Origin of the sequence: Rhizobium sp. WYCCWR 11128 (genome assembly GCF_013416305.1) — a bacterium.
Taxonomy (GTDB): Bacteria; Pseudomonadota; Alphaproteobacteria; order Rhizobiales; family Rhizobiaceae; genus Rhizobium; species Rhizobium indicum.
Window position 1 is genome coordinate 1 of record NZ_JACCEZ010000018.1, and the last position, 57671, is coordinate 57671.

Annotated in this window: 52 protein-coding genes and 4 pseudogenes (1 of these 56 running past the window's edge); 29 read left to right on the forward strand and 27 right to left on the reverse strand. The window is 60.9% G+C overall.

Going from position 1 to position 57671, the window contains the following annotated elements:
- Window positions 1–65: 65 nt before the first annotated feature.
- A pseudogene (locus HX898_RS31510) lies at window positions 66–188 on the forward strand (GNAT family N-acetyltransferase); the annotation flags it as partial.
- A 58-nt stretch (window positions 189–246) separates the two neighbouring features.
- Here the strand turns inward: HX898_RS31510 and HX898_RS33390 are convergent.
- The 3 genes from HX898_RS33390 to HX898_RS31520 all read right to left on the reverse strand — a co-directional run bounded on the left by HX898_RS33390 (window position 247) and on the right by HX898_RS31520 (window position 2203).
- Entirely contained in the window at window positions 247–648 is a 402-nt protein-coding gene (locus HX898_RS33390) for a hypothetical protein (protein WP_246413404.1), read from the reverse strand.
- Between the two features lie 16 nt (window positions 649–664).
- Window positions 665–1018, reverse strand: coding sequence for a hypothetical protein (locus HX898_RS33395; RefSeq protein WP_246413402.1), 354 nt, complete (start codon window positions 1016–1018; stop codon window positions 665–667).
- A gap of 255 nt (window positions 1019–1273) precedes the next feature.
- Window positions 1274–2203: a LysR family transcriptional regulator gene (locus HX898_RS31520; protein ID WP_138390069.1), complete on the reverse strand. Its 930-nt coding sequence runs from the start codon at window positions 2201–2203 to the stop codon at window positions 1274–1276.
- Window positions 2204–2275: 72 nt separating this feature from the next.
- Here HX898_RS31520 and HX898_RS31525 point away from each other — a divergent pair, with 72 nt between their 5' ends.
- The 10 genes from HX898_RS31525 to glpK all read left to right on the forward strand — a co-directional run bounded on the left by HX898_RS31525 (window position 2276) and on the right by glpK (window position 13354).
- The gene (locus tag HX898_RS31525) at window positions 2276–3193 is read left to right on the forward strand and encodes a DMT family transporter (RefSeq protein WP_020047587.1); all 918 of its coding nucleotides are present in this window, start codon (window positions 2276–2278) and stop codon (window positions 3191–3193) included.
- 97 nt (window positions 3194–3290) lie between these two features.
- Entirely contained in the window at window positions 3291–4064 is a 774-nt protein-coding gene (locus HX898_RS31530) for a DeoR/GlpR family DNA-binding transcription regulator (protein WP_003549541.1), read from the forward strand.
- 120 nt (window positions 4065–4184) lie between these two features.
- Entirely contained in the window at window positions 4185–5699 is a 1515-nt protein-coding gene (gene glpD / locus HX898_RS31535; RefSeq protein ID WP_138334284.1) for a glycerol-3-phosphate dehydrogenase, read from the forward strand.
- A gap of 41 nt (window positions 5700–5740) precedes the next feature.
- Window positions 5741–6817: an ABC transporter ATP-binding protein gene (locus tag HX898_RS31540; protein WP_138334283.1), complete on the forward strand. Its 1077-nt coding sequence runs from the start codon at window positions 5741–5743 to the stop codon at window positions 6815–6817.
- Between the two features lie 9 nt (window positions 6818–6826).
- Window positions 6827–7897 carry an ABC transporter ATP-binding protein gene (locus tag HX898_RS31545; protein ID WP_138390001.1) on the forward strand — a complete coding sequence of 357 codons (1071 nt, stop codon included), beginning with the start codon at window positions 6827–6829 and terminating at the stop codon, window positions 7895–7897.
- A gap of 3 nt (window positions 7898–7900) precedes the next feature.
- Window positions 7901–8767, forward strand: coding sequence for a sugar ABC transporter permease (locus HX898_RS31550; protein WP_138334281.1), 867 nt, complete (start codon window positions 7901–7903; stop codon window positions 8765–8767).
- 15 nt (window positions 8768–8782) lie between these two features.
- Window positions 8783–9604, forward strand: a complete 822-nt coding sequence (locus HX898_RS31555; protein ID WP_138334280.1) for a carbohydrate ABC transporter permease — start codon at window positions 8783–8785, stop codon at window positions 9602–9604.
- Window positions 9605–9617: 13 nt separating this feature from the next.
- Window positions 9618–9899: a DUF2160 domain-containing protein gene (locus HX898_RS31560; protein ID WP_003549529.1), complete on the forward strand. Its 282-nt coding sequence runs from the start codon at window positions 9618–9620 to the stop codon at window positions 9897–9899.
- A gap of 77 nt (window positions 9900–9976) precedes the next feature.
- Complete coding sequence (locus tag HX898_RS31565) at window positions 9977–11701, forward strand: ABC transporter substrate-binding protein (protein WP_011649612.1); 1725 nt, start codon at window positions 9977–9979, stop codon at window positions 11699–11701.
- Between the two features lie 150 nt (window positions 11702–11851).
- On the forward strand, window positions 11852–13354 hold the full coding sequence (glpK, locus tag HX898_RS31570; RefSeq protein WP_138390002.1) for a glycerol kinase GlpK: 1503 nt from the start codon (window positions 11852–11854) through the stop codon (window positions 13352–13354).
- Between the two features lie 38 nt (window positions 13355–13392).
- Here glpK and HX898_RS31575 read toward each other — a convergent pair whose 3' ends face one another.
- From HX898_RS31575 to HX898_RS31590, 4 genes are all read right to left on the reverse strand, one after another.
- The gene (locus HX898_RS31575) at window positions 13393–14394 is read right to left on the reverse strand and encodes an ABC transporter permease (protein WP_138390003.1); all 1002 of its coding nucleotides are present in this window, start codon (window positions 14392–14394) and stop codon (window positions 13393–13395) included.
- 1 nt (window position 14395) lies between these two features.
- Window positions 14396–15415 carry an ABC transporter permease gene (locus tag HX898_RS31580; RefSeq protein ID WP_138334277.1) on the reverse strand — a complete coding sequence of 340 codons (1020 nt, stop codon included), beginning with the start codon at window positions 15413–15415 and terminating at the stop codon, window positions 14396–14398.
- On the reverse strand, window positions 15405–16955 hold the full coding sequence (locus HX898_RS31585; protein WP_138334276.1) for a sugar ABC transporter ATP-binding protein: 1551 nt from the start codon (window positions 16953–16955) through the stop codon (window positions 15405–15407). The genes HX898_RS31580 and HX898_RS31585 overlap by 11 nt, the downstream gene beginning before the upstream one ends.
- Window positions 16956–17020: 65 nt before the next feature.
- Window positions 17021–18034 carry a sugar ABC transporter substrate-binding protein gene (locus HX898_RS31590; protein WP_138334275.1) on the reverse strand — a complete coding sequence of 338 codons (1014 nt, stop codon included), beginning with the start codon at window positions 18032–18034 and terminating at the stop codon, window positions 17021–17023.
- Between the two features lie 418 nt (window positions 18035–18452).
- On the opposite strand from HX898_RS31590, the gene HX898_RS31595 reads away from it, so the two are divergent.
- The 5 genes from HX898_RS31595 to HX898_RS31615 all read left to right on the forward strand — a co-directional run bounded on the left by HX898_RS31595 (window position 18453) and on the right by HX898_RS31615 (window position 22525).
- Window positions 18453–19316, forward strand: a complete 864-nt coding sequence (locus HX898_RS31595; protein ID WP_138390005.1) for an AraC family transcriptional regulator — start codon at window positions 18453–18455, stop codon at window positions 19314–19316.
- 107 nt (window positions 19317–19423) lie between these two features.
- Window positions 19424–19861, forward strand: a complete 438-nt coding sequence (locus HX898_RS31600; RefSeq protein ID WP_003549520.1) for a VOC family protein — start codon at window positions 19424–19426, stop codon at window positions 19859–19861.
- Window positions 19862–19914: 53 nt separating this feature from the next.
- A complete protein-coding gene (locus tag HX898_RS31605; protein ID WP_180196706.1) occupies window positions 19915–20961 on the forward strand; it encodes an ABC transporter substrate-binding protein in 1047 nt (348 codons plus the stop codon).
- Window positions 20962–20969: 8 nt separating this feature from the next.
- A complete protein-coding gene (locus tag HX898_RS31610) occupies window positions 20970–21758 on the forward strand; it encodes an ABC transporter ATP-binding protein (RefSeq protein WP_138334271.1) in 789 nt (262 codons plus the stop codon).
- Window positions 21755–22525 (forward strand): ABC transporter permease, encoded by a 771-nt coding sequence (locus HX898_RS31615; protein WP_138334270.1) that lies wholly within the window; start codon window positions 21755–21757, stop codon window positions 22523–22525. The genes HX898_RS31610 and HX898_RS31615 overlap by 4 nt, the downstream gene beginning before the upstream one ends.
- 88 nt (window positions 22526–22613) lie before the next feature.
- Here the strand turns inward: HX898_RS31615 and HX898_RS31620 are convergent, their stop codons facing one another.
- On the reverse strand, window positions 22614–23516 hold the full coding sequence (locus HX898_RS31620; protein WP_180196746.1) for an alanine--tRNA ligase-related protein: 903 nt from the start codon (window positions 23514–23516) through the stop codon (window positions 22614–22616).
- A gap of 124 nt (window positions 23517–23640) precedes the next feature.
- On the opposite strand from HX898_RS31620, the gene HX898_RS31625 reads away from it, so the two are divergent.
- Both HX898_RS31625 and HX898_RS31630 read left to right on the forward strand, forming a co-directional pair.
- Complete coding sequence (locus HX898_RS31625) at window positions 23641–24072, forward strand: antitoxin Xre-like helix-turn-helix domain-containing protein (protein ID WP_003552236.1); 432 nt, start codon at window positions 23641–23643, stop codon at window positions 24070–24072.
- A complete protein-coding gene (locus HX898_RS31630; RefSeq protein WP_180196707.1) occupies window positions 24069–24551 on the forward strand; it encodes an RES family NAD+ phosphorylase in 483 nt (160 codons plus the stop codon). The genes HX898_RS31625 and HX898_RS31630 overlap by 4 nt, the downstream gene beginning before the upstream one ends.
- Window positions 24552–24738: 187 nt before the next feature.
- Here the strand turns inward: HX898_RS31630 and HX898_RS31635 are convergent, their stop codons facing one another.
- The 6 genes from HX898_RS31635 to HX898_RS31660 form a co-directional block, all read right to left on the reverse strand.
- Window positions 24739–25146 (reverse strand): type II toxin-antitoxin system VapC family toxin, encoded by a 408-nt coding sequence (locus HX898_RS31635; protein ID WP_180196708.1) that lies wholly within the window; start codon window positions 25144–25146, stop codon window positions 24739–24741.
- Window positions 25146–25400: a type II toxin-antitoxin system Phd/YefM family antitoxin gene (locus tag HX898_RS31640; protein WP_011649626.1), complete on the reverse strand. Its 255-nt coding sequence runs from the start codon at window positions 25398–25400 to the stop codon at window positions 25146–25148. The genes HX898_RS31635 and HX898_RS31640 overlap by 1 nt, the downstream gene beginning before the upstream one ends.
- 169 nt (window positions 25401–25569) lie before the next feature.
- Entirely contained in the window at window positions 25570–26556 is a 987-nt protein-coding gene (gene pdxA, locus HX898_RS31645) for a 4-hydroxythreonine-4-phosphate dehydrogenase PdxA (RefSeq protein WP_180196709.1), read from the reverse strand.
- A gap of 30 nt (window positions 26557–26586) precedes the next feature.
- Window positions 26587–27720 carry an iron-containing alcohol dehydrogenase gene (locus HX898_RS31650; protein ID WP_180196710.1) on the reverse strand — a complete coding sequence of 378 codons (1134 nt, stop codon included), beginning with the start codon at window positions 27718–27720 and terminating at the stop codon, window positions 26587–26589.
- Window positions 27721–28080: 360 nt separating this feature from the next.
- Entirely contained in the window at window positions 28081–29268 is a 1188-nt protein-coding gene (locus HX898_RS31655) for an exo-alpha-sialidase (RefSeq protein WP_180196711.1), read from the reverse strand.
- Window positions 29269–29279: 11 nt separating this feature from the next.
- Entirely contained in the window at window positions 29280–30185 is a 906-nt protein-coding gene (locus HX898_RS31660) for a dihydrodipicolinate synthase family protein (protein ID WP_164047394.1), read from the reverse strand.
- Between the two features lie 327 nt (window positions 30186–30512).
- On the opposite strand from HX898_RS31660, the gene HX898_RS31665 reads away from it, so the two are divergent.
- From HX898_RS31665 to HX898_RS31695, 7 genes are all read left to right on the forward strand, one after another.
- Window positions 30513–32147: an ABC transporter substrate-binding protein gene (locus HX898_RS31665; protein ID WP_164047393.1), complete on the forward strand. Its 1635-nt coding sequence runs from the start codon at window positions 30513–30515 to the stop codon at window positions 32145–32147.
- 125 nt (window positions 32148–32272) lie between these two features.
- Window positions 32273–33229, forward strand: a complete 957-nt coding sequence (locus HX898_RS31670) for an ABC transporter permease (RefSeq protein WP_029875013.1) — start codon at window positions 32273–32275, stop codon at window positions 33227–33229.
- Window positions 33230–33231: 2 nt separating this feature from the next.
- Complete coding sequence (locus tag HX898_RS31675) at window positions 33232–34188, forward strand: ABC transporter permease (RefSeq protein WP_025398455.1); 957 nt, start codon at window positions 33232–33234, stop codon at window positions 34186–34188.
- A complete protein-coding gene (locus HX898_RS31680; protein WP_130854284.1) occupies window positions 34185–35192 on the forward strand; it encodes an ABC transporter ATP-binding protein in 1008 nt (335 codons plus the stop codon). Before HX898_RS31675 ends, HX898_RS31680 begins: the two co-directional genes overlap by 4 nt.
- The gene (locus HX898_RS31685; RefSeq protein ID WP_025398453.1) at window positions 35192–36184 is read left to right on the forward strand and encodes an oligopeptide/dipeptide ABC transporter ATP-binding protein; all 993 of its coding nucleotides are present in this window, start codon (window positions 35192–35194) and stop codon (window positions 36182–36184) included. The genes HX898_RS31680 and HX898_RS31685 overlap by 1 nt, the downstream gene beginning before the upstream one ends.
- The gene (locus HX898_RS31690; RefSeq protein ID WP_180196712.1) at window positions 36181–37245 is read left to right on the forward strand and encodes a four-carbon acid sugar kinase family protein; all 1065 of its coding nucleotides are present in this window, start codon (window positions 36181–36183) and stop codon (window positions 37243–37245) included. Before HX898_RS31685 ends, HX898_RS31690 begins: the two co-directional genes overlap by 4 nt.
- Window positions 37246–37269: 24 nt before the next feature.
- A complete protein-coding gene (locus HX898_RS31695) occupies window positions 37270–38034 on the forward strand; it encodes a FadR/GntR family transcriptional regulator (protein WP_027687225.1) in 765 nt (254 codons plus the stop codon).
- Between the two features lie 112 nt (window positions 38035–38146).
- Here HX898_RS31695 and HX898_RS31700 read toward each other — a convergent pair.
- The 3 genes and pseudogenes from HX898_RS31700 to HX898_RS31710 form a co-directional block, all read right to left on the reverse strand.
- A pseudogene (locus tag HX898_RS31700) lies at window positions 38147–38911 on the reverse strand (protein-L-isoaspartate(D-aspartate) O-methyltransferase); the annotation flags it as partial.
- 549 nt (window positions 38912–39460) lie between these two features.
- Complete coding sequence (locus HX898_RS31705; RefSeq protein ID WP_171599600.1) at window positions 39461–39889, reverse strand: DUF2721 domain-containing protein; 429 nt, start codon at window positions 39887–39889, stop codon at window positions 39461–39463.
- A gap of 502 nt (window positions 39890–40391) precedes the next feature.
- Window positions 40392–41615, reverse strand: a pseudogene (locus HX898_RS31710) (alpha/beta hydrolase).
- A gap of 422 nt (window positions 41616–42037) precedes the next feature.
- On the opposite strand from HX898_RS31710, the gene HX898_RS31715 reads away from it, so the two are divergent.
- Window positions 42038–42823 carry a hypothetical protein gene (locus tag HX898_RS31715; RefSeq protein WP_180196713.1) on the forward strand — a complete coding sequence of 262 codons (786 nt, stop codon included), beginning with the start codon at window positions 42038–42040 and terminating at the stop codon, window positions 42821–42823.
- Here the strand turns inward: HX898_RS31715 and HX898_RS31720 are convergent.
- The 8 genes and pseudogenes from HX898_RS31720 to HX898_RS31755 all read right to left on the reverse strand — a co-directional run bounded on the left by HX898_RS31720 (window position 42820) and on the right by HX898_RS31755 (window position 51154).
- The gene (locus tag HX898_RS31720; protein WP_138390016.1) at window positions 42820–43920 is read right to left on the reverse strand and encodes a GTP-binding protein; all 1101 of its coding nucleotides are present in this window, start codon (window positions 43918–43920) and stop codon (window positions 42820–42822) included. The two genes, HX898_RS31715 and HX898_RS31720, sit on opposite strands and share 4 nt — an antisense overlap.
- Window positions 43920–45398 (reverse strand): guanitoxin biosynthesis MBL fold metallo-hydrolase GntH, encoded by a 1479-nt coding sequence (gntH, locus tag HX898_RS31725; RefSeq protein WP_246698008.1) that lies wholly within the window; start codon window positions 45396–45398, stop codon window positions 43920–43922. The genes HX898_RS31720 and gntH overlap by 1 nt, the downstream gene beginning before the upstream one ends.
- 177 nt (window positions 45399–45575) lie before the next feature.
- Window positions 45576–47531, reverse strand: a complete 1956-nt coding sequence (locus HX898_RS31730; RefSeq protein WP_180196714.1) for a DUF3604 domain-containing protein — start codon at window positions 47529–47531, stop codon at window positions 45576–45578.
- 18 nt (window positions 47532–47549) lie between these two features.
- A complete protein-coding gene (locus HX898_RS31735; protein ID WP_180196715.1) occupies window positions 47550–48575 on the reverse strand; it encodes a HupE/UreJ family protein in 1026 nt (341 codons plus the stop codon).
- Window positions 48572–49474, reverse strand: a complete 903-nt coding sequence (locus tag HX898_RS31740) for a peptidylprolyl isomerase (protein ID WP_180196716.1) — start codon at window positions 49472–49474, stop codon at window positions 48572–48574. Before HX898_RS31740 ends, HX898_RS31735 begins: the two co-directional genes overlap by 4 nt.
- Window positions 49475–49571: 97 nt before the next feature.
- A complete protein-coding gene (locus HX898_RS31745) occupies window positions 49572–49784 on the reverse strand; it encodes a hypothetical protein (RefSeq protein WP_138334234.1) in 213 nt (70 codons plus the stop codon).
- Window positions 49781–50593: a DUF2092 domain-containing protein gene (locus HX898_RS31750; RefSeq protein ID WP_138334232.1), complete on the reverse strand. Its 813-nt coding sequence runs from the start codon at window positions 50591–50593 to the stop codon at window positions 49781–49783. Before HX898_RS31750 ends, HX898_RS31745 begins: the two co-directional genes overlap by 4 nt.
- 222 nt (window positions 50594–50815) lie before the next feature.
- Window positions 50816–51154: pseudogene (locus tag HX898_RS31755) on the reverse strand (hypothetical protein).
- A gap of 305 nt (window positions 51155–51459) precedes the next feature.
- On the opposite strand from HX898_RS31755, the gene HX898_RS31760 reads away from it, so the two are divergent.
- Together HX898_RS31760 and HX898_RS31765 are read left to right on the forward strand one after the other, a co-directional pair.
- Window positions 51460–53223, forward strand: a complete 1764-nt coding sequence (locus HX898_RS31760; RefSeq protein ID WP_180196717.1) for an adenylate/guanylate cyclase domain-containing protein — start codon at window positions 51460–51462, stop codon at window positions 53221–53223.
- Between the two features lie 584 nt (window positions 53224–53807).
- Entirely contained in the window at window positions 53808–55445 is a 1638-nt protein-coding gene (locus HX898_RS31765; RefSeq protein WP_180196718.1) for an FGGY-family carbohydrate kinase, read from the forward strand.
- Between the two features lie 50 nt (window positions 55446–55495).
- On the opposite strand, the gene HX898_RS31770 is transcribed toward HX898_RS31765, so the two are convergent.
- Window positions 55496–56107 carry a L,D-transpeptidase gene (locus tag HX898_RS31770; RefSeq protein WP_062941776.1) on the reverse strand — a complete coding sequence of 204 codons (612 nt, stop codon included), beginning with the start codon at window positions 56105–56107 and terminating at the stop codon, window positions 55496–55498.
- Between the two features lie 162 nt (window positions 56108–56269).
- A complete protein-coding gene (locus HX898_RS31775; protein ID WP_180196719.1) occupies window positions 56270–57196 on the reverse strand; it encodes a LysR family transcriptional regulator in 927 nt (308 codons plus the stop codon).
- 265 nt (window positions 57197–57461) lie between these two features.
- On the opposite strand from HX898_RS31775, the gene HX898_RS31780 reads away from it, so the two are divergent.
- Window positions 57462–57671, forward strand: the 5' portion of a protein-coding gene (locus HX898_RS31780) for a carboxymuconolactone decarboxylase family protein (RefSeq protein WP_180196720.1). It continues 282 nt past the right edge of the window; the window shows 210 of its 492 coding nt (coding positions 1–210); it begins with the start codon at window positions 57462–57464; its stop codon lies beyond the right edge, outside the window.

Below are 57671 nucleotides of genomic sequence, written 5' to 3' on the forward strand. Positions count from 1 at the left end.
GACGTCCCCTGCCGCGACGCGGCAGGGGACGTTATCTCGTCTGAGGCTCGATTTCGCACCCTCGCATGCCCAAGCCGGATCACGACATGATGGATATTCGAATGGCAACGCCCGGCGAGGACGAGATCCTGGTCGGGCGCTATCTGAAGATCTGGGATATCTACGGCACGCCGCCGGAGCACTATAGAGGGCGAGCGTTGGTTTCCCATCAAACTAAGCTACTGGATAACAAATAGAGAAAGACCCTTAGGAACCGTCGTCAGGTAGCCAAATCCTCAGTTTGCCGACTGACCTGAAGCCCAGCTTTGTCATTTCGTTTAGCGTTGCGCCACTGTCATAGCCGACTAGCGGCACTTCGGGTGAAAAGGCGATAGTGGCCAACGACATGGCATCCCTGAAGGCCTGCAGCGCACCAGTCAAGTTAAAGATATTGGAGATCCCTACAGCCGCGGTTGATCGATTTACGATGCAGCCCGCATCAAAACCGTCGCCGGCCCATCGGCCATAGATATGTATGTTGGGATCGGAAAGCAGGGCCGGTGTGAAGACGTTGGCATCGGTCTGGCTACCAGACGCTTTCCAGGAATGTTCCCAGCGCTCCAGTGCCGCTGCATCGCGAATGCGTGCCCAATCCTGAGGCGCACGCACTGAAATTCCGCGAGGTTCAGCCCAAATCCATGATGCGGAAAACAACAACTGGAACCCTTTGTTGACGAGATCGAGCCTGGAAAACCCCGTCTTTGAAACCAGGTCGCCGTCCTAGCCGATCTGTCAGCCGACCGATTTCAATCAGCTGTTCCTCTGTTGCATCCGGGTCGAGTGTCGTCATGTTGGAATAGTAGGGGGGTGCGATCGCATCGCTTGACCAAAATGCACTGGTTCGCTGATCAGGCAGTCCATGGGCACGGAACATCGCCTGATACAGGTCTGCATTGTTAGCGGCACAAATGCGCGCTTTTTCTGCATCGGATCGTACCGTGTGTTTCGGGATACTGCTTTGCGAGGAGTTGCGTATCATAAGAAAATCCAGTTGCTCGGAGCGTCTGACACCTAGCCGGTGCATCCGCGATAGAGAGTTGAGCGGCTAGGCCAAGTTGCATCGCAGTTTCCGACGGCGAAGTTCCAGCACTAAAAAGCTTCACAGCGGCCTCGACTTTCTTGGTATCGAGTGGCTGGCGCCGCGGTTCTTTCCCTTGGCCTGCGCATCGGCGATGCCGTCGTTTGTCTGCTCTGAGATCAACTGGCTCGATCTAGCGCGGGCCGTCCGATCCGCCTACGCTTTCGCTCGTCCGGGTGCGATAAAAGTAGCGATCGTCGTCTCGTCATGGCCGGCCTCGCGCAGGAAGCGGCTGGCGAATTCGATGGCAGGGCTTCTCAGGGCCTCGTCCGGTCTAATCAGGTGAAAGGCCACATGGTAATCGAGCGTCCGCTCGGATACGGCGACGACGCGCCCGGTGGCCAGCGCGGCATCCGACAGCGGCGGCCGCGCGAGCGCGATTCCGAGGCCCTGGGCGCAGGCATCGATCACCAGATTGTAGTCCTCGAAGCGCCGGTCATGGCCGCGCGGTATATAGTCGACGCCCTCACGGGAGAGCCAGCGCCGCCAGCCTTCAATATTCGAATCGTGCAGGATCGGCAGATCGAGCAGCGACAAGGCATCGGAACGCTGCCCGAGCCGCTCCGCCAGCGCCGGTGCGGCGATCGGAAACGACTTCTCCTGCCAGAGCGGCAGGGCGCGCACGCCGGCCCATGGTCCCTTGCCGCAGCGAATGGCAAGATCCGTGCCTTCGCCAAAATCCGCCAGCCGGTGTTCGAGCGTCAGCTCGACATGCAGCTCGTTTCCTTCGAGCTTCGGCAGGCGTTGAAACAGCCATAGCGAGGCGACAGAGGGCGTCACCGAAAGGCGCACCACCGCCTTGTTGCGGCGAGGCAGCCAGCGTTCGCCGCTATTGCCGAGCAGCGTAAGTGCTTCTTCCGCCCGCGCGAAAAACCGCATGCCTTCCGGCGTCAGGCGCACGCCTCGGGCTTCGCGGGCAAACAGGCGCACGCCCATCCAGCGCTCCAGGCGCGAGACCTGCCGCGACACTGCGCCGTGGGTGATGCCGCTTTCCTCGGCCGCAGCCGAAAACGATCCGAGCCGGGCGGCGCGGGCAAAGGTCTCGAGCGTATCGAGCGGTGGAAGCACTGGCGAGCTGTGAACCATACGCACATTTGATCATCGATTGCAATGCTTTTCAAGCACGCATCGAAGGCCTAATCACTGTCGCAGGAACATATGGAGGCGAAAATGAGCATGGCGGCAAGCGTACCGGTTTCGACGAAACAGCAAGGCGGGTTCGATTTGGTGGCCTTTGCGGCGATCGTCGTCACCATCCTCTCCTGGGCTTCCTCCTTCGTGGTGATCCGCATCTGTCTCGGACCACTGACGCCGATCGAACTGGCGACGGCGCGCTATGTGGCAGCCGGCGTCATCGCCCTCGTCTATCTCGTCATCTATCGGCCGATGCCGGAAAAACGCGATTTTTTCCGCCTCTCCGTTGCCGCCGTGCTCTTCATCGCCGCCTATGCGGTTCTGCTGAACACCGGCGAGCAGACCGTTGCGGCAGGACCGGCGAGCTTCATCATCAACACCATGCCCGTCTTCACCGCCCTCATTGCCACATTCGCGCTCGGCGAGCGCTTCGGCCGCTGGGGCTGGGTGGGCACCGCGGTTTCCTTTGGCGGCGTGGCGCTGATTGCGGTCGCTTCCGACGGCGGCTTCAAGCTCGATCCGAATGCCGTCCTCATCCTTGGCGCAGCGCTCTGCTCGGCGATCGCCAGCGTGCTGCAGAAGCCGCTGCTCGGGCGCTTGCCGGCGCTTGCCGTCACTGCATGGATCCTGCTCATCGGTTCCGTGCCGCTGTTTCCGGCCGTCCCGGCGACGATTCAGGCGCTGGCCGCCGCACCGGCGGAGGTGAACTGGGGCGTTGCCTATCTCGTTATCTTTCCGACCGCGATCGGCTACCTCACCTGGGCAATCGCCCTGAAGCGGCTGACGGCCGCCCGTGCCTCGAATTTCCTCTACGGCGTTCCCCCGGTCGCCACGCTGATCGGGTTCGTCTGGCTGGGCGAAACGCCGACGGCGTTGGGCGCGGTCGGTGGCGTCATGGCAATCCTCGGCGTGCTCGTCGTCAACGTGATGCGGAAGCGGTAGCGTCGAATTCAGGCCGTGAAGGCGGCCTGGTAACAGTTAGGCATTGCGCAGCCGTTCGCTTTCTTTAAAACGAAAGCAGATCGAAAGGCGCGCGCTCATGTTCTTGACCGACCGGCAAACTGAAATCGTGGCGATTGCGAAGTCGAGCGGCAGGGTGCTGGTCGAGGAGCTCGCCTCCCGCTTTTCGGTGACGCCGCAGACGATCCGCAAGGACCTCAACGATCTCTGTGATGCGCAGGTGCTGACACGCATCCATGGCGGCGCCACATTCCCGAGCGGGACGGAGAACGTCAAATACGAAGCACGCCGCCAGATCGCCGCTTCCGAGAAACAGGCGATCGGCATTGCCGCGGTCGAGCTGATCCCGAGCGGGGCCTCGCTCTTCATCAATATCGGAACGACGACCGAGGCGGTGGGCGAGGCGCTCGCCGACCATCACGAGCTGATGGTCATCACCAATAATATCAATGTTGCCAATAGGTTACGTCTTTTCCCGGCGATCGAGGTCGTCATTGCCGGCGGCGTCGTGCGGGGTTCGGACGGCGGGATTGTCGGCGAGGCGGCCGTCGATTTCATCCGCCAGTTCAAGGTCGACTACGCCGTGATCGGCGCGTCGGCGATCGATATCGACGGCGCGCTTCTCGACTATGATTTTCGCGAAGTGAAGGTCGCCCAGGCCATCATCGCCAATGCCCGACATGTCATTCTCGTTGCCGATTCGACGAAGTTCGAACGCACCGCACCAGTCAGGATCGGCCAGCTTTCCCAGGTTCATACCTTCATCACCGATCACTGTCCGGTGCCGTCGATCCGCAATCTCTGCCTCGAAAACAATGTGAAACTGATCGAAACGAACGGCAGATTTCGCTAGACAGCGGTCCCTCGCAAACATTCGTTTGACATTCGTATTCCTTTCGTTTTAACTGTTGTTACTTTCGCAATTGCGCAAGTTTTGTGCGATGCGAAATCGACGGCGGGCTCGGAGGGGGAATTGGGCCGAAATATTCACGACATATTCGTCATCGGTGGCGGCATCAACGGCTGCGGCATTGCGCGCGACGCCGTCGGGCGCGGTTATTCGGTGGCGCTGGCGGAAATGAACGATTTCGCCTCGGGTACCTCGTCGGGCGCCACCAAGCTGATCCATGGCGGCCTGCGTTATCTCGAGCATTACGAGTTCCGCCTAGTGCGTGAATCGCTGATGGAGCGCGAGATCCTCTGGGCGATGGCGCCGCACATCATCTGGCCGCTGCGTTTCGTACTGCCCTACCACAAGGGCGGTATCCGTCCGGCCTGGCTGATCCGGCTTGGCCTCTTCCTTTACGATCATCTCGGCGGTCGCAAGCTGCTGCCGCCGACAGCCGTGCTCGACATGCGCCGCGATCCGGCCGGCAAGCCGCTGAAGGCGCTGTTTTCCAAGGCCTTCGAATATTCCGACGGCTGGGTCGACGATGCCCGCATGGTGGTGCTGAACGCCCGCGATGCCGCCGACAAGGGCGCGCTGATCATGCCGCGCACCAAGGTGGTGTCGGCAAGGCGCGAGAATGGCCTGTGGCATATCGAGACCACCGATACCCTCACCGGTCGCAATGACAACCATCAAGCCCGCATGTTGGTCAATGCCGCCGGTCCCTGGGTCGACCATGTCATTCGTTCCGCCATCGGCCAGAACGAAGCCCATCATGTCCGCCTCGTCCAGGGCAGCCATATCGTCGTGAAGAAGAAATTCGACGATGTGAGAGCCTATTTCTTCCAGAATCCCGATAACCGCATCATCTTCGCCATCCCCTACGAGGGCGACTTCACTCTGATCGGCACCACGGATCGCGACTATACCGCCGATCCCCGGGATGTCCGGATCTCCGAGGAGGAGACCATCTATCTCTGCAATGCAGCGTCTGAATATTTCAAGGAGCCGGTCAGGCCGGAGGATATCGTCTGGACCTATTCTGCGGTCAGGCCACTTTATGATGATGGCGCCTCGAAGGCGCAGGAGGCGACGCGTGACTATGTGCTGAAGCTGGAAGGCGAAGGTGCCGCTGCGCCTCTGCTCAACGTCTTCGGCGGCAAGCTCACCACCTATCGCCGGCTTTCCGAACATGCGCTGGAGAAGATCGGTGCTTCGATCGGCGCCAAAGGCGCCCCGTGGACGGCCAAAAGCCATCTGCCGGGCGGCGACTTCGCGGTCAGGGGTTACGAAGCGGAGGTCGCCAAGCTGAAGCGGCGTTATTCGTTCCTCGCCGATCGGCATGCCCGCCGGCTGGTGCGCCGCTATGGCACCAGGGCCGAGGCGCTGCTTGGCGATGCCAGCGGCATCGACGATCTCGGACGGCTGTTCGGCGGCGATCTCTACGAGGCAGAGGTCACCTATCTCGTCGAACATGAATGGGCCCGGCACGCCGAAGACGTGCTGTGGAGGAGAACAAAGGATGGTCTGCGCCTTTCGAAGGAGCAGGCCCAGTCACTGGAGGAGTACATGGCTGCCATGCCGGCGATGGCCGGGTAGGAGTCATGTGGTCCCCGATGCGTGGAGGCACGGGAATCGGAATGCTGGAACTGCGAAACGCTGCCAAGATGGTGGGCGCGGACTATCATATCTATCCGACCGATCTGGTTCTCGAGCGAGGCACGCTGAACGTCCTGCTCGGGCCGACGCTCGCGGGTAAGACCTCTCTGATGCGGCTGATGGCGGGGCTTGACCGGCCGACCGGCGGCTCGATCCATTTCGACGGCACTGACGTCACCGGCATGCCGGTGCAGAAGCGCAACGTCGCCATGGTCTACCAGCAATTCATCAACTATCCGGCACTGACCGTCTACAACAACATCGCCTCGCCGATGCGCATATCGGGCAAGGATGCCGCCACGATCGACCGTGAGGTGCGCAAGGCGGCCGAGCTGCTGAAGCTCACGCCCTATCTCGACCGCACCCCGCTCAATCTGTCCGGCGGCCAGCAGCAGCGCACGGCGCTCGCGCGCGCACTCGTCAAGAATGCCAGCCTCGTGCTGATGGACGAGCCGCTCGCCAATCTCGATTACAAGCTGCGCGAGGAACTGCGCGAGGAACTGCCGAAGATCTTTGCCCAATCCGGCGCGATCTTCGTCTATGCGACGACCGAGCCTTCCGAGGCGCTCCTGCTTGGCGGCAACACGGCAACGCTGAACCAGGGCCGGGTGACCCAGTTCGGGCCGACGATCGAGGTTTATCGCCGACCCGTCAATCTCGCCACCGCCGGCATTTTCGCCGATCCGCCGCTGAACACCCTCGACGTCACGAAATCCGGCAATGTGTTCACGCGTCCGAGCGGGGTCACGATCTCGGTTCCCTCGCATCTGGCCGTCGTGCCAGATGGTCCCGTCACCATCGCTTTCCACCCGCATCATCTCGGCCTTGCGCCGCAGACCGGCGATGCGGCCCGCCTGCAGGCGCGCACGCTGGTTTCCGAGATCACCGGCTCCGAGAGCTTCGTTCACCTGGAATATGACGGTGTGCGCTGGGTGATGCTGGCGCATGGCATTCACGACATCGATCCCGACATGGAGGTCGAAGCTTTTCTCGACACCCGCCACCTGATGGCCTTCGGCAGCGACGGCCGCGCCATCGCTGCGGCCGGAAAGGTATAGGAGAGCACAATGGCACGCATCACGCTCGACCATATCCGCCACGCCTACGGCGCCAATCCGAAGTCCGACAAGGATTATTCCCTGAAGGAAGTCGACCACGAATGGAACGATGGCGGCGCCTATGCGCTGCTCGGTCCTTCCGGCTGTGGCAAGACCACGCTGCTCAACATCATCTCCGGCCTGCTGCAGCCCTCACATGGCCGCATCCTGTTCGACGGCAACGATGTCACGAACCTTTCGACGCAGAGCCGTAACATCGCCCAGGTCTTCCAGTTTCCCGTCATCTACGACACGATGACCGTGTACGACAATCTCGCCTTTCCTCTGCGCAACCGCGGCGTGGCCGAGGCGGATGTCGACCGGCGTGTCCGCGACATCCTCGAAATGATCGATCTTGCCGGCTGGGCCAGGCGCAAGGCGCAGGGCCTGACGGCCGACCAGAAGCAGAAGATCTCGCTCGGCCGCGGACTGGTGCGCAACGACGTCAACGCCATCCTGTTCGACGAGCCGCTGACCGTCATCGATCCGCATATGAAATGGGTGCTGCGCTCGCAGCTGAAGCGGCTGCACAAGCAGTTCGGCTTCACCATGGTCTATGTCACCCACGACCAGACGGAAGCACTGACCTTCGCCGAAAAGGTGGTCGTCATGTATGACGGCCAGATCGTCCAGATCGGCACGCCGGCCGAGCTCTTCGAGCGGCCGAGCCACACCTTCGTCGGTTACTTCATCGGTTCGCCGGGTATGAATTTCATGCCAGCGACAATCGAGGGCAGCGCGGTCAAGGTCGGAGACGAGACGCTGACGCTCGATTACGCGCCGAAGACATCAGGCACGGTCAAAACCGAACTCGGCATCCGCCCCGAATTCATTCGCCTGGGACGGGAGGGCATGCCGGTCACCGTCAGCAAGGTCGAGGATATCGGCCGGCAGAAGATCGTGCGCGCCCGCTTTGCCGGCCAGCCGATCGCCATCGTCGTGCCTGAAGACGCCGACATTCCCGCGGATGCCCGCGTCACCTTCGATCCGTCCGCCATCAGCATCTACGCCGACAGTTGGCGTGTCGGCAGGGAGGCCTGAGCCATGCAGAAGACGTGGAATAACAAAGCCTGGTTTCTGGTCCTGCCGGTGCTGCTGCTCGTGGCGTTTTCGGCCGTCATCCCGCTGATGACCGTCGTCAACTATTCGGTGCAGGATACGTTCGGCAACAACGAGTTCTTCTGGGCTGGTACCGACTGGTTCGTCCAGACCCTGCATTCCGACCGCTTCTGGGAATCGCTGCAGCGCAATCTGCTGTTCTCCTTCATCATCCTGGCGCTGGAGATTCCGCTTGGCATCTTCATCGCGCTCAACATGCCGAAATCAGGACCGGGCGTTCCCGTCTGCCTGGTGCTGATGGCGCTGCCGCTGCTCATTCCGTGGAACGTCGTCGGCACCATCTGGCAGGTCTTCGGACGCGTCGATATCGGCCTGCTCGGCCACACCCTCGAAGCGATCGGCCTCGACTATAATTATGTCCGCGATCCGATCGATGCCTGGGTGACCGTCATCGTCATGGACGTCTGGCACTGGACAAGCCTCGTCGTGCTGCTTTGCTATGCCGGCCTGGTCTCGATCCCGGATGCCTATTACCAGGCGGCCAAGATCGATGGCGCCTCGCGCTGGTCGGTCTTCCGCTACATTCAGCTGCCGAAGATGAAGCGGGTGCTGCTGATCGCCGTCCTCCTGCGCTTCATGGACAGTTTCATGATCTATACCGAGCCTTTCGTCGTCACCGGCGGCGGGCCTGGCAACTCGACGACCTTCCTTTCCATCGACCTCGTGAAGACGGCAGTCGGCCAGTTCGATCTTGGCCCGGCGGCGGCAATGTCGATCATCTACTTCCTCATCATCCTGCTGCTCTCATGGGTGTTCTACACCGTGATGACCAGCAGCGACGACGCGAGCTGAAAGGGAGGGCGAGATATGAGCAACAAATACAAACCTGCAGGCAGCCTCTCCTGGCTCGTTCCGACGATCTACATCGTCTTCCTGATCCTGCCGATCTACTGGCTCGTCAATATGAGCTTCAAGGAGAATTCGGAGATCACCGGCGCTTTCTCGCTCTGGCCGACGAACCCGACGCTGCGCAACTACACGGTCATCTTCACCGATCCATCCTGGTATAACGGCTATATCAACTCGATCATCTATGTGGTGATGAACACGGTGATCTCGGTCGCGGCGGCGCTGCCGGCAGCCTATGCCTTCTCGCGCTACCGCTTCCTCGGCGACAAGCACCTGTTCTTCTGGCTGCTGACCAACCGCATGGCGCCGCCGGCGGTCTTCGCGCTGCCGTTCTTCCAGCTCTATTCGGCCTTCGGCCTGATCGACACGCACATCGCCGTGGCCCTTGCCCACTGCCTGTTCAACGTGCCGCTCGCCGTCTGGATCCTCGAAGGTTTCATGTCCGGTGTGCCGAAGGAGATCGACGAAACCGCCTATATCGACGGTTATTCCTTCCCGCGTTTCTTCATCAAGATCTTCATTCCGCTGATTGCGAGCGGCGTCGGGGTCGCGGGCTTCTTCTGCTTCATGTTCTCGTGGGTCGAGCTGCTGCTGGCCCGCACGCTGACGACGACGGCGGCAAAGCCGATCTCGGCGATCATGACGCGAACGGTCTCCGCCTCGGGCATGGACTGGGGCGTGCTGGCGGCGGCTGGCGTGCTCACCATCATTCCGGGCGCGCTCGTCATCTATTTCGTCCGCAACTACATCGCCAAGGGCTTCGCGCTCGGGCGCGTTTGAGGAGGAGACGGTCATGAATTTTTCCTGGATGGCCTGGACGCTGCCGACGACGCTGTTCTTCCTGACGATCCTGGCGCTTCTGATCGCCATGAGCGTCTGGGAATATTTTTCGCCGGGCGGCTCGCCGCGCACGGGCGTGCTGCGGTTCGAGACGACGCGCGGCGACCGGCTCTTCATTTCGCTGCTGGGCAGCGCTTTCATTCATCTTGCATGGCTTGGGCTCGGTGGGCCCAACCTGTGGTGGGCTCTTGCCATCTCCGTGGTCTACGCCATCGGCGTCTTCCGCTACGTGTGACGGCAAGGAGAAGACAGATGGCCGGGGGTACTGGCCGCCTGAGACGTAACTGCAATCGCAAACCCTGGGAGGATATTATGCGAAGGCACTTATTGACGACGACAGCAGGCTTGCTGCTGGCAATGACAGCTTCGGCCTATGCCGGCATGGACGAGGCCAAGACGTTCCTCGACAAGGAAGTCGGCGATCTCTCGACGCTTCCACGCGCCGACCAGGAAAAGGAAATGCAGTGGTTCGTTGATGCTGCGAAGCCTTTCGCCGGCATGGACATCAAGGTTGTGTCCGAAACGATCACGACCCATGAATACGAATCGAAGGTGCTGGCGCCCGCCTTCACGGCGATCACCGGCATCAAAATCACTCACGACCTCATCGGCGAAGGCGACGTGGTCGAGAAGCTGCAGACGCAGATGCAGTCCGGCGAAAACATCTATGACGCCTATATCAACGATAGCGACCTGATCGGCACCCATTGGCGCTATCAGCAGGCGCGCTCGCTGACCGACTGGATGGCCAACGAAGGCAAGGATGTCACCAATCCCGGCCTCGACATCGACGACTTCATCGGCAAGTCCTTCACCACGGCGCCTGACGGCAAGCTCTACCAGCTGCCTGACCAGCAGTTCGCGAACCTCTACTGGTTCCGTTACGACTGGTTCAACGACGAGAAGAACAAGGCGGACTTCAAGGCGAAGTACGGCTACGATCTCGGCGTGCCGGTCAACTGGTCGGCCTATGAGGATATTGCCGAGTTCTTCACCGGCCGCGAGATCGACGGCAAGAAGGTCTTCGGTCATATGGACTACGGCAAGAAGGACCCATCGCTCGGATGGCGCTTCACCGATGCCTGGCTGTCGATGGCCGGCAACGGCGACAAGGGCATTCCGAACGGCAAGCCCGTCGATGAATGGGGCATCAAGGTCGACGAGAACTCCCGTCCGGTCGGCTCGTGCGTGGCGCGCGGCGGCGATACCAACGGCCCTGCCGCGGTCTATTCCATCCAGAAATATCTGGATTGGATGAAGGCCTATGCACCGGCTGCCGCCCAGGGCATGACCTTCTCCGAATCCGGCCCGGTCCCGTCGCAGGGTGAAGTCGCCCAGCAGATGTTCACCTACACGGCCTTCACCGCCGACTTCGTCAAGGAAGGCCTGCCGGTCGTCAACGCGGACGGCACGCCGAAATGGCGTTTCGCACCGAGCCCGCATGGCGTCTACTGGAAGGACGGCATGAAGCTCGGCTATCAGGACGCCGGTTCGTGGACGCTGATGAAGTCCACGCCTGACGACCGCGCCAAGGCGGCCTGGCTCTATGCGCAGTTCGTCACCTCGAAGACTGTCGACGTGAAGAAGAGCCATATGGGTCTGACCTTCATTCGCCAGTCGACGCTGGATCACAAGTCCTTCACCGATCGTGCGCCGAAACTCGGCGGTCTGATCGAATTCTATCGTTCGCCGGCCCGCCTTCAGTGGTCGCCGACCGGTACGAACGTTCCTGACTATCCGAAGCTCGCTCAGCTTTGGTGGCAGGCGATTGGCGATGCTTCTTCCGGCGCCAAGACGGCACAGGAAGCGATGGACTCGCTTTGCTCCGAGCAGGAAAAGGTGCTGCAGCGCCTGGAACGCGCCAAGGTCCAGGGCGACATCGGCCCGAAACTCGCCGAGGAGCATGATCTCGCTTATTGGAACGCGGATGCGGTGAAGAACGGCAACCTTGCCCCGCAGTTGAAGATCGAGAACGAGAAGGACAAGCCGGTCACTGTCAACTACGACGAACTCGTCAAGAGCTGGCAGAAGAAGTAAGGCGGACCCGGCCGGAGGCGACGAGGCTTCCGGCCATCACTTCCTGCCACCGGCAGCAAGCCGGTGGCACCCACAATCTTTCTCTCATGAAACGTCCGCGTCCTGCTGTCCTCTGCAGGCGGAGCGGCTTCGTGCGAGCCGGAGACGGATATGAGCGGCTATATTCTTTCAATCGACCAGGGCACGACGTCGTCGCGCGCCATCATCTTCGATGGCGACATGAAAATGGCCGGCTCGGCGCAGGCGGAGATCACCCAATATTATCCGCAGCCTGGATGGGTGGAGCACGACGCCGCCGAAATCTGGCAGTCCGTCGTCGACACAGTGCGTAAGGCGATTGTCGATGCTGGACTTGATGCGGCCGACATTGCCGCGATCGGCATCACCAACCAGCGCGAGACGGCGGTCGTCTGGGACCGCGGGTCAGGAAAACCGCTTCACCGCGCGATCGTCTGGCAGGACAGGCGCACCGCAGAAATGTGCGAGAGCCTGAAGGCAGACGGCTACGAGAAGCTGTTCAGCGCCAAGACAGGGCTGCTGCTCGACCCCTATTTCTCCGGAACGAAGCTGCGCTGGCTGCTCGACAATGTCGATGGCCTGCGTGAGAAGGCCGAGGCCGGCGATGTCTGCTTCGGCACGATCGACAGCTGGCTGATCTACAATCTGACTGATGGGCGCGTGCATGCCACCGATGCGACCAATGCATCGAGGACTCTGCTCTACAATATCGACGACGGTGCCTGGGACGAGGAACTTCTCGGCATTCTCCGCATTCCGGCCGCCATGCTTCCTGAGGTCAGGGAATGCGCCGATGATTTCGGCCGCGTCGACAAGGCTCTGTTCGGCGCGGAACTTCCGATCCTCGGGGTCGCCGGCGACCAGCAGGCAGCGGCCGTGGGCAATGCCTGCTTCGAGCCCGGCATGATGAAATCCACCTACGGCACCGGCTGCTTTGCCCTGTTGAACACCGGCCGGGATCGTGTTTCCTCCTCCAACCGGATGCTGACGACGATCGCCTGCCGGCTCGACGGCGAGACGACCTATGCGCTCGAGGGCTCGATCTTCATCGCCGGTGCTGCCGTGCAATGGCTGCGCGACGGCCTCGGCATCATCGGCCAGGCATCCGAGGCAGGAGTGCTTGCCGCCAAGGCCGATCCCGGACAGCAGGTCTATATCGTCCCAGCCTTCACCGGCCTCGGCGCGCCCTACTGGGATCCAGCGGCGCGCGGCGCGATCTTCGGCCTGACGCGAAACAGCGGGCCGGCGGAATTTGCCCGCGCCGTGCTTGAATCCGTCGCCTACCAGACGCTCGACCTGCTGGTGGCGATGAAGAAAGACTGGGGCGCCAACCAGCTGGAAACCGTGTTGCGCGTCGATGGTGGCATGGCGGATTCGGATTGGACCATGCAGTGCCTGGCCGACATGACGGGAAACCCTGTCGATCGCTCGGCGATCCGCGAGACGACAGCGCTGGGCGCAGCCTGGCTTGCCGGCTCGAAAGCCGGCATCTGGCCCGGCAAGCGGGATTTTGCGAAAGCCTGGGCCTGCGACCGCCGCTTCAGCCCTTCAATGGATGAGACCGAGCGGCAGGGCAAGATCATCGGCTGGAAGAATGCCGTATCCAGAATGATTTCGGACGCCTCGGCGGGATAGAACCGCTTCCGAGGATACCACCGCAGTTGCGACTTCTCTTAAGCGGCGCCGGCGGTCTTTCTGTTGATGAAGCTCAGGGCGAGCACGGCGAAGATCAACGTTCCCGTGCCGACCTGCTGCCAGTAGAAGTTCAGATCGGTCAGCAGCAGGCCATTGGCGACGATGCTGAGCAGCAGCGCCCCGAGAACGGTCCCGCCGACATTCGGCCGCCCGAGTGGGCTGAGCGTCGTGCCGATGAAGGTCGCGCCGATTGCATTCAGCAGGAAGGCATTGCCCGAGGAGGGAATGTAGGTGGTGACGGTTGCGGTCAGGATCAGGCCGGCGATTGCCGCGATCAACCCGACCAGGATGAAAGTCACCGCGACATGGGCCGGCGCGGCGATGCCGGAATAGCGCACGACCCCCGGCTGGATGCCGATCGACAGGATGACGCGGCCGAAACGCGTGCGGGCAAAAACGACCGCAGCGGCTACAATGACGACAATGGCAGCGGCAAGCGGCACCGGGAAGCCGGCGATCGTGCCATGGCCGAGAAAACGGAAGGCTTCCGGCACGCCGTTCGGCGGCAGATAGACCGGATTGCCGCCATTGGTCAGCAGCTGCTGAACGCTGCGGCCGATGAACAGCGTGCCGAGCGTGGCGAGGAATGGCGACACGCCGATCCCTGAAATCAGCAGCGCGTTGAAGGCACCGACGAACGCTCCGGCGGCCAGTCCCGCGAGTGCGGCGACTGCCACCGGCTGCCCGGCGAGGACGAGCGAAACGAAGGCGAAACTGGCGAAATCCATCGCCGTTCCCACCGAAAGATCGATGCCGCCCGACCCGACGGCGAAGGTCATGGCGACGGAGACGATGGCAAGCAGCGTGAAATTGTTGACCAGGATGCTCTGCAGGTTCGCAGGCGTCAGGAATGTCGGCGTTGCCACGGAAAAGGCGGCAAATACCGCAACCAGGGCGAGGATCAGCCCATAGCGCACCAGGCCGCCAGCGATAAGACGCGGCAAGCCGATGCTGGCGAGGGGAGGGGTCTGGAGCGACATGTCAGGCCTCCTGTCGGCGCAGCAGCGTGGTTGCGGAAACGACGATGAGAATGAGCACACCCTGGACGCCGCTGACCAGCGTGCTCGAAATGTTCAGCAGCTGGAAACCGTTGACCAGGAAGCCGACCAAAAGGGCCGAAAGCAGCGTCCCGGTGATCGTCGGAACCAGCCGGCGCGAAAAGACCGAGCCGAGCAGGGCCGTCACGACGACGGGCAACAGCATCTCGCCGGCGCCGGTCGTGCTGCCGCTCAGATAGGAAACCGACAGGATGCCGGCGATCCCGCCGGAGACGCCGCTGGCGACGAAGGCGCCGGCGAGCAGCCGGCGAAGCGGCAGGCCGGCGGCACGCGCCGCATCCGGGAACTCACCGACGGCATAGAGACGCAGGCCGAGCGGGGTATATTGCACGATCGCCGTGGTGATCGCCGTGAAGCCGAGGAGCACATAGGCAAGAACCGGGATGCCGAAAGGATCCGAGGCCGAGAGCGCCGATAGGAAAGGTGTCGAGGCCGGCAGGACGGTATTGCCGGTCAGCACCAACTCCAGGCCGGCGACGACATTCATGACGGCAAGCGTGGCCAGCAGCGGCACGATGCCGGCATAGACGACGGCGATTGCATTGACCGAGCCGATCAGGGCGCCGGTCAAGATTGTCGCGGCAATCGCCGTCGCATCTCCGTAGCCGAGTTGCGTCAGGCTCGCATAGACGGCGGCGCTGAGACCCATATTGGCAGCGAGCGACAGGTCGATGCCACCGGTGACGACATTGGAGCCGCCTGCGATCAGCACGATCGTCAACCCGATGGCAAGCACGCCTGAGATGGCCGATTGACCGAGCACGTTGCCGATATTGCCGATGCTGAGAAAATAGGGTGCGGTCAGCGAGAAGATGATCAGAATGGCGGCGAAAGCGATCAGCGATCCGAAGCGCAATGCCGCAGCGGCAATATTGCCGGCCGGCCGGGGCGGCGGTTCCGCAGCGGAAAAACCGGAAGGCGCGAATTCCACTTCAGCCGACATGGCGTTGTCCTTCGGATGATCCGGTCGATTGAGCGAGCACCGCATCTGCCGTGGTCTCCGACGAGATGAATTCCCGCGCCACGCGGCCGCGGAAGAGCACCAGGATGCGATCGGTGATGCCGATCAGTTCGGGCAGATCCGAAGACAGCACGATGACGCCGGCGCCGCGCGCCGCCAGTTCGCCGATCAGCGTATAGATCTCGACCTTGGAGCCGATATCGACGCCGACAGTTGGTTCGTCGAGGAGATAGACCTCGGAGCGGCGGCTCAGCCACTTGGCGATGGCGATCTTCTGCTGGTTGCCGCCCGAAAGCGTGCGCAGCAGGGCATCGCGGCCATTGGTCTTCACCTGCAGCCGCGTAATCAGACCGTCGACTTCTCTCTGTTCGCGTCTGCGATCAAGAAAGCCGAAACGCGTGAAGCGGCCAAGGCTCGAAAGGCTGATATTTTCCGCGACGCTGAGGTCGAGCGCGACGCCGTGGCGACGCCGATCTTCCGGCACCAGGGCGATCTCGCGGCCGGCTGCCTGGGTGGGATTGGTGAAACGGGCAGCCTTGCCGCTGATCTCGATATGGCCGGAAGCCGGGGTCTCCAGACCGAAGAGAGCGCGGACCAGCTCCTTTGCGCCGGAGCCGAGCAGGCCGGTGAGGCCGAGCACCTCGCCGCGGCGAAGCGTGAAACTCACGTCGCTATATTTCCCCGGCGCCGACAGCTGCTCGACCTTGAGGATGTCTTCGCCCGGCGTCACTTCCGGCTTTGGAAACATCTCCTTGATGTCGCGTTCGACCATCAGCCGCGCAATCGCGCCGGCCGAGGTGTCGCCGATCGGCAGGGAGGCGACGTCCAGCCCGTTGCGCAGCACGGTGACGTGGTCGCAGAGCTCTTCGATTTCGTTCAGGTAATGCGAGATATAGATGATGGTGACGCCTTCGTCGCGCAGACGGCGGATCAGCCGGAAGAGGATATCGGCCTCGCGGCGCACCAATGCGGCCGTCGGCTCGTCGAAGACGAGCACCTTTGGCTGATTGAGGAGGGCGCGGGTGATTTGCACGATCTGCTTTTCGGCGGTCGACAATTCGCCGATCAAGGCGGCGTTCGGCAACCGGATGCCGAAATAGTCGTTGAGAATGTCAGATGCGCGGCGCTGCATCAGTCGCCGGTCGAGGAACGGTGTGCCCGCGATGCGTGGTTCCCGGCCAAGGAACAGGGCTTCGCCGACGGTGAAGGTCGGCACCAGCAGCCGGTCCTGGTGAATGAAGTGGATGCCGAGCTCTTCGGCAAGATGCGGCGTCAGCCTGTCGAATGTTTGCCCTTCGATCTCGATGCGGCCGCCATCCGGCTGGTGAAGACCTGCCAGCAGCTTGATCAGCGTCGACTTGCCGGCGCCGTTCTGACCGACGAGACCGTGGATGGTGCCGCGCCTGACGATCAGCGACGCACCGGCAAGCGCCTGCGCGCCGCCGAAATGCTTGACGATGCCTTCAAAGCGGATGATGTCGTCGCGTGCCGTCACCGGCTGCTTCAACGAAATGGCCGTCATGTCGATCTCTCCGGGCGAGCAGATTCCGAGCGATGCGGCGATGATCGGATCGCTCGGGTTCAATGTCAGCCGATGCCGAGCTTCTTGGTGACTTCGCCGACATTGGTCTTGTTGGCGAGCAGTGCCGGAACATAGGTCTCGCGCGGTAGTGTCTGGCCGGCGAGCAGCTTGGCGACGTTGCGAATGGCGGTGCGGCCGATTTCCGCCGGCTGCTGGGCGACATCGGCGCCAGCCGGCGAATTCGGATCGGCGATGAGCTGCAGCACTTCCGGGCTGCCATCGACGCCGTAGGTGCGGATCTCTGTCCGCCCGGCTGCCGCCAAGGCCTGGGTCGCGCCAAGCTGCGGAATGTCCCAAGCTGACCAGATCGCCTTGATCGACCCCTTTTCCGGATATTTGTTGAGGATGGCCGTGATCTGCGTGAAGGCGTCCTGCACGGTATTCGGGATGACGTCGCGCAGTTCCGGCTGGAGGATTTTCACCTTCGGGAAATATTTGACGACATTAACCAACTGGTCGTAGCGGATCGCGCAGGGGGTTACGCCGTAGAAGCCGTTGAAGACGACGATATTGCCTTCGCCGCCGATATCGGAGACGAGCTGCAGCGCCAGATCCTTGCCGATGCCCCAGTTATCGGAGGTGGTGTTGTTGATCGAATTGGTCGAACCGACGTCGACGGTCAGAACCGGGATCCCGGCATCGCGCGCCTTCTTCAGCCAGGGATCGATGACGCTGAGCGTGCCCAGGATTTGAACGATTGCATCCGGCTTCTGGGCGATCAGCGTCTGCAACTGCGAGACCAGCTTGCCGTCGTTGCGTCCGGCATCGACGGCGATCGGCTCGCCGCCGAGGCGCTTTACCTCCTCGATCTGGGCATTATAGGCCTGCAGATCGAAGAAGTGATCGGTGCCGGTTGCGCTGATGGCGATGCGCTTGCCTTTCAGCGACAGTTCTTCGCCGGCGGCAAAAGCCGGCTTCTGCCCGATGAGGGATGCACCGGCGACGGCGACCCCGGCCGCGGCAGACAGTTTCAGCAGATCTCGCCTTCCGAGACCCTTTTCAGACTTTTCGATACTCATCGCAATTTCTCTCCAATTAATTATGTCTATAGATTAAATGGATTAATGCCGGTGGATAGGAACGAATTTCCAAAAGAACGATCTCCGGGGGAAAAGAGTGGATGGAGCGAAAGCTCATCCCTGGCTGCGATTTCCCGCGAGCGGGAATGATTTCGGAGGCTTGGCGGTTTTCAGAGCGGTCAGATGAGTCTGCAGCCACCGATCAAGAAGAATATGCACTGCATAATTCTTGCGCATGCGACCAAATTTGCCGAAGGTGAACTCCTGCTAGGCCGCGGTGCCGCGTGGCGCGACAGCAGGCGTAAAGTCACGATTTCATGGGCACCGTCGGGTTTTATGCTGCGACGTTGATATCTAGCGCGAAGCTTCGCTCCACTTGGCGCGCAACTTGCTTCTCCCCTGCCGGGAGAATGAAACAATGCCCGATATCGATCCGCAGATTTTCTCAATAAGCCGGCCATCCCTCGGAGGCTACAAGGCCTTCGTTCAACGCGACATGATCGTCGAGACCTATCGCAGCGCCGCGGGGCAAATGGTTTCGAGGGGCTCCCTTCATAGAATTTCGATCAACCGCACGGCGCACGGCAAATATGCCTATCGGCTTGAAAGCGGGGCATTCCGCAAGGTTGAGAGGCCGCCGTTCACCCTGGGATTTCAACCGGCCGCCACGGTCCTCGAAGTCGAGGGCGATGCGGCGGATTATATCTCGATCTTCCAGTCACCTGCGCTTTACAGCGGCATCGGGGGCTCTCGCTTCGATCCCGAGCATTGGGATAGTGACGCGCTCAGCGCGACGACTGATCCGACAACGCTGCAGGTCGCGCTCTCCCTCGCATTTGCCGCCGAGAAGACCGGGCGCGACGACCTGCTTTTGATGCAGCATCTGGGGATGGCGCTCGCCTGCTGCGTCGTAAAACTGCTGGGCGCCAAACCTGAAACCGGCGATCGTCCGCTGACATCGGACAATCTCCGGCGTGTGATCGATTACATCGAGAACCTGCTTGGCAAATCCGATCTGAGTGTCGAGGAGCTGGCCGGGGTGGCCCATATGAGCCCCTTTCACTTCAGCCGGGAATTCAAACGGGCGGCGGGTTTGGCGCCGCATCGCTTCGTTCTCGAACGCAGGATCGAACGAGCACGGCTTTACCTCGCCGATGGCAAGGAGACGCTCGCAAACATCGCTTATGCCACGGGCTTTTCAAGCCAGGCGCATTTCTCCAGCGTCTTTCGCCGTCTGATGGGGGCGTCCCCGAAAGAATACCAGCGTTCGGTCCGTCTTTGAGCCGGCTCTTGCCGATGACAGATCAGCAGCTTTGCGAAAGACAACCGCACGAATTTGAAATCTCTTGAGGCTGCGGTCTGCGAGGCTTTTCCCATCAGGAGGCCCATATGACCGCTTTTGCCCAAACCAATCCGATTACCGACATTTGCTTCCTGGTCGAGGATATCGACAAAGCATCGGCTTTCTATGTCGAGCGTCTTGGCTTCAAACCGCGCCGCCGTGCTCCCGGCTTTGCCGATTTTAAAGGGGCGGGCGTGACGCTGGCGCTCTGGGAGATCGAGCATATCGCCGAGAATACCGGTGTCTCAAGCCGCCGTGCCCCTCCAGGTGCGCACAAGGCCTGCGCAGCCATCGAACTCGCCTCGCCAGAGCAGGTCGATGCTGCCTATGCGGAGCTGAAAGCTGCGGGCGTGCTCTTCCATGCGCCGCCGCAGGACTATGTCTGGAACGCGCGATGCGTCTATTTCGCCGATCCTGACGACAATCTCTGGGAAATCTATGCGTGGTCCGCAGGCGGCCCGATCGGTGACATCGACCCGCAATAGCGAGCGCAATCGGCCGGTCGTCCAAAAATCCAACAAGGGGAAAGGCAAGCAAAATGAGCGGGGATGACAAACAAATCGTGGTCGGCAGGCGTACCGTCCTGAAGGGCGGAGCCTTTGCCCTTGCTGCAGCGACGGCAGGGATCAGCGTGTTCGTGCCGCGTCACTCCAAAGCCGCCGCATCCAAGGTCGTCATCAAATATGACTGGCTGATGAGCAACGGACAGATCGGCGATATCGTCGCAGTCAAGCAGGGCCTGTTCCAGGCCGAGGGTCTCGATGTCGAGTTTTCCCCCGGCGGTCCCAATTCTGCAACGGTGCCGCCCGTGATCACGGGTGATGCGCAGCTCGGCCAATTCTCGGATTCGGCACAGCTTCTTCTAGCCCGTTCATCCGGCGTGCCGATCAAGATCTTCGCCTGCGGTTTCCGCATGGCGCCTTTCGCCTTTTATTCGCTGCCCAAGGCGCCAATCCGCACCGTCAAGGATATGATCGGCAAGCGCATCGGCATCCAGCCGACGGCCCGTTATGTGCTCGATGCCATCCTGCTGAAGAACAATATCGATCCCTCGAGCCTGACCATCACCAATATCGGCTTCGACATGACGCCGCTGATGACCGGCCAGGTCGATGCCGTCACCGGATGGATCACCAACACGCAGGCCCTTTCCATCATCGGCCCCGATCGCATCGATCTGATGATGAAGGACACGGGCCTGCCCTCCTACGCCAACGTCTATTTTGCCACCGACGATGCCGTGACCGGCCATGCCGAGACACTGGCAAAGGTGCTGCGTGCCGTCGCCAAGGGCTGGGCCTGGACGCATGAACATCCTGAAGAGGCAGTCAAACTGACGGTGGAAGCCTATCCGCAGCTCGACCTTGCCGTAGAGCTGAAGACGGTGTCGCGCATCCTGTCGCTGAGCTTTGACACGGCGACCGGTAGGGATGGCTGGGGCAGCTTCGATCCGGCCGCGCTTGCCGAGCAGATTTCCGTCTACGACAAAATCGGTCAGTTCAAGAGCGGCGCGCCGAAGCTGGAGGATTGCTATACGACTGAGATACTCGACATGACGGCGGACGACCGTCCGAAGATTGCGTGAGAGCGGATTTGCCTGAAGCAGCGGCCATCGAAACCAAGGATCTGGCTGTCGGCTATGCCGGCACCGCCGAGACGACCCGCATTCTGTCCGGCGTCGATCTCAGCGTCGGCAGGGGCGAGTTTCTGACCATTCTCGGTCCTTCCGGCTGTGGCAAGTCGACCTTGCTGCGTGCGGTGGCGGATCTTCTCCCGCCGCTCGACGGGCGGCTGTCGGTGCTCGGCAGGACAGCCTCGGAGGCGCGCCGGCGGCGCGAGGTCGCCTTCGTCTTTCAGGACGCAACGCTGCTGCCGTGGCGGACTGTGAGGGAGAATGTCGCGCTGCCGCTGCAGGTGGGGAAGAACAGCGTCTCGCGATCGGTCGATCCGCGGCCCGACCACTGGATCGAACTGGTCGGCCTGTCGCATCTGGCCGACCGCTATCCGCATCAATTGTCCGGGGGCCAGCGCCAACGCGTCGCCATAGCGCGCGCGCTTCAATGCGAGCCGGATATCCTGCTCATGGACGAACCCTTCGGTGCGCTCGACGAGATCACCCGTGAACGACTGAACGACGAGCTTCTGGACGTCTGGCGCCGGACCGGCACGACCATCCTGTTCGTCACCCACAGCGTCGTCGAGGCGATCTATCTCGGCGGACGCGTGCTGGTCCTGGCGGCCAATCCGGGCCGCGTCCAGGCGCTGATCGACCTTGCACCGCTGAAAGACGAGCGTGGGCTCTGTCGGCGCGAGAGTCTCGATGTCCAGGAGACCGCCGCCCATCTGCGCCAATTGTTGCAGCAGGGGAGTTCGGCTGCATGACGCACCGTCCGCTATCCCTCACCGAGGCGATCAGCCTTCCTGTGATCGGTGCCCTTTCGCTGCTCCTCGCCTGGCAATGGCTGGTGCCGGCCCTCGGCGTTCCGTCCTATATCGTTCCAACGCCGCTGGCGATCCTGCGTACGCTTGGCATCGAATGGCGCTTCCTGCTGTCGAACGCCGTCCCGACATGGGGTGAGGCGGGCCTCGGCTTCCTCCTGGGCAATAGTCTCGCTGTGATCCTGGCGGTTGCCTTTGTCTATAATCCGCGGTTCCAGGCCGCCTATTTTCCCGTTGTCCTGCTCTTCAACACCATCCCGGTGCTGGCGCTCGCGCCGATTATCATCCTCATCTTCGGCCTCGGCATGCTGCCAAAGGTCATCATCGCCGCTCTGATCTGCTTCTTCCCAACCCTGGTGAATACGGCCCGGGGCCTCAATCTGGCGACTGCGAGCGAGCTTGACCTGATGCATGTGCTTTCGGCGAGCCGGTGGGAGACGTTCTGGCGCCTGCGCGCCCCACGGTCTGCCCCCTTGCTCTTTGCGTCGCTGCGCATTTCGGCAACCACCTGTGTGATCGGCGCGATTGTCGGGGAGTGGATCGGTTCGAACCAGGGGCTGGGCGCCGTCATCATCCAGTCGACATTCAACTATCAGGCGGAAAGGCTCTTTGCCGCCGTCGTGCTCGCCTCTTTCTCCGGCATCGTCTTTTTTGCCGCTGTTGCCCAGATCGAGCGGATTTTCCGTCGGCTGCAGCCGGGGCAGAGCTGAAAGCGTTCAATGCGGGCGCCGAAACGCTGACGCTTTCCAGGATATGACAAGGCCCCCGGATGTTATCTGCGGGAGGCCTTGCCTCTTGCTACTCCTCCGTGCTTTCACGGATGTCGGAGAGATCGATGCCATGAGTGTCGAACCACCAGTCGGGACTCATCTCGGAATGGCGGTCACGCAGACGCAGATATTTGGCGCGCAGCCGCTTCTGGCGTTCGACCTCTTCCGTGAAGAAGGGGTGATCGAGCGTGCCGCCCATCTTGTGGATGCGACGGAGCAGTTTCCGCAAGACGTATCCTTGCTCCTTGTTACCCGGCCGGTAGCCGCTTTCCACGATGGTCATGACCGTCTCGCACAGTGTCCCAAGCGCATCGTCTTGCGGCGTGCCGTTGATGATCATGTCGAGACGCTCGAGACCGAAGCCGACGTCGATGCAGGTTCCGAGCGGATTGACGATGTTTCCGATCTCGATGCCATCTTTATAGAACTCGGTGCAGTATCCGCTGATGCTGCCATCGCTCCACATGCATTCCGGATCCGGCGCGATGGGCACGCACCCGCCATAGAGCGGCGTCCATTCCACCAGACGGTCGGGATGGATCGTCACATGATCCGGCATAAGTCCGAGCGTTCCCAGAAACTCGAGCCAGAAATCGATGGCGTTGCCGACGGTCATTTCCCTGAAGGAGAAAAGGCCGAGCATGGTGAAGTGGAGAAGGTGGGTTCCGTCGCCGATCTCGTCGAGGTCGCCCATGCGCAGGCAAGCCTGGCTGTTTGCGACTGTTCCACTATGGGAGGGATCGGAGAAGAGGAGCTTGTACTGCTGCATTCCAGCGCTGCAGAAGAGCGTGGTAGCATCATGCGGCCGTACGGATTCGATGCGTATGAAATCGATGCCCTTGGAAAGGCAGAAGTGTTGATATTGCTGGATCAGGCGTCCCGCGGTGACATAGGCAACCTCCTTTGCTGTTCGTGTGCCTTCGGGGAAGATAGCGATCTAGTGCGCCTGCGGCAATCCGCTGCTCGGCTGGCGAGGATCAAAAACCGGAACGGTGCACTTGATAACAGGATCACTTGAGACTAAATATAGCCTCAAGTGAAAAGGAGCCGTTACCATGATGGGATTTGCCGGTATCGCCGATGTTCTCGGGCTGCCCGCCAGGGAGCCGGTATCGCGTTCGGCCTTCGGCCTGCTCTCCAGCATCGAGGAAGGATTGCCGGTCAAGGCGCTCGACCGCATGGCGCTGCTTCTGGCGCCTGATGACGCCCAGTTCAAATACCGGCTGGTTCCGAAGGCCACCTATGAACGGCGCAAGTCCAAGCATCGGCTCTCCTCAGATGAAGGCATAAAGCTTGCCCGTCTCGCGCGTGTCTGGGGTCAGGCGCTCGATGTCTGGCAGACCGAGATCGAGGCCCGCGATTTCCTGTTTCGGCCGCATGCAATGCTTGAGGACAGGCGGCCCATCGACGTGGTCATTCAGAGCGAGATCGGCGGCGAGCTCGTGCTCGATATTCTCGGAAGCCTGAAATACGGCAGTGCTGCGTGAGCGCACAGGTTCTTGATCGTACGCTGACATCCGTTCGCATCGGAGATCCCCATGGAAACTATCCGATCTTCGACGCCACCGGCTCGACCATCGCGCCGGGGCGGTGGAACACGTCGGGCAGCCCGATCATCTATACGAGCGAGCATTATTCGACCGCACTGCTCGAAAAGCTCGTCCATGGCAGCGGAAGGCTGCCGCCCAATCAGCACTATGTCACGATCACCCTGCCGCGTGGGCTAAGCTACGAGGTCTTCTCCGAACCCGCGCTGCCCGGCTGCGACAGCATGCCGGCAAACGTCAGCAAGGCTTTCGGCGAAAAATGGTGCCAGGAAAAACGCAGCGCCATCCTGCTGGTGCCAAGCGTCGTCGCCCGCGTCGACAACAACATATTGATCAATCCGGCCCACCCGGAATTCCCGTCGATCACGGCAAGCCTTCACCAACCGGTTTTCTGGGATCGCCGTTTGTTCGGCATGTGATGGGGTTGGCGGTGCAATCAACGTTTCCGCAGAGCAGATCAAAACGCCGGCCAGATGAGGCTTGGTCAGCAGACTATGATGCTGCCACCAAACGCAACCGACAATAATTCTCGGCCCGACGTAGCCAAGGCCCTTGTCCAAAGGCACAGGAGGCCTTTTTAAACAAGGAGGTGGCGGCCTCGACTGTTCACGCGTCCGTCTCCCATGGATTTATCACCGCTGCGCCGGTATCGTCGAAATCGCCGACATTGCGAGTGACGACAATCAGATCATGAACGATTGCGGTTGCGGCGATCAGCCCGTCGATATCGCCACGCGGCCGGATGGCGGCGATGCCGCCCCATTCGACGGCGATCTCGTCGGTCACCGGCAGGATCCGGTCACCATGATCATAACGCAGCTTGCGCAGCCACTCGGTGAGATGGGCCGCGGTCTTCGGATCCGACTTCTGTTTGAGGGCAATGCCGCGCATGATCTCGCCAAGCGTCAGCGCGCTCAGGTGGATGGTGAGCGGATCGACGGAGCGCAGCCAGGAGACCGCCTGCGGCGTGCCGCGTCGCGCCTCCGAGACGATGTTGGTATCGACCAGATACATCAGAAGGCAACGTCGCGGCTTGGAGTCTTGTTGCGTGCTTCGACCGCATCGGCGAACTCATCGTCCCAGGCGGGGCCGCCGAGCAGGTCGTCGACGAGCGTCGGCCTGCCGGCGCGCAGGGCGTCGTAGTCGCGGGCGGACAGAACGACGGCCGTGCGTTCGCCCCGCACGGTCACCACCTGCGGCCCTTCTTGTCGGGCCTTCTGCACGACCTTCGAAAATTGGTTTTTGGCGTCCTGCAGTTGCCATTCCATCGATTCTGCTCCTGGCTAGACTGTCTAGCTATGTACGCGCGGAATGCTGGTGCGTCAATGGCGGGACGTTCCTGAACGACAGAGTCCGGCTCTGCTATTAGGTGTCATAACGAAGTTCGAAATCGTTGTGTCGGCGATCGGCACCAGTCGGCCCTTCTAGAAGCCGCAATCACACCTCCCGCCGCGGCGAGCGGGCCATCAGCCGGGCATAGGCGATGGCCGAGAGCATGTTGACGTGGTTGGCCTTGCCGGTGCCGGCGATGTCGAAGGCGGTGCCGTGATCGACCGAGACGCGGTCGATCGGCAGGCCGAGCGAGACGTTGACCGCGGTGTCGAAAGCGACGAGCTTGATCGGGATATGGCCCTGATCGTGATACTGGGCGATGACAAGATCGAAGGCGCCGTTATAGGCGCGGGCAAAAACCGTATCGGCCGAGATCGGACCGACGACGTCGATGCCCTTTGCCTGCGCCTGCTCGACGGCGGGCGCCAGGAATTCCGTATCCTCGGTGCCGAACAGGCCGTTTTCGCCGCAATGGGGATTGAGGCCGGCGACGGCGATGCGCGCTGTTTTGCCAAGCCGCAGGAAGTGGCTATGGCCAGCTTCGATGGTTGCCAGCACCCGCTCGGTCTTGGCGCGCTCGATAGCGCCCTTCAGCGAGATATGGGTGGAGACGTGGATGGTGTTCAGCCGCTCGGAGGCAAGCAGCATGAAGGAGCTCTTCGAGCCGGTGAGATGGGCGAGCAGCCCGGTATGGCCGTCATGGTGATGGCCGGCGAGGTTCATCGCCTCCTTGTTGATCGGCGCGGTGACGATGACATCGGCTTGTCCCGACATGGCGAGATCGACGGCGCGGGTGATATAGCGCACCGAGGCATCGCCGGCGACGGGGCTGACCCTGCCGATCTCGGGAAGGGCGGCGCCGAGCGCGACTTCGTCGACCGCGATCCTGTCGTCACCGGGTGCATCGGCAGGCCCGAACCGCAGTCCGGTGCCGGTGACGCGGTCGGCGCGCTCCAGCGCTTCGACATTGCCGACAATGACGAAATCGCGGCGCTCCTCCCTCGGAAGGGCTGCGAGCGCCTTGACGATCACCTCGGGGCCGACGCCGGCCGGATCGCCGAGCGTCACGGCGACTTTCGCATTCCTGTCCATCGATCGAATTCCTTCTGAAAACTTTGTCGCCTAGAAAGCGGCCGCATAAATCGAGCGAATGTCGGCGCGCGTGAGATCGCGCGGATTGTTATCGAGCAGACGGCGAATGGCAAAGGCGTCGTCGGCCATGGCGTCGAGATCGCTTTCCGGCACGCCAAGACCGGAAAGCTTCATCTCGATGCCGAGTTCGGCGCAGAAAGCGTAAGCCGCATCGAAGACGGAGGTGACGTTGCCGGAGGTTTCACACCCAAGCGCTTCCATCACCGCCTTGGTTTTCTCAGGCGCGGACGGTGTATTGAAGGCGAGAACATGCGGGAAAATCAACGCATTTGCCGCGCCGTGGGCGACATGCCAGCGCGTGCCGAGGGGATAGGCGAGCGCATGGCCGCCGGCGGTGTTGACCGGGCCGAGGCAGAAGCCGCCGTAAAGCGAGGCGAGCGAGAGGCCGGCGCGCGCCTCGGCGTCGTTGCCGTGCCTGACGGCGCGGGCGAGATATTTGCCGACGAGGCGCGTTCCCTCGATCGCATAGATGTCGACCATCGGATGGGCCTTGCGGTTGGTGAAGGCCTCGACGCAATGGGCCATGGCATCGACGCCGGTGGCGGCCGTCGTGCGGGCAGGGACGCTGAAGGTGAGGGCCGGATCGATGACGGCGATATCGGCCAGCATATGCAGGCTTTCGACGGCAAGCTTTGCCATCGTCGCCGGATCGGTCACGAGCGCACGGATGCCGGCCTCGCTGCCGGTGCCCGATGTCGTCGGCACCTGGGCGAGCGCCACCTTGCGCGGCCCATGCACCTTGTTCGGACCGACGACCTCGTGCAGCGTCTGGGCGGAGCCGGCAAGCACGGCGGCAAGTTTTGCCAGGTCCATGGCGCTGCCGCCGCCGAAGCCGACGATCAGCTCGGCATCGGCGCGATTTGCCGCCGCCAGGACCTTTTCGAGATTGGCCGTATCCGGCTCGGGCGTCACTTCGGCAAAGACGGATACCTCGCCCTTCAGCTCCAGCACGTCGATGCGCGAGGCGTTGAAAGCATCGGAGATGACGAGCGTGCGCCGATAGCCCTTTTCGGTCGCCCATTTGCCGAGCTTTCCCGCCGTGCCGACGCCGAATTCGATCAGATGCGGCCGAACTATCGTGATTGGCGAATCCAAGCTGGCCATGAACCGGTCCTCCCTGCAAGATCTTGCGGCACTATCGTCGCCCTCTTTAATGTAAAGTTGTAAGATAAATGTCAAGCCGGCATTCCAGCGAGCGGAATTTTTTATCATCCGATGTGCGCTCTGTCGCGCGCTTCAAGGCGGCGTTGCCGTGCTCGTATCGATAAAGATATCAGCGTCTTATGAAATCCATCATGATGAAAACGACATGTCAGACCCCAACTGGCCATCATCTTTGCGGCGGCGTTGAATTGTCCGACCCTGTTGTCAATTTTCCTGTCAGTCAACCCCACGCCCGCTGTCATCCCACATCCTTTCGCATGCGAGCGATGCAGGATGACAATTTTCCGGCTGCCGCTTTGTTTACGGCAGCAATTGCTGGGCGAGGCGCACATATTTGATGGCGCGCCGGTAATAGGTGTAGGCGATATGGAGCCTGCCGTCGCCGCCCTGGACGATCGAGGGATAGGAGAATTCGCGGTTCAGCGAATCCTTCGAATTGTTGCTGAGGCAGAAGCCGTCGCCGGTATCGAGATCGATGCGATGCGGAAAGCTTCTGCCGCCATCCCTCGATATCGCCAGGCTCAGCGGCGCACGCGGAACCCCCCAGACAGCCTTGCGTGCACTGCTATCGGCAAAGACGGCGGTCTCTCCAGCCTCGCCACCCTCGATTTCGTCATAGAGAGACTGGCGCCGTGCATCCGACATGGCGGCATTCGAATGGTTGTAAACCATTGCGATTGCTCCATCATTCAGGACCGTGGCCTGGATCGAGGAGTTGTTGTTCGGCAATTCCGTGGGCTCGGGCGGGCTCCATGTCTCGCCGCCGTCGGATGATCGGCTGAACAGGATCTCTTCGGCGAAACGGTTGCGATAGAAGGCGATCATTTCGTCGCCGCCAAGCGGCAGGATGTTCATGTGCACCGCGCCGATACTGTCTGGAATATCGCCCATCTGCCAGCTGGCGCCACCATCGCGCGACACCAGCACCGCAGCCGTATCGGCATCGCCGCTCCAGCGTTGGCCGTTCAGGCCGACGCAGCGGAACACCGGAAGCAGCCAGTCGCCCCTGCCGTTGACGACGATCTGCTGGCGAACGAAGGTGCCGGGACTGTCGCAGAGGATACGAACCGGGCCGAAGGTCTGGCCGCCATCGCCTGAAATCCGGCATTTGACAACCGAGCCGTCCTGATTTCCAGAAGTCTGCGAGGTATACAGCAGCCATATTTTTCCGTCTGGAGCCTTGAAAATCAACGGGTTCTGTTCGGATTTCTCCGGATCGTCGCTCATCTTTTCCGGCACGGACCAGCGCTCGGAGCCCGGCGCTAGGCGCGACATGTAAATCGAGATATCACCCATGCCTTCCATCGTGCCGCCGAACCAGACGCAGGTTAACGTGCCGTCGGGCAGAAAGGCGAGATTTGCGGCATGGTTCTGGATGCAGGGGGAGGGCAGATAGGCATCCGCTCGACCCTCGACCGTGGGGTGAGGGGTGATGGCCCCGGTCATCAGGGTCGGGACGGCTTCCGGAGGCAGGCCGGTAAAACTCATGGCGGATCTCCTCAAGGCAGCTTGGCGTAGCTTTCGGCGAGTGCGGCATAGTCGGCATCGCCGAGCGGCATCAGCGGCGCGCGTGTGCGCTTCCAGGCGGGATTGCCGGTCTTCAGTCCCACCATCGCCTTGATGGTCGGGATCTGGACATAGGAATTGGAAAGCGTGCGATAGGCGTTGATGCGGGCCTGCGCCGCCTCGACATCGGCGGCGCGCGCCTCGTCATGGACATGGTCGTAGACTGTGCGCAGCGAATTCGCCACGAGATTGGAGGTGGCGGTGATGCAGCCGGCGCCGCCCGCCTTCAGCAGCGGCAACAACAGCGGATCGGCGCCTGCGAGCACCGAGAAGCCGGGATAGGCGGCGATGATCGCCTGCATGTTGTTGAAATCGCCGGCGGATTCCTTGATGCCGACGACCGTTTCCGGGAAGGCCGCAATCAGCCGCCCGATCAGCGGAATGGATAGCGGAACGCCTGAGACCTGCGGAATATGATAGAGGATGACCTGCAAGCGGGTGTCGGCGACCTTCTCCAGCACCTGCGAATAGGCGGCGAAGAGACCATCGTCGGAGACGCCTTTGTAGTAGAAAGGCGGCAGCATCACCACCTTGGTGACGCCAAGCGACAGTGCGTGCCGGGTGAGTTCCACAGTCTCGGGAATGGCGACGACGCCGGTGCCCGGCAAAAGCCTGTCGGCGGGAATGCCGGCCTTCAGGGCTGCTTCCAGAATGGCACGGCGCTCGGCGCCGGAGAAGGAATTGGCCTCGCCCGTGGTGCCGAGCAGCGCCACGCCATGGCACCCCTCGGCCAGCAACTGCCGGCAATGGTCGGTGAAAAGGGCGAAATCCGGCCTGTTGTCTGCCGTTAGCGGCGTTGCGGAGGCGCTGAAAACGCCTGTAATCCTGTGATGGCTCATTCCGCCCTCCTCGGCGCGTCCTGTCTTGCCGATCCGTATTCGAACCGGGGCGCTGCGCATTGCAATTGTCATCCGTCTGTCGCGATGGAGTGCAAAGAACTTTTATATTGCCGCGCTTTTGTCAAGAAGACAAAATGCCGTGACGTCGCCTCGAAAAGTTATCTATTTGTTATAACTTATATATTTTCAGCAGAAAATTTTGTTCGAATGGAAATTGCGATTTTTTGTTGACATATTTACAATAACGAGAGAACGATACGGAACGGATTGTGCTGCGCCTGGCAGGTGCAGGGAGAGCGCTGCCGAATTCACTCTGGGAGGAATGCCATGTCTGATCAATCGGATAAAACCAATATATCACGTCGTAACGCGCTGAAGCTCGGCCTTGCAGCCGGCGTCGGCCTCACCGTATTCGGAATGAATGCCCGCATCGTTATGGCCGATGAAGGCCAGGTCCTGAAGGTCGCAAATCCGGCCTTCGACCAGGATTGGTCGCCGCTGCGCGGCGGCGGCAGGACGTTCCGCTGGAATTCGATCTGGTGGGCATCGCCGATGTATTTCGACAGCGAAGGCAATATCAAGCCCTACGTCTTCACCAGCTGGGAATCGGCCGACAACACAGTCTGGACCTTCAAGATCGACCCGAAGGCCGTCTTTTCCGACGGCAGCAAGATCACCTCGGCGGATGTCAAGGGATCGTGGGAAGTCTCCTCGATGCCGAACACCAAGAACCAGCGCGCCGACCAGGTGCTGAGCAGGGTCAAGGGTTATGCCGAAATCGCCGCCGGCTCCGGCAACGAGTTGACCGGTGTCGCGACACCCGACGAGGGAACGGTCGTCGTGACGCTTGGTGCCGCAGACCCGATCTTCTTCATGCGCCTGGCAAACCACATCGCGCCGATCACCAAGGCATCGCAGTCGCGCGGCAGCGACGGTGAGGAGATCATCGATTGGTATAAGCCCGATAGCAAGCCGGTCTTCTCCGGTCCGTTCAAACTGACGAGCATTGACATCGACGCCGGCAAACTCTCTTTCGAGCCGAATGAGAACTTCTTCGGGCCGAAGCCGAAGCTTGCCCGTATCGACATCACCTCGATCGAGGACAATGTCACCGCGACGTCGCTGATCAAGTCGGGCGAGTTTAACGCCCATACCGAGCTGATCACCTCGACCATCATCCAGGATCTCGGCCCGGAATTTTCCGCCGGCCCGCTGATCCCGACCAGCCAGCACTTCTGGTTCAACATCTCTCGTGCGCCGATGGACGATCCGAAGGTCCGCCAAGCGCTGATCATGGCCGTCGATCGCGATGGCCTGTTCAAGGCGTCCTATCCCGACGGGCCGCATACGAAGGCGGACCAGATCCTCAATGCGGTCCCGGGTGCGGAGAATTCCGGCTTCGAGCCCTATCCCTATGATCCGGAGGCTGCCAAGAAGCTGCTTGCGGAATCGACCTACGGCGGTCCGGAGCGCCTGCCGAAGATCCTCTTCGTCGGCATCTCGGGGCCAGCCATTCAGGCTGCCGCCCAGTTCATTGCCGAGCAGTGGCGCCAGAATCTCGGCATCACTGCCGTCGACATGAAGCCGCAGCAGGATTCCTATGCGGGTCCGGATCAGAACTCGGTCCAGATCTTCCGCGACGACGTCGGCACCCGCGTGCCGGATGCCGTCTCCTATCTGGCAGGCAGCATCGCGTCGACTTCGTCGAACGCGCAGAACAAGCTCGGCGGCTACAAGAACGACAAGGTCGACAGTGCCCTTGCCGAGGCCACGACCAAGGCTGCGGATGATCCGCAGCGCATCGCTCTCGCACAGGAAGCCCAGAAGGCGTTCCGCGAGGATTGGGCCTTCATTCCATGGTATTCTCAGGCAATGTCGCGCTGGGCCACCAAGGAGGTCAAGGGCCTGGAAAAGAACCTTGACTGGCAGGTCGTCGAACCCTGGAACATTTCCATCGGTTGATCCGGAACAATAGTTCCTGGCAATAAACGCGCGAAGGCCGCAAGGTCTTCGCGCAAGTTTCAAGAAGAAGAGATGCGATCGCAGCCAAAAGCGGGAACGCATCGAAACACAGGTGGGAGGTGGCCATGCTGCGCTACGTGCTAACCCGATTTGCCATCTGGATTCCGTCCGTTCTGGTGGTGATGCTGGCGGTCTACGCGCTGGCCTTCTATGGTGCCGGCGATCCGATCAAGCTGATCTTCCTGCGCGCGCCAGGCGACGTCGCCTATAATCCGCAGCGCATCGAAGCCATTCGCGAAAGTGCCGGCCTCAACAAACCCTTCATCGTCCAGTTCGGCCTTTACATCTGGAACCTGCTGCATGGCCAGTTCGGCAATTCGCTGACATCGGGCCGCTCCGTCTGGGCGATGGTCTCGGCTGCCGCACCCGTCTCCTTCCAGCTTGCCCTCTGTTCCATCATCCTGACCGCCGTCGTCGCGATCCCGCTCGGCATGATCGCCGCGCTCAACCAGAATTCGCGCATCGACTATGCCATTCTGGGCTCAGCACTCTTCCTCTGGGCGATCCCGGCCTATGTCGCTGGTCCGCTGCTGATGGTTGGCCTCATCGTGCTGCTGCCGGGTGCGAGCGTGCCCTACGGCTGGGGCGGCATATTCGATGTCCGTATCCTGCTGCCGCTGCTCGTCCTTTCCTTCCAGCCGATCGCGCTGATCGTGCGTCAGACGCGTGCCGCCGTCATCGAGGTCCTGTCGGAGGATTTCGTCCGAACCGCCCGCGCCAAGGGCGTGCCGGAGATCATCGTGGCACTGCGCCATATCCTGCGACCGGTGCTGACGCCCGTCGTCACGCAGCTCGGCCTGATCATGATCACCATCGTCAACGGCGCGATCTTCGTCGAACTCGTCTTCGGCCTGCCGGGTCTCGGCCGGTTGACGGTGCAGGCGCTGATCAATTCCGATTATCCCGTCATTCTGGCGATCACGCTGATCGGATCGTTCCTGGTGATGGTGTCGAACCTCCTGGTCGATGTGCTCTATCCGCTGCTCGATCCGCGCGCCAATGATTCAAGAAGGAGCCGCTGACCATGTCCGCCATCCCTCTTTCCACCGTCGAAACCGTCGAAGAGCCGGTCAGCCTGTGGCGCGACGCCTGGTATCGGCTGAAGCGCAACAGGCTCGCCATCTTCGGCCTCGTCATCGTCCTGATCCTTGCCTTCACGGCGATCTTCGGGCCGTACCTCACGCCCTATGATTATCTGAGCCAGGATCTCAACGCCCGCAACGTCCTGCCGTCGATGAGCCACCTCTTCGGAACCGACGATCTCGGCCGCGACGTCTTCAGCCGCGTGGTCTTCGGCACGCGCACCGCCTTCCTCGTCGCCGTCATCGTCACCGTCTTCGCCGTGCTGATCGGTCTCGTGCTCGGCGCCGTCGCCGGCTTCTTCGGCAATCCGTTCGATCGTGCCATCATGTGGCTGACCGACGTGACGATGTCGGTTCCCAACCTGCTGCTCGTCGTCGTCATCAACGCTTCGCTGAAATCGCCGATCAGCAAATGGATGGAGGCGCGTTACCTCGAGACCCTCAATCCCTTCTATCGCCAAACCATGTGGGTGGATTTCATTCTCGTCTTCGGGTCGATGGCGCTGATCTCCTGGCCGCCTTACGCCCGTCTCGTCCGCGCCCAGGTGCTGTCGATCCGCAGCCGGCCCTATATCACTGCGGCGCAGGCGCTCGGCCTGTCGAACTGGATCATCATCAAGCGTTATGTCATTCCGAATGCGCTGGGGCCTTTGATCGTCTCGGTCAGCGCCGGTCTCGGCACGGCGATGGTGCTGGAAAGTGCTTTCAGCTTCCTTGGCGTCGGGGTCAATCCGCCGACGCCGAGCTGGGGCAACATGATCTCGGACGGCCTGCGTGTCTGGCAGCATTATCCGCACCTTCTCGCCGCTCCGGCGGCCGTGCTCGGCCTTGCCTCGGTTGCCTTCAGCTTCCTTGGCGACGGTCTCAATGACGCGCTCAATCCGCGGGGCAGCAAATGATGGACACGAAAAGCACCGATCGCCTGCTCGATGTCAGGGGCCTCACCGTCGAAATCGATGGCCGCAACGGCCCCGCCATCGTCGTCGACGGCATCGATCTTCATGTCGACAGGGGCGAGACCCTTGGTGTGGTCGGTGAATCCGGCTGCGGCAAGAGCCTGACCATGCTGAGCCTGATGCGGCTGCTGCCGAACAAGATCAAGGTCACCAGGGGATCGGCCACATTCGACGGCCGCGACCTGCAGACGATGTCGAACAGGGAGCTGCGCAAGGTGCGCGGCGGCGATATCGGCTTCGTCTTCCAGGATCCGATGACCTCGCTCAATCCGGTCATGCGCGTCGGCGACCAGATATGCGAGCCGTTGATCTATCACCGGAAGATGCGCAAGGCCGAAGCTCGCGCCCGTGCTGTCGAACTCTTGCGTCTCGTCGGCATTCCCGGTCCGGAGGAACGCCTGCAGGCCTATCCGCACGAGCTTTCCGGCGGCATGCGCCAGCGCGTGATGATCGCGATCGGCCTTGCCTGCAATCCGAAGCTTTTGATTGCCGACGAGCCGACGACCGCGCTCGACGTCACCATCCAGGCCCAGATCGTCGATCTGGTGAAGGATCTCAGGACCAAGCTCGGCATGTCGGTCGTCTGGATCACCCATGATCTGGCGCTGATCGCCGGCCTCGTCGATCGCGTCGCCGTGCTTTATGCCGGCACGGTGGTCGAAGATGCGCCGGTCGACGAGCTCTATGCCCGCCCGAGCCATCCCTATACGCGCGGCCTGCTGTCTTCGATCCCGAAGCTCTCGGACCCGCCGGCAAGCCGGCTGAGCTCGATCGGCGGCACGCCGCCGGAGCCTGGCCGTCGGCCGAAGGGTTGCCCGTTTGCGCCGCGCTGCCCGCTTGCCGAAAACATCTGCCACGAGAAGGTGCCGCAACTCGAACCGTTGAGCGGCAGCGCCAATCACCGCGCCGCCTGTTTCGTCGTCCAGAGAATGCAGGAGGCCGCGTGATGGGTGCTCAACCGCTGCTCAAGATCGAAAACCTGGTCAAGCATTTCCACGTCAAGCTCGGCGCCTTCGGCGAACGCTCAGCAACCGTCTACGCACTCGACAATGTCAATCTCGACATCATGGAAGGCGAGACGCTGAGCCTGGTCGGCGAATCCGGCTGCGGCAAGTCGACGACCGGTTTCACTATCCTCAACCTCTACAAGGCGACCAGCGGCAAGGTCGTTTACAAGGGCCAGGATCTCGCGACGCTCGATGAAAAACAGATGCGGCCCTTCCGCCGCGACCTGCAGATCGTCTTCCAGGATCCGTATTCGACACTCAATCCGCGCATGACGGTGGGCGAGGCGATCGGCGAGCCGATCCTCTTCCACAAGCTCTGCACCAAGGCCGAACTGAAGGACAGGGTCGCGACGCTGCTCACCGATGTCGGCCTGCCCACGCGGTTTGCCCAGCGTTACCCGCATGAGCTTTCCGGCGGCCAGCGCCAGCGCGTCGTCATTGCCCGCGCGCTCGCCTGCCAGCCGAAATTCATTGTTTGCGACGAGGCGATTTCGGCGCTGGACGTGTCGATCCAGGCACAGATCATCAACTTGCTGCTCGATCTGCAGGAAAAATACGGGCTGACCTATCTGTTCATCGCCCATGATCTCGCGGTCGTGCGCCATATCAGCACCCGCGTCGGCGTCATGTATCTCGGGCGGCTCGCCGAACTTGCCACCCGCGAGGAACTCTTCGACAATCCGCTGCATCCCTATACCAGGGCACTGCTATCTGCCGTTCCGGAGACCGATCCGGAGCATGAGCGCACCCGCCAGCGCCAGATTCTTCAGGGTGACGTGCCGAGCCCGCTGAACCCGCCGACCGGCTGCCGCTTTCACACGCGCTGCCCGATTGCCATGGATGTCTGCAGCAAGGTCATCCCCGCGTGGCAGGAAGCAAAACCCGGCCATCTCGTCGCCTGCCATGCCGTCAACACTGGACAGACTGCATGACGCTGAAGGCCGCCATCATCGCCGATGATCTGACCGGTGCGCTCGATACCGGCACGCCCTTCGTCGAAGCGGGCCTTTCGGTTGCGGTCGCCGTCGACGTCGGGGCCGCGCAGGATGCGATCGCCACCGGCTGTGATGTCGTCGTCATCAACACGGCTTCGCGTGCGCTTGGCGAACCGGAAGCTGCCGAGAGGGTTCGCTTGGCGACCGCGGCACTTCGCGGCGTGAAGCCCGCAGTCGTGATGAAGAAGATCGACTCCCGGCTGAAGGGCAATGTAGCAGTGGAAAGCCTGGCGCTGGCAGATGCGCTCGGCCTGGAGACTATCCTCGTGGCGCCCGCTGTTCCCGATCAGGAGCGCGTGACCTATCGAGGCTGTGTCGTTGGCCGCGGCGTCGACAAACCGCTGCCGATCGCCGATCTGTTCGAGAGCCGCGTAGGCAGCGTCACCATTGCCGATGCGGAGAATGACAGTGATCTCGACCAGATCGTTGCCGATCAGGACTGGCAGTTGGCACTTGCGGTTGGCGCACGGGGTCTGGGTGCAGCACTTGCCCGCCAGCTCGGCGAGACGGGGCGGCAATCGGTGCCGGAGTTTGCGGCGACCCGGCGTACCTTGTTCGCCTTTGGCTCGCGCGACCCGATTACCGCTACCCAGATGGACCGGCTCGAAGCCTCGGGCGTTCTGCGCATGGTGATGGATGCGCCGAGCGGAGAAATTGAAGGCGGGGAGGGCATGGCGCTGCCGGCGCTGCTGCGTTGCACCGGCGATATGACAGCCGATGCAGCATTGGTCGCCCGCCGTTTTGCGGCAGGCGTCAGATCGGTCATCGACGATACCAGGCCTGACATGCTGATGGTCGGCGGCGGCGATACGGCGCTTGCCGTTTTCCAGGCGCTCGGGGTCAGAGTGCTGGCGCCGCAGGGCGAAATCGAGGCCGGCGTGCCGTGGTTCGATGTCACGGCAGCCGATGGACGGCATTTTCGGTGCGCCGTGAAGTCGGGGGGCTTCGGCAAGCCCGATAGTTTGTTAAGACTGGTTCTTTGGAATCGGGCGGCATAGTAAGATACCGCCGGGGAGAATGACGTGGCTGAAGTGAATGGCGAATCTTTGAACGCGGAAGCCGGCCCGCCGGGCAAGCCCGAACGCGGCAAGGCCGTCAAGCTGGTTGATCGCGTCTTCGACCAGTTGCTCGAGCGTATCCGCGGCGGAAACTATCCGCCGGATTCACGTCTTCCCGGCGAGCACGAGCTTGCCTCGATGCTGGGTGTGTCGCGGCCGATCGTCCGCGATGCGCTGGCGCGCCTGCGCGATCAGGGCATGGTCTATGCCCGGCAGGGCGCCGGCACCTTCGTCAGCGCGCATGGGTCGCCGACGACGCAGCTTGCCTATTCGCCGGTCAAGACGATCGCCGACATTCAGCGCTGCTACGAATTCCGCCTGACGATCGAGCCGGCGGCCGCCTATTTCGCCGCCAAGCGCCGCAATGAATCTGCCATTCAGAAGATCGCCAGCGCGCTTGCGGATCTGCGCGAGGCGACCAGCCACCAGCTTCACCGCACCGACGCTGATTTTCTCTTCCACCGCGCGGTGACGGAGGCTGCCAACAATCATTATTACACGGCCTCGATCGATGCGCTGAAGGCCCATATCGCCGTCGGCATGCATCTCCACGGCCTCTCTTTGCTCGGCCCCCGCCAAGGGCTGGAACAGGTCTATGAAGAGCATAACGCCATCTACAAAGCGATCGCTGATGGCCGGCCGGACGATGCGCAAAGACTGATGAAGGCGCATCTCGAAGGCTCTCGGGACCGTCTGTTCGAGGGCAGGGTGCTCGACCTATCCTTCTGACGCGCATTCCCAGGCGGCTATCAACTCAAAAATGGCAGCGAGTTCATGCCCTCGAGGTGTCTCCTTCGTCGTCAATTGTCAGCCGGATTTCTGCTTCTTGATGATGCTGATGCGGCAGCGCGGGCAATTTGTCTATCTTTCCCATGCCCCCTCCCTGTGCGTCTTGTGGAGAACTTGGCTTGGACGCATTAGTTCCCGGCAATGAGGGGGCCGTCGCCGTATACATCGGATGGGTAGCAGTCCAGGCGTCTTCGCCGATCAAGGGAACGAAGCGCACCCCGCCGAGATCTTCTTCCTCGAACGCGGTGGCGCTGGTGCGCGTGAGGCGTTTCAGGCGCTGCCCTTCACCGCGGCCGACCGGGATGATGAGCCGCCCTCCGAGGTTCAGCTGTACTTTCAAGGCGGTTGGCACCTCGGGTGCGCCCGCGGAAACGATAATGGCATCGAACGGGGCGGCTTTCGCCCAGCCCTTGCTGCCATCGCCGACGCGAACGTCAATGTTGCGGTATCCCAGCTTCTCGAACCGTTCCCTGGCCTGAAGCGCCAGCTTTTCATGGCGCTCGATGGAGTAGACATGCCTTGCTATCCGGCTGATGAGGGCCGAAGCATAGCCGGAGCCCGTTCCGACCTCGAGCACTTTGTCACCGGCATTCAGACTGGCCTTTTCGAGCATCAGAGCCACGATGAACGGCTGCGAAATTGTCTGGCCCTCGCCGATCGACAGCGGCGCATCCTCGTAGGCGAATTCCTCGGAGCCTGGAGGAACGAATTTTTCGCGCGGCACCGTGCGCATCGCTTCGATGACGCTTTGATCGTGAATGCCACGACGCGTAACGTGGTGCTCCACCATGCGATCTCGGATGCGCGTCATATCCATGGATCAGCTCCATTGTCGCCGATTGCATTTGGGGGCAAACTTCTGGGCGGTGCAAAATGTAAAACAAATGGGCGACCGGGGAGTTCCTACGAGGAGCAGGTTTTCGGCAAGCATCGAGACCACCGGGCTAAGGCCGTGTGGTGTGGAAGTTGGAATGTCCGCTTTCTGGGCAAAGTAGAAAGCCACTTTGAGCTCCCACAGGCATGACGACCAGCCCCGATCTGAGCGGCTGGTCCGTGTTGCAAGATCAGATCGGGTCGGGTCGGGTGAAGGGCATCTCTCGGCTATTGCTTTGAGCTTATGAACCCAGACCGTCATTCCGCTGCATCAAGCCTAGAAAGCGCCCGCCGACGCCGGGCTATCACCGCCGGATCGTTCATGAAGTCCTCCGACATCACGGCCCCCGAGCACGCGGCACACAGCCGTTCTTCTCGCCAATGCTCCCGACCTGCCCATGCCTTCGAATGCCCAGCGAGGAAGGCCCGAAAGATTCAGGGTCGATCCGATCCATCAAATGGCGGGACGGCCTCGCGCGAGATCGAGCGCGGTTCACTCGAAATAGTCAAACTCGTGTAAATCCATGATGACGTCCTGCGCAAACCGGATCATGGCTCCGCAAAGGAGCATCGTCGCCGTGATGAAAAGAATTCCGGCTCCATACGAATACTGAAGAGCGAAAAATCCAGTAACGAAAACTGTTCCGAGCAGCAGACCTGCGCATAAGCCGCTACCCAGCGATAGTAGGATACCGCTTTTAAGTAGCCTCGCTCTTGTCTTGAGACGCGGAATGTCATCTCTCATATGCGCTTTGTCCGAGTCTTGCGGGATTGCATTTAGAAGTCTGGCTCGGGCAACCACTGTACTCATTCTCGCTGTCAGCAGGGAGATAAAGGCCGCAACCGCTCCAAGGAAGAAAGCGGGAGCTGCGGCTCGCGAAAACATCTCCGTCATTGCGGCGACCGTCGGTACGAAGCTCATGGTTTCCCCTATCGCGCCACAAAGTCTTGCGGTTCGACATAACCTGCCACGCCGGCAACAATATGGGTACGGAAAGCATGAATGCATATGGAGCGAAAACCAACACGCTAGAGGCTCGGGCCCGTGGCCGCCAACTGCATTTACATGGCCCTGCGACATCGTCGTTCACTATCTCAGCAACCTCAAGCCGTCGTATCTCAACCAAACTCTACGAGCCGCTGGTCGAAACAGAATCGCAGGCGTGATAACTCGAACGCGAGCAACGTTGTCGAGGGAAGCCCATCGTGCCGGACAAAGTCGCGACGATCACGGCGAACGCCGGGAGCCCATCGATGGGGTGTGCGGCGTGAGCGCGGAACGAGGTGGCGAACGCAGCGTACGAGAGGCGTCGCCCATCTAGGGGCCATTGTTGTCATTGCTGGCCGGTCAACGCTTAGAAGGCAAGATCGCACCTGTGGATCGCAAGCGAGATCGGGGGCCCTTGCACCTTCTCGGCCTGCCATCAGTTCGTGCAATTCACGGAGGTAACTGTTTTGCAGACGGCCTTGGATTTTGTGCCCGGCACACGCTTCGGTCCCAGCGCTTCGATCTGGCTCGAAAAGTTGTCGCGAGTATCGGCGTCGACGGCTGCCACCGGAGCGGCGAGTAGCAGTCCTGCGGCGTTACCTGCCGCAGCGGCCGTGCCTGTGGTTGCGGCGAGAATTTTGTCGCCCGGTCCGACATGGCTGTCTGTCAACGTCTGGCCGTCGGAGATGCGCGAGCCGATCAGCTGAACGATCTCCGGAGACGCCGCGAACTTGCCGTGGTTGAGCCTGTCCCCAGCCTTTATCTTGGTGAGATCGATAACGGTGATATTGCTGTCTGCCAGTTCCTGCTTGTAGGGTTCGGTTTCCGGGTCGATCGAACCGAGGCGCGCGACATCGCCCCAAACGCGGCGCGAGACTGCCAATGCCTTGTCGTCCCGTGAGACGAACAACGTGAACTGCGGGTGCGGGTCGCCCATGTCGACGATCTGGGAGCGGAAGACGTCGACGTCGACATCGGGAGCCGCCAGCATCACGTTCTTGAACTTGGCGGGGAGACCATCGTTGCGGATGGCCATCTGCCGAAGCGCCTCCAGCGTCAGCCAGTTGCCCATCGAGTGCGCGAGAATGGAGACCTCCTTTACCTCGCGGTCGTTCGCGAGATATTGGAACATCGTCTCGAGCGCGTTACGGGTGTAGTTGGTGCTTTCGCGGTCATACCCGTATGCGAGCAGGCTGCCGCGCGAGGGCTAGGTGATGAGGATAGGCGCGCTCTTAACGCGGGTGTCGTTGACGATCTGGGCGAACCGATAGACGGAGTCCTCGAACTTCGTATTGAAACCGTGGATAAACACGAGCACGCTGCCATCTGGACTTTTGCGGACGGAAGCACTCAGCCAGCTCTTGGCGGCAGCGACGCTGAGCTCGTCCGCCTTGAGCGTCGCGAAGTCGGTTGCCGGATTGGACGGAAGCTTCTTCGGCCAGGACACTTCGCCAACTTTGCGCTTCCCATCGGGCGGTATCGAAACGGTGATCCCCGCGAAGGTCGGTTTGCGTGCCCGCTCGCCCGTGAACATCTGGCCGGGGACGGTGGAGCGGGCGCGGGTCGTGGCGATGAGCATGTCGACCCTGTTCGAGTGCGGAACCGTGTCGGCTACCGGGGTCAGCACATCCTTCGGATGCCCTCCGCAGGAGGACGCCATGGCGAGAAAGCCGCAGAGCAGAACGCGCCGAAGCCAGGCGTAGGATGGACGCTCTGTGTGGATGGTGCCAAGGTCATGGTTCGTCAAATCATATTTCCCCTGCTTCGCTCTGGAAGCGGGCCGCAGCCATCGCTCATTGCTTGCCGCGAGCCTGCGCTCTGAACATCGATCAGGGGAGTAGGTTACCGTAACCTACATGCCCGGACGCCCGTATTGCTAGCTTTCTGCTCTAACGCATCGGGGGACCTGGGCAGTCCAGGCTCCCGCAGGTTTCACATGGTGGGGTGGCGGTCGCCGCTATGAAGCCCAACGATTTTAGAGGGGTTTTACCTGAACATACATGCATTTCTACGCGACATAGCTAATTTAGCAGTCGGTCACGCGTTACCATCGGCGAATCGGGAGATCAAAATGGAGTGCATATGCAGATAATTGGCAAATTCAGATACCTGGTACTACCGCTGGCGCTTGCAATCGCCACACCTGTCGCAGCCGCCGATACGTCGGGCGCTTACGGCGCTCCGCCGATCGACAGCGGCTGGAAGTACCAGGTGGCGTTGGATGGGTGGTTCACAGCCTTGGACGGAAGCATCGGCGTTCGGGGTTTACCCGCGTCCGATGTGAACTTGTCCGCCCTCGACGCCATCGAGCACCTCGAGGGCGCGTTTGCGGGGTCTTTTAAGGCGACTGGTGATAGCTGGCTCCTCTATTCCGATTTCATGTGGTCGAAGATTTCCGCGGATGCGGATGTCGGGCCCTTCGGCGGCAACGTCGGGTTCGAGCAGGAGCAAATCCTGTTCACCGCGCTGGTCGGCTACGAGCTACCGTTGAATGTCCAGAACCTGGAGCTCTATGCCACCGGCGGCCTGCGCTCCCAGTACTACAAGGTCGACATCTCCATTGACCCCGTCTTTTTTCCGGGAATCGACCGCACCGGATCGCAAAGCTGGGTCGATCCCGTGGTTGGCTTGGCATTGCATTATGACATAAACGACCGGTGGTTCGTCGACGCGATGGCCGATGTCGGCGGCTTCGGCATCGCTTCGGACATCACGCTGCAGGGAACGGCAACGGTGGGCTACAACTGGACAGAGACGATCTCGTCGTCCTTAGGCTACCGGGCACTTTATACCGACTACAGTGACGACGGCTTCCGGTACAACGCCACGCAGCATGGCCTGTTTACCCAGTTGTCATTCCACTTCTAGGACAGAGCAACCATACGCCCCAAGGTCGCGGAATGCTCGTGCAGCTGCGCCGGCTCTGCATGGCATCGACCGAAGACCTGGCGCAATGCCACAGCATCCACCCCATCATGCGCTCCAATGGCGACGATGCGCGTCCGTGGTTCCTCGCCGTTCCATTTATCTCCAACTGCAATATATACTCGCTTGCCGACAACTTGAAGGATGACCCGGCGGCCTGGTTCTTCGGCGACATGAATAATGCCTTTGCATCGGTAGACGCTGGCCGGGAGTTTGCGCGCCGCTTCGCGTAGGGCCTCGAGCGAGAGCGGCTCTGACACTTCGTATTTCCAGGTGCTGAAGCCCTGCGCGTGGTTATGCCTGTGATAGTGAAGGCGATGCCCGCAATTGTGATCTCGACAGTCAGAAGAATGACCAGAATCCTTGACCGGCGGACTGGCGTCGAGCTGCGAAGGATCAAACCGACCGACTGACAGCAGGACTTCCAGCGGCACGTTTCCGTGGGACGCCTGCACAAGTCGATAACGGTGGAATCGGTCGTCGAGCCATGCCTTGATCCGTTCAATCTCCTTCGGCGCGACAAGATCGACCTTGTTGAGAATGAGCATGTCCGCGAAAGCAACCTGGCGAAGCTTCAGCTCCATCAGTTCGGGTGCCAAGAAAATCTGCTCCGCGTCGACGATGCACATGATGCTGTCCAACCGGATGCGATCTCGCATGTCCTCGTCCATGAAGGTGAGTGCGATGCCGGATGGGTCGGCCACCCCGCTCGCCTCGAGCAGTATGTATTCGGGCCGCTCGGGGCGCGTCATCACCTGCATCACCGCGGCCACCAGATCGTCGCGGATGTTGCAGCAGACGCAGCCATTGGCGAGATTGATCACATCCCCCTCGCTTTCGACCCCTACGACGAGTTCGGCATCGATGTTGATGGAACCGAAGTCGTTGATCAGCACCGCGACCCGAAGCCCGTGGTCACCCGTAAGAATTCGGTTCAAAAGCGTGGTCTTGCCCGCGCCGAGAAATCCGGTCAGAACGGTCAAGGGCACGGCTGCCGTCACGTGGGACGCGGACAATAACAACTGCTGATCGCCAGCCATTACTTCGTGCCTTCGATAGCGTCGATGATCGCTTGGAGTCTGGCACTTTTCTCCGAAAGCTTGACCTGGGCTCGTTTCGCCTTCATCAGCGCGATTTCGCGGACATCGAGCGTGAAGTCCTTGGGATAGGCCTTGTTTGGCGCCCGATAGACGTCCGGCGGATAGTACTTCTTCGGATCGATGTCACCGCCCAGAATATCCGCCTCGATGAGGTCAGCGACATCAGATCGGGGATTTGGAAACGCCACGTTGAGATTGGCGGGGCTGAGGTCGAATAGATCGACCGCTTCAGCGGGGGACGGGCGCGCCATGTTGCCAGCTTCCGGGATCGCCGCCTTGCGCGACCAGATCGCATCCTTGGTGACGTTGACAACAACGACGTCGGGCGCGCCGAACTGAAACAGCCCGGCGTAGTGGGCGCGAATCCCTGCCGTGATCTCCGGGATCAGTTCTTCATCATAAGCCGTGTGCGTGACCATCGCCAGGCGTGGCTGGACCTTGTCGAACATGTAACCGGCGGCATAATGCGGAGTGTGTGCCTGGTCGATCGTCGTTGACATGATCACCGCGGGCATGCCCATTTTCATGGACTGGAGGTTGGCGATGTCCGGCTGCACTTCGGTCACGAAGACGTCCACTCCCTTGGAGAACTCAATCGAGCGTTCGTCGGGACGCCCGTCGCCAGTCCACACGAACGAGAGACCATTCCAATCGAGCCTGTAACCAGAAGCTCCGTCCTTGGAGTGCGACCGTCGCCAGTGGCGGATGGTCACGCCATCCTGATCGTAGCAGATGCCATTGTCATCACGGAAGTCGAACTCGTTGACTTCGATCTCGTAGCCGTCGCCGATCGGGCAAGCGTTGAAGGAGTCGGTGTGCCAATGGGTCATCACCTGCAGGGCCTCGATCATCGCCTTGGTGCCGTCCTTGGGCATGCGGCCGGATGGCCCGTGCACGCGCAGCGGCTTCCAGCGCCCGACCCACGGTGCGAAGGCATAGAGATATGGCAGGTCTGCGTAGTGATCCACATGCAGGTGAGTGAAGAAGATGTCATTGACCACCGACAGCGGGACACCCATCGCGATAATGTTGCGAACGCAGCCCGAACCGAAATCGAAGAAGAAGCGCTTGCCGTTTCCCAGCTCGACCATGATGCAGGTGCCGGCCTGCGCGCGGGTCACTGGCATGGGTGTGCTGCCGATGAAGGAGACCCGCATTTCGTCGAGACCGATCTCCTCCTGTCCGGGAAAGTAGATGTTGTTGCTCTTCAGGTAGGGCGTGGGCCGGTAGTAGGGCGGAAGCGTGATGCCCCCACTCGGCACTCCACCGTAAGGGTTCTTTGAGGCTGCCGCTTCCTCCTGCGTCTGCGCCGACGCCACTTTGGTCGTCGACAGAGCGGCAGCTCCGGCCAGGCCTGCTGTCTTAAGGGCGTCGCGGCGGCTGATGCGTCGCTGACCAGGTTCGTTTTCGGCTGTCATGGTTTTTCTCCTCGATTGGCTAGGCAAGGCCGAGGGTTGCATGGAGCGCTTCAAATGTGGACGTTGTCCACCAACGGCGGCGAGCTGCGCGGGCCTCAGCGCTCGAAACAAAACCCGAAACGCGGAACGACATCTGCTCCCCGCTTCAACTTGGCTGTAAGCGGAAAGCTTCCTGGCTTATGGGTTGTACCAAATCGGCGAGGTGTAAGCCCGCTCCTGCATCTTCATCGCTGCTTCCGCTGGCATATCTCTGCCAAAATATTTGGCATCATAGGCTGTCCATCGCGGCGTTGGAATCTCGATGACGCGGCCATAGTAGAAAGCTCGTTGGGCTACATCGAATTCCGGGTCCTTCCACACCGAGATTAACTCGGGCGCCCCCACCGTATTGCTCCAGGTTGCGCTAGCGATGTCCACAGTATCGCCAACCGGTGGCAGTTTGTCGTCACCGCTTGGCTTGCGATCTCCCGACCAAGCCACGTCATACACTTTTTCATGGACCTCACCCGCCGCATCGAGCCAGCCCTTGACGATCTGGTATCGATCGAGATTGGCCCCGATTGGATCCTTCAGCGCCGCGACGAGGAAGGTCGGCACCTTTCCGGCTGGCGCCGGACCAATGTCGCCCCCCATCGGCACCCCCTTGGTGTAACCGGAGATCGCAGGACTGCGCGAATTGGCGTCACTTGCTTCGAAATCGAAGCCACCGAAGAAGCGGACCAGCATCCGGGGACCAGTGGTGGCGTAGGTCTCGCGACGTTGCATCGCATCGAAAAGCGCCTCGCGCGTGTTTTCGGTCGCCCACACACCAGCGTAGCCGGAAGCCGTCTGCTCCCATCCCATGATGACGCGATCGCCTTGCTTCATGAAGGGGTGCGAAGCCCGCTCCGCGCGTGGCTCACTGCTGGATGTCTTGCCGAAGAAATTGTCCTCCTCGACCGCCGCAAGTCCGGTATGGGCATCGGTCGATCCCACCAGTCCGAATTTATAGGGGTTGACGCCGAGTTTCTCCTCTAGCTTGAGGCCGTTCTTGAAGGCCGAGCGCGCATATTCGTATTCGAGCATGTCGGACGTCTTTGCGACAGTCAGGTCGAGATTGCCCTTGTCCCAGCGTTCGAAATTGGCGAACTCATCATTAGGCGACAGGAAGGGATGGGTCTCGCCGTCGCCCTTGATCTGCGTCACCTCATAAAGTCGCTCCCACTTGTTGCGGATTTCCGCGTACTCGCGGTCGATCGGAGAATTTGTCCCCGGCTCGATCATCGGAAACATTCGCCCGTTCGACAGATTGCCATTATGTGCAATCGCAAGAACGCTGCCGCCGGTCTTGTCCTCATAGCCGGCCATCCACTTCCACAGATCGCGAGGATTGTCGCTTCCGGGCGGCAGCGTAGTGTATGGAACGACCTGACTTGCCCTATCGCCATTGTCGCGGAAAATTATGTTGCGGTGTAGATTGTTGCCCCCTGTATTCGAGGTCCACTCGTAGCCGATGAAGGCCGTGAACCGGCCGGGCTCATTTGCCTCCTCGGCCGCCTTGATCGTTGCTTGCCAGGCCCCGCGATAGGCAGTTGAATCAGGGGAGTAGAGGATTGGTCCTTTGAACTTGCCGGCACCGAATGCAGTAATGATATCGACGGCCGCCGCCGCGCCCTGGCCAGATTGCATCATATCGTACCATTTGCGACCCAGCGGATCCGCCAGAAGCTCGGGCTTTCCCGCCAATAGGTCAGGGAAGAAACCCATATTGTCGGAATGATCCGCCACGACGAGGAAATCGAGCGGCCGCGACAGCTTCGCAAGTTGGCCGGAAGAGGCCATGATTTCCTCCCCCTTGGCGAAACGATAAGCGTCGGCGGGTCCAAGCCGCGCGCCGAACGCGCCAGCGTCCATCGAAAAGGATGTATGCAGATGAGTGTCGCCGAAGAAGGGACGCGAGGGGAAGTTGCGTCCTGCCCAAGGCGAATAAGGCCGCTTGGCGGGATAAAGCTTCGCGGCCGTGTCGGCGTCGAACGTTCCGACGTCAGTTGCGACGCTGTCCTTTGCCCAGCCTGGGTAACAGAGGAAGGCCGTAAAGAGTCCCGCAAATGCGGCTCCACAAAGAAGACCTGTTCTGGCTTGGACCGCTTTCATCGACTTCCTCCTCTAGGATCAAAATTGTGAGAACATCGCATCCAGCCGCTGGACGCTCCAGAACGCTGCTATGATGCCGATCGCATATGCCGAGCCGATGATCGCCCGTCGCGGGATCGCGACGATACGCCTCACAGAATAGCCCGCAGTCAGTACCACAGCGATGAAGGCAAGCTGCCCGAGCTCCACGCCGACATTAAAGGCAAGCAGCGCCAAGGGGATATCGTTTCGCGGCAGGCCAAGCTCAATCAAGGCGCCCGCAAAGCCAAATCCGTGCAGAAGACCAAACGCGAAGGCAACTAGCCACGGGCTGGTGATGGCCAAGCTGAGCTGGCCGCGTTCCATACGAACGACCTCGGCGGCGACCAAGACGATGCTGATCGTGATCATGGTCTCCACGGGAGCCGATGGAAGGGTAACCCATCCGAGTGTAGCGGAGGTCAGGGTGATGGAATGTGCGGCTGTGAACGCGGTGACCGCTTTCACCAGCTTGCGCCAGTCGCGCACGATCAGCATCAGCGCCGCAACGAAGAGCAGGTGGTCGAAGCCGAAGGCGATGTGCTCGATGCCGTGGCGCACATAGACAGCAAAAACCGTCCAACGGCTTTGGGCGGCAGGGATGGCGGTGGAGGGTTCATTGGGCGTTAACCGCGCTGTCCATGTATTGCCGTTGGCAAGCACGACATGCACAAGGGCATCGGTCATGCTGTTCTGCAGCCCGTCGATTAAGACGTTCTGGCCAGAAAGCGGCTCGACGGTGCGCATGTGCCATGTTTGCACCATTGCATCGCCAGTCTGCCGGGAAACAACAGGCGTGAGGCCCTCGACCTTGCCCGAAAACAGGGCAGACAAGGCGAGCCGCGCATCGCCTTGCATCGGTGTCTTGAAAAGTACGCTGAACTCGCCTGGCATCTTTTCCTCAACGCTCAGGTAAGCCGGTCTAACTTCGTGGGAATAGGCCGAAGCAACAGTCAAAAGTGCGATCACCAAGGCAGAAACGCACCGGTAAATCTGGATTGATAACGCTGTGCCGAGCCATTTCATTTTGCTGCCACGCTCGGTGCGCTTTGCGGTTTCAGCAATTCTTTCGTACTCTCATCGTACTGCACGCCATATTTGTTGCGCAGATCGGCGAGGTAGGCACGGTTGATGTCTTCTTGCCTGCTATTCCGCCATTGCGCCATTACGGCGTCCCTGACGGTGTCGAAGGGTCTGGGCTCGGTCGGTGTGCGTTCCGTCACCATGACGATGTGCAGGCCGTATCCGGACTTGATCGGTCCTTTCCACTCTCCTGGCTCCAGCGCGAACACCGCATCGGCAAAATCATCTCCGAACATTGCGGAAACGGCGGAATTCTCTAACCGCTGGAAGTCGTCTCCGAGTAGCAACCTATCGCCCGCAAAAGAACCGCCGTTTTCATTTGATTGAATCTCGACGATCAAAGCAGCGGCATCCGCTGCTGGATCCTTATGCTGCTCAGGATTGAGGTAGATTTGTTTGAAGGAGACGGTGCCAGGCCGGGCGAAGCTCTCAGCATGGCTGGCGTAAAACTGCAGCAACTCTTCGTCTGTGGGTTCGGTCAACTGGGCGGTGTCGTCGATCAGGAACTTTAGCTTCTGCGCCAGACGCCGGCGGATGATTGTATCATTTTCCCCGAGGCCCATTGCCTCCGCCTCCCGCGCCAGAAGTTGTTCGCCGACGAGATCGTTCACCAGACCGCCCAACTCCTCGATGGTGGGGTCGCGAAGCCATTGGCTCGACCATGTCTGTTTCAGCCACCGCACATCGCCTTCGCCGATGTGTATGGGTACCGCTCGGTCAGACTTTGGTAAGGCGGGGTCCAGCCAGTGATAGCCGCCGAACAATGCTGCGCCGACGAGAGTGAAATGCAGCAGCGGCTCCCTCCAGAGTGTGCGACGATTGTGAGGACCTGTCTGAGCCATGTCGACAAACGCTCGTGTTAGGGAGAAGACCAGAATATCTGGCAGGCAGTTGCAGTGTTCGCGTGCGGCAGCACTTTGCCGCCCGCAACTCCACAGCCTAGCAGTAGTACACGCCGGCGGCGCAGCGGCGCACAGTGCGCCGGGCAACGCCTGCGACGCTGACGGGCGTCAGAGGTCGCCCAACCCTGGCTTCGGCGGTTCCGACAAAGCCCTGCAGGTGTGGGATCGGAAGCTCCGATCCCGCCTCGATCACAAACAGACCTATCGTTCCGGTCAGCACAACGATCTTCAGTTTCCTTAAAGCGTTCATTTTGCACCTCCCACGGCAAAGACATCTGGAAGTTCATCGGTGTTTACAAGTTTTTTCGGGTCATCGACCTTTTTGGCCTCGGTGGAGTTTTTAAAACTATAATCCTTCGCGACGACGCTCGACCCGGTCCTCCAATCGCTGATCTGGACGCTGTATTGGGGACCTTGGTCTACTTGGGTTGAAGTGATGACATATCTGCAGGGATAGGGATTTTCGCCTTGGGCGATCCAGATCTGCCAGTCGACCTCCTTGGTCCGAAACGCGAGATGGTCGCATTCCGTGCCGCCGATCACACCACTGCCGAGGTCCTTTACGTCGATGACGTCACGCATTAGCTCCTCGTAAACATTGGTCAGGAGAAGATCGGCGCCAGGGACGGGCTTTTGGTACTTGTCTCTCAACTCGTCGATCAGATGGTCGATTGTACCGGGCACCTCAAACTGGGCGTAGAGGTTGTCATCCTTGGCAAGTAGCGTCAGGGTTTTCCCGTCGAAACTCATCTCGACATTGGCGAAACCTCCAAACCGGGTCGCGCGGAATTTGTCAGGTCGGCCCATTTCAACTTTGCCAGAGCTTGCAAGGAGCAGCTTCTGATGATCTCCGGTAACGACCTCAAAATTGGTATCGTAGGCAAATGATATGGCCTTTTGTCCCGCGATGTAGTCGGACATCGCCTTTAGCATGGTCTTTGCCTCAGCCTCGTCTGCCAACGCCCGTGAAGATGCGCCTGATACGACGATCACGGACAGCGCCACCGTTGAAAGTGCGATCGCTGTGCGCCAGACTGGAATTAGCCTTATGGTTCTCATCGAAGTGTCCTCCATTTTGAAGTTGACGCAGATGTCGACTTGATCCGAATGGGGCCCTTGAGACTTGTCTACGCAGGATCGTTCCTGATCAGGACGACTGCATACTTAGAAGAAAACACCATACAGGCTTGCGCGCCTGAATGCCCGTAGCATCGGGTATGTTACAGTATCCTAGCACCATCCGTTTCAGGCGCTGCCCTTCACCGCCGCCGACTGGGATGATCAGCCGCCCTCCGAGGTGCAGCTGTTCTTTCAAGGCGGTTGGCACCTCGGGTGTGCCCGCAGAAACGATAATGGCATCGAACGGAGCGGCTTTCGCCCAGCCCTTGCTGCCATCGCCGACGCGAACGTCGATGTTGCGGTATCCCAGCTTTCATAGCCGGAGCCCGTTCCGACCTCGAGCACTTTGTGACCGGCATTCAGACTGGCCTTTTCGAGCATCAGAGCCACGATGAACGGCTGCGAGATTGTCTGGCCCTCGCCGATCGACAGCGGTGCATCCTCATAGGCGAATTCCTCGGAGCCTGGAGGAACGAATTTTTCGCGCGGTACCATGCGCATCGCCTTGATGTTGATCGTGAATGCCACGACGCATCACGTGGTGCTCCACCATGCGATCTCGGATGCACGTCATATCCATGGACCAGCTCCACTGTCGCCGATTGCATCTGGGGACAAACTTCTGGGCGGTGCAGAATGTAAACAAATGGGCGACCGGGGAGTTCCTGAGAGGAGCAGGTTTTCGGCAAAGGCGTCCTCCACGAGTTCATTGCCTTCAATGCCGGAATAAGCGGCGCTTTATTGGACTTCTCCCGGCATCAAGAATAACATTAGCGGAAACAAATATTGAAGCGATGTCACCGTAGATGGCTGAATTACCCGTCCAACGCCGACTTGCCGCCATCGCTGTCGCCGATGTGGTCGGATACTCGCGGCTGATGGGTGCCGACGAGAATGGAACGCTGGCGGCGCTGAGACAGCTTCGGACTGAGATTCTCAACCCCACGGTGCGCGAACATGGCGGGCGCATCGTCAAGGTGATGGGTGACGGGGTGCTCGTGGAGTTCGCCAGTGCGGTGAACGCCGTCACCGCGGCGATCGAACTGCAGAAAAAGATGGCGGAGGCCAACGAGCCGATGCCCGAGAACCGCCGCATCGTGCTGCGCATTGGCATCAATCTGGGCGACGTCATCGGGGACGGCAGCGATATCTATGGCGACGGCGTCAACATCGCCACGCGGCTGGAAGCACTGGCCGAGCCAGGCGGAGTTTGCATCTCGGGCAAGGTGTTCGACGACGTGCTGGACCGGGTAACCGTGCGGTTTTGCGACTTGGGAGAGAAAACACTCAAGAACATCGCTCGGCCGGTGCGCGCCTATGCTCTGAACACTGCGCCCGCGCCGGCGACCCCACCTGTCGCCCACGGGATGTTTCCGTCGCTCGCCGTCCTGCCGTTTGAAAACATGAGCGGTGACCCCGAACAGGAATACTTCGTCGACGGTATCGTCGAGGACATCATCACGGCCCTCAGCCGTTTCAAGTCATTCGCGGTGATCGCCCGCAATTCGAGCTTCGTATACAAAGGCCATGCCGTCGACGTGCGACAGATAGCCAAGGAACTGGGCGTTCGCTACGTACTTGAAGGAAGCGGCCGGCGAGCCGGCAACCGGCTGCGCATCAGCGCACAATTGGTGGATGGAATTTCAGGAGCGCACATATGGGCGGACAAGTTCGACGGGGCCTTCGAGGACGTGTTCGACGTACAGGATAGGATCACGGAAAGCGTGGTCGCGGTGGTCGAACCAAAAATCCAGCGAGCCGAAATCGATCGCTCACGCCGTGAGCGGCCCGAGAGCCTTGATGCATACGATCTCTATCTACAGGCATTACCGGACGTGTTTGTCTCGCGGCCCGAGGCCAATGCGCGTGCGATCGTGCTGCTGGAGCGGTCGATTGCCCTCGATCCGGGATTCGCGCCCGCCTTGGCGATGACCGGTCAGGCCTATCTGTTGCGGGTAGCCATGCAGTTTCCCGGAGCGTCGAACGCCGATGCGGAGCGCGCGCTAGCGGTGGCGCGAGCGGCACTGGCGATTGCCCGCGACGACGCGATGGTGCTGAGCTATGGCGGCTTCGTGCTGATCCACATGGGGGGCGACTATCACACTGGGATTGCCTTGCTGCGGCGGGCGATCTCGGAAAATCCCAACAACGCGATGGTCCTGCAACAAGCGGGCGTCGGAGCGCTGTTGGGTGGCGATCTCGGCGAGGCCGCCGACTATCTGCAACGGGCGCTGCGGCTCAACCCGAATGAACTCGGGACGCATTGGCAGTTGACCGGCATGGCGCATATCCGTATGGCCGAGGGGCGCTACGAGGAGGCACTGGATTGGTCGATGCGCTCGCAAGCGGTCAATTCAGGGTACGACGCCAATCATTGGATGCTGATCGCCGCCAATGCTTACCTCGGACACATGGATGAAGCGCGCAAGCACCTTGCTGCGCTCGAGAGCATTTCGCCTGGCATCAACCTCGCACGCATCCGTCGCGGCCAACATGCCATCGACCCGCACAGAATCGAGGTGCTAATCGAGGGCATGCGCATGGCCGGGATGCGCAAGTCTGGCGATTGAAGTCTGAGTTGAAACTCGAGAGGGAAAGTATTGCTTTTCGGGTTCGCTCTCCATCAGAAAAGCTACCTTCTCACTCCCGCCTAAAGCCCTTCGGAGCGGGACACGGCCTGACTGCAACCATAACGATGTGCGAGGCGGTGTCAAAATAGAAGAACCCCCTTCAGCACCGGCCGTCGCGAGCGTTCCGGAAGCACTGCCGCGGCCCGGAACTAGGTTAGATCAGCCTCTTTAAACGTCCGAACCATGATGGCGATGATGCGCTTTCGCGGAAGTCAGGATATCAGCAAAGAGTTGCACCGACGTGAAAAGCTTTGAAACCTGCCAATGAACCACACCGACATCAATTTCCCTTCCCTATCCTCTTATCCAAACATTAGAGAACGTTCTCATGACTAATCCTGTCGGCGCCTATTCGATGCCCGGAACGTGTTTTTCGCTCTCGCTCCTGCTGCGGGTGGCGAGCCCTATGGCATATTCCTAAGGTGACCGTCCGCGATCTGGTGATTCTGCCAAATAGCGTGGATCTGTAAAGATTGGCCCAGACTGCAGTTAGCCTGATCCTTGCCGATTTCAAAGGAGAGACCATGAGCGACAAATCTCGCACACCAAAAGCAGATGCCAAACATGTCATCGGCGTCGACGTTGGCACCGGCAGCGCCCGCGCCGGCCTGTTCGACCTGACCGGCCGGATGCTGGCGTCCGCCAAGCGGAATATCACCCTGTTTCACGAACCGGGTTCCATGGTTGAGCAATCGAGCACCGAGATCTGGGCGGCCGTTTGCGCGGCAGTGCGCGAAGCGGTTTCCTCGGCCGGGGTCGATCCGGCGTCCGTCATGGGGCTCGGGTTCGATGCCACCTGTTCGCTCGTCGTCCTCGGCGAAGGCGGCAAGCCGCTTCCCGTCGGACCCTCGGAAGATCCGAACCGGGACATCATCGTATGGATGGACCACCGCGCCGTCCCACAGGCGGCGCGCATCAATGAGCTCGGCCATGACGTCCTGCGTTACGTTGGCGGCCGTATCTCGCCTGAGATGGAAACGCCCAAGCTGCTCTGGCTGAGGGAAAATCGCCCTGAGGTTTTTGATGCCGCGTGGCAATTCTTCGACCTTGCAGATTTCCTGACCTGGCGAGCGACCGGCGATCCGTCGCGTTCGACCTGCACGGTCACCTGCAAGTGGACCTATCTCGCCCATGAAAAGCGCTGGGATGGCGATTATTTTCATCAGATCGGCCTCGGCATGCTTGCCGAAGAAGAGTTTGCCCGCATCGGTCAGGCTATCGTCGAGCCCGGTTCGGCCCTTGGTCGAGGACTGACCGCGGCTGCAGCCGGCGAGCTCGGCCTGAAGCCGGAAACGCCCGTCGCTGCCGGACTGATCGACGCCCATGCGGGGGGAATCGGAACCGTTGGCATCGGTACCGATCCACAAGCCAATCTGGCCTATGTCTTCGGCACTTCCTCCTGCACGATGACATCGACAGCTGAGCCGTCGTTCGTGCCCGGCGTCTGGGGGCCTTATTATTCGGCCATGGTGCCGGGACTATGGCTGAACGAGGGTGGCCAGAGTGCCGCCGGCGCGGCGATCGACCAGTTGCTCTCCTTCCATCCGGCTGCCGCGGAAGCGAGGGAGCTTTCGAAGAGGGCGGGTGTTCCGCTGCCGGTTTTGCTTGCAGATATGGCCGCCCGAAAGGCGGGCCGTTCTTCCGACGCTGTCACGCTTGCGACCGGACTGCACGTCGTTCCCGAGTTCCTCGGCAACCGCGCGCCCTTTGCCGATCCGCATGCCCGCGCAATCATTGCCGGTCTCGGGATGGAGGACGATATCGGCAGCCTGGTTTCTCTTTACGTCGCAGGGCTTTGCGGTATCGGCTACGGCCTCAGGCAGATCATCGAGACGCAGGCCGATGCGGGCGTTACCATCGAAAACATCGTCATCAGCGGTGGCGCCGGCCAGCACGACTTCGTTCGCCAGTTGCTTGCCGATGCGAGCGGCAAGCGGGTCATCGCGACAAAGGCAGAAGAACCGGTCCTGCTGGGGGCCGCCATCTTGGGCGCTGTCGCCAGCGGGCTGTTTGCGGATGTACGCGAAGCGATGACAACACTCTCGGCGGTCGAAACGACATTCCTGCCATCAGAAGGTCCGATCCCCGATATTCATCATAAACGCTATGAAGGATTCAAGGAGCTTCAGGCTCTGGCGCGCAAGCTGCGTATCGACGGTTAGATATCCAACGCCAATCCGCAGAGGTCCATCAGCGATCGATCGGCCAAGAGCTAGCGCCGAACGATGACCTGGGTTCCCGGCTGGACGATCTCGTAAAGCTCTTCTACATCTTGACGGTACATTCGAAAGCACCCGCTCGACGCATTGGTGCCGATAGACGAGGGGTCGTTGGTGCCGTGGATGCGCAGCAGGCCATCGGCGAGATAGATCGCGCGGGTTCCAAGCGGATTGGCGGGGCCGGGCTTCACGACCGCTGGCAGCCGAGGGTTCTTCTGCCGCATGCCGGCCGTGGGTCGCCATTCAGGATGCGCTCGCTTTGATACGACCCGCGTAGATCCATACCATTGCTTGCCCTCACGGCCGACCGCGATGGGGTAAGCGAATTGCTCGCCCCAAGGGGTGGTGTAAATGAGCGTATGCTCGCTCGTCACGATTTCGATGGTTCCTTTTGCACGCCCTGTCGGCGATTGCCTGCGATCATGCAGGGGCTCTTGATAGGGAGGCGCTGGATCGTAATCGAGTGGTGGCGGATAGGGGCTGTATGGATCGTCGTAACCGTATCCACCAAAGTCGTCATATCCATCATACGGCCCGTAGATCTGGGCTTGGGTCTGAAAGACCGTCAGCAAAAAGGCCGCAGCCACGAGAGCCAGCAATCTCATCTTGTCGCCATCCGCTTGTTGAACAAGCCTGATTGGGCTGAATTCTGTGGCGGCACTATGACTGCTCACCGAAGGATCTTGAAAAGCCGCTGATGATGCTGCGGTCGCTCAACCGGTCGGCTCCGATATCGAACAGGAACTGGCTGAGACCGATCCTCGTCCTCAGCCCGCCTTCCAAGACGTTTCATGTCCATTCCTGTCGGAGCGATAGCGCACATGATCGACGAGGGCGCGCAGCTTCGGAGGCAGATTTCGCCGATCCGCGAAATAAAGAAAGAAACCTGGGAACGGCGGTAGGTACTCCTCCATCAGCGACACCAGTTCTCCCCGGTCGAGATATGGCCTGAACGTTTCTTCCATGCCGAATGTCACGCCTCCGCCGGCGCATGCTGTCCGCACCATGACACCCATGTCGTTTGTCGTGATCCTCGGATTGACGGCCACGTCGAACTCCCGACCATTCTCCTCAAACTCCCAGCGATACGGCGCCACATCCGGCGCCGGACGCCAGCCGATGCAGCAGTGCCGCGAAAGCTCTGATGGATTTGCGGGCCTTCCGAAGCGTTCCAGGTAAGACGGCGCGGCGACGACGAGCTGCCGCTGGTTGCCAGAGACCGGTACCGCGATCATGTCCTGCTCAATCACTTCGCCGAGCCGCACACCCGCATCGTAACCCTCGGCGACGATATCGAACTCCTCATCCGTGACGTTTACATCGACCTGCACGCCCGGATAGGCGTGCGTGAAGCTCGCAAGCAGCGGCCCGGAAATAAACCGCTCGGCAATCGACGATACAGCGAGGCGCAGGATCCCTGTCGGCTGGGCCCCCTGATCCTGGGCATCATCCAGTGCCAGTTCGACTTCGGCGACAGCGGGCCCAACGCGCTCGTAAAGCCGCATGCCCGCTTCAGTCAGGCTGACGCTCCGCGTCGTGCGCTGTATGAGAGCAACTCCCATCCGGTCTTCCATCCGTCGGATCGCCTGGCTCACCGCCGAGTGGGTGAGGCCGAGGCGTTCAGCCGCGCCGCGGAAACTCTTCGCTTCCGCGACGGCAAGGAATACGGATACGAGTTTTAGATCGATGGCCATTGGTCAGTAAAGCTTACCAAGCTTGTCACCATTCGTAAATTGTTTCGCCGTCGTGTCCGCCGTACTTTTTGACCCAGAAGACATTCGGATAAAAATCCGGCCCCCTCGCAAGATATCGGTCGCCGGTCGCGGCGGGCTTCGTTTCACCGCTCTCACTCGGCCGGTCACATTTGGCAAAGGTCCGGGTTGGGGCGCTGACGAAAGCGGAGCGGGAGGGTCCTCAGGTCTCGCGTCCGACAAAATGGATCGAACAAGGAGAATTTCCATGTATCAGAATATCCGCTCACACTTTGCAGCCGCAGGTACTGCGGCGCTCTTGGCCGTGTCGCCGGATGTGGTCTTCGCTCAGACGGTGGAGGAGCGCCGCGAACGCGGTGCTGCTGTCATCCGGAGCCTCAACAACGGCGCGACACAGCCAAATTTAGAAGCGATGCGGCAAGAGTTTCCGTTCCTCGCCGAAGCGACCGAAGCCTAC

Coding starts and splice junctions, on each gene's coding strand:
- HX898_RS31650 (WP_180196710.1), bottom strand. CDS start 27,720: ATGGCCAGCTTGGATTCGCCAATCACGATAGTTCGGCCGCATCTGATC.
- HX898_RS31530 (WP_003549541.1), top strand. CDS start 3,291: ATGTTCTTGACCGACCGGCAAACTGAAATCGTGGCGATTGCGAAGTCG.
- HX898_RS31545 (WP_138390001.1), top strand. CDS start 6,827: ATGGCACGCATCACGCTCGACCATATCCGCCACGCCTACGGCGCCAAT.
- HX898_RS31740 (WP_180196716.1), bottom strand. CDS start 49,474: ATGGCTCAGACAGGTCCTCACAATCGTCGCACACTCTGGAGGGAGCCG.
- HX898_RS31750 (WP_138334232.1), bottom strand. CDS start 50,593: ATGAGAACCATAAGGCTAATTCCAGTCTGGCGCACAGCGATCGCACTT.
- HX898_RS31585 (WP_138334276.1), bottom strand. CDS start 16,955: ATGACGGCCATTTCGTTGAAGCAGCCGGTGACGGCACGCGACGACATC.
- HX898_RS31675 (WP_025398455.1), top strand. CDS start 33,232: ATGTCCGCCATCCCTCTTTCCACCGTCGAAACCGTCGAAGAGCCGGTC.
- HX898_RS31685 (WP_025398453.1), top strand. CDS start 35,192: ATGGGTGCTCAACCGCTGCTCAAGATCGAAAACCTGGTCAAGCATTTC.
- HX898_RS31760 (WP_180196717.1), top strand. CDS start 51,460: ATGGCTGAATTACCCGTCCAACGCCGACTTGCCGCCATCGCTGTCGCC.
- HX898_RS31680 (WP_130854284.1), top strand. CDS start 34,185: ATGATGGACACGAAAAGCACCGATCGCCTGCTCGATGTCAGGGGCCTC.
- HX898_RS31765 (WP_180196718.1), top strand. CDS start 53,808: ATGAGCGACAAATCTCGCACACCAAAAGCAGATGCCAAACATGTCATC.
- HX898_RS31590 (WP_138334275.1), bottom strand. CDS start 18,034: ATGAGTATCGAAAAGTCTGAAAAGGGTCTCGGAAGGCGAGATCTGCTG.
- HX898_RS31520 (WP_138390069.1), bottom strand. CDS start 2,203: ATGGTTCACAGCTCGCCAGTGCTTCCACCGCTCGATACGCTCGAGACC.
- gntH (WP_246698008.1), bottom strand. CDS start 45,398: ATGACAGCCGAAAACGAACCTGGTCAGCGACGCATCAGCCGCCGCGAC.
- HX898_RS31705 (WP_171599600.1), bottom strand. CDS start 39,889: ATGAGCTTCGTACCGACGGTCGCCGCAATGACGGAGATGTTTTCGCGA.
- HX898_RS31600 (WP_003549520.1), top strand. CDS start 19,424: ATGACCGCTTTTGCCCAAACCAATCCGATTACCGACATTTGCTTCCTG.
- HX898_RS31720 (WP_138390016.1), bottom strand. CDS start 43,920: ATGGCTGGCGATCAGCAGTTGTTATTGTCCGCGTCCCACGTGACGGCA.
- HX898_RS31580 (WP_138334277.1), bottom strand. CDS start 15,415: ATGTCGGCTGAAGTGGAATTCGCGCCTTCCGGTTTTTCCGCTGCGGAA.
- pdxA (WP_180196709.1), bottom strand. CDS start 26,556: ATGGACAGGAATGCGAAAGTCGCCGTGACGCTCGGCGATCCGGCCGGC.
- HX898_RS31565 (WP_011649612.1), top strand. CDS start 9,977: ATGCGAAGGCACTTATTGACGACGACAGCAGGCTTGCTGCTGGCAATG.
- HX898_RS31735 (WP_180196715.1), bottom strand. CDS start 48,575: ATGAAATGGCTCGGCACAGCGTTATCAATCCAGATTTACCGGTGCGTT.
- HX898_RS31640 (WP_011649626.1), bottom strand. CDS start 25,400: ATGGAATGGCAACTGCAGGACGCCAAAAACCAATTTTCGAAGGTCGTG.
- HX898_RS31540 (WP_138334283.1), top strand. CDS start 5,741: ATGCTGGAACTGCGAAACGCTGCCAAGATGGTGGGCGCGGACTATCAT.
- HX898_RS31715 (WP_180196713.1), top strand. CDS start 42,038: ATGCAGATAATTGGCAAATTCAGATACCTGGTACTACCGCTGGCGCTT.
- HX898_RS31555 (WP_138334280.1), top strand. CDS start 8,783: ATGAGCAACAAATACAAACCTGCAGGCAGCCTCTCCTGGCTCGTTCCG.
- HX898_RS31595 (WP_138390005.1), top strand. CDS start 18,453: ATGCCCGATATCGATCCGCAGATTTTCTCAATAAGCCGGCCATCCCTC.
- HX898_RS31615 (WP_138334270.1), top strand. CDS start 21,755: ATGACGCACCGTCCGCTATCCCTCACCGAGGCGATCAGCCTTCCTGTG.
- HX898_RS31730 (WP_180196714.1), bottom strand. CDS start 47,531: ATGAAAGCGGTCCAAGCCAGAACAGGTCTTCTTTGTGGAGCCGCATTT.
- HX898_RS31635 (WP_180196708.1), bottom strand. CDS start 25,146: ATGTATCTGGTCGATACCAACATCGTCTCGGAGGCGCGACGCGGCACG.
- HX898_RS31770 (WP_062941776.1), bottom strand. CDS start 56,107: ATGAGATTGCTGGCTCTCGTGGCTGCGGCCTTTTTGCTGACGGTCTTT.
- HX898_RS31575 (WP_138390003.1), bottom strand. CDS start 14,394: ATGTCGCTCCAGACCCCTCCCCTCGCCAGCATCGGCTTGCCGCGTCTT.
- HX898_RS31665 (WP_164047393.1), top strand. CDS start 30,513: ATGTCTGATCAATCGGATAAAACCAATATATCACGTCGTAACGCGCTG.
- HX898_RS31550 (WP_138334281.1), top strand. CDS start 7,901: ATGCAGAAGACGTGGAATAACAAAGCCTGGTTTCTGGTCCTGCCGGTG.
- HX898_RS31625 (WP_003552236.1), top strand. CDS start 23,641: ATGATGGGATTTGCCGGTATCGCCGATGTTCTCGGGCTGCCCGCCAGG.
- HX898_RS31655 (WP_180196711.1), bottom strand. CDS start 29,268: ATGAGTTTTACCGGCCTGCCTCCGGAAGCCGTCCCGACCCTGATGACC.
- HX898_RS31690 (WP_180196712.1), top strand. CDS start 36,181: ATGACGCTGAAGGCCGCCATCATCGCCGATGATCTGACCGGTGCGCTC.
- HX898_RS33395 (WP_246413402.1), bottom strand. CDS start 1,018: ATGATACGCAACTCCTCGCAAAGCAGTATCCCGAAACACACGGTACGA.
- HX898_RS31605 (WP_180196706.1), top strand. CDS start 19,915: ATGAGCGGGGATGACAAACAAATCGTGGTCGGCAGGCGTACCGTCCTG.
- HX898_RS31560 (WP_003549529.1), top strand. CDS start 9,618: ATGAATTTTTCCTGGATGGCCTGGACGCTGCCGACGACGCTGTTCTTC.
- HX898_RS31660 (WP_164047394.1), bottom strand. CDS start 30,185: ATGAGCCATCACAGGATTACAGGCGTTTTCAGCGCCTCCGCAACGCCG.
- HX898_RS31745 (WP_138334234.1), bottom strand. CDS start 49,784: ATGAACGCTTTAAGGAAACTGAAGATCGTTGTGCTGACCGGAACGATA.
- HX898_RS31525 (WP_020047587.1), top strand. CDS start 2,276: ATGGAGGCGAAAATGAGCATGGCGGCAAGCGTACCGGTTTCGACGAAA.
- HX898_RS31775 (WP_180196719.1), bottom strand. CDS start 57,196: ATGGCCATCGATCTAAAACTCGTATCCGTATTCCTTGCCGTCGCGGAA.
- glpK (WP_138390002.1), top strand. CDS start 11,852: ATGAGCGGCTATATTCTTTCAATCGACCAGGGCACGACGTCGTCGCGC.
- HX898_RS31670 (WP_029875013.1), top strand. CDS start 32,273: ATGCTGCGCTACGTGCTAACCCGATTTGCCATCTGGATTCCGTCCGTT.